Genomic DNA, 57,671 nt, shown 5'->3' with positions numbered 1-57,671 from the left:
ATAGCAGACAGGCGCGGGGATGGTTGTTTACTTTTTCAAGGAACATCTCATAAGTGATGCCGTCAAACAGATCTTCACCAGGGTGAATCTCATAACATACATCTACACCACAGTTGTCAAACTCATTCAGAATTGGCAACCATCTTTTAGCCAGTTCGGTAAAAGCGGCATCTACCAATCCTTCCGGACGTTGTGGCCAGGGGTGGAACATATGCCATAACAAGGAACCGCTAAATGTAGCATGTGCATTTAAGCCCAGGTTTTGTGAAGCTTTCGCTGCATATTTCAATTGCTGAACGGCCCATTTGGTCCTTTCAGCAGGGTTGTTTTTATATTGATCCGGGGCAAATGCATCAAAAGCAAGGTCGTAAGCAGGGTTTACAGCTACCAGTTGCCCTTGCAGGTGTGTAGATAGTTCTGTAATCTCCAATCCGTAAGATGCTACTTTTCCTTTTAATTCATCGGCATAAGTCTTGCTTTCTGCTGCTTTTTGCAAATCGATGAATCGGGAATCAAGCGTTGGCATTTGAATACCTTTAAATCCTAATCCTGCTGCCCATTCACAAATGGCATCCAAAGAATTGAATGGGGCTTCATCACCGATAAACTGAGCCAGAAAAACTCCGGGGCCTTTAATTGTTGTCATGATGTTTATATTTTAAAATCAAACCACTTTTGATCAGATGCAGAAGAAGCGACTACATTTTCAATAAAGGCCATGCCTCTTACGCCATCTTCCACTTTAGGGAAATCAAGCATTGCTTCTGTAGGTTCTTGTCCCTGACTGATTGCGCCAATGGTTAATGCGAAGTTTCTGTAAATATTAGCGAAAGCTTCCAGGTATCCTTCCGGGTGACCACCAGGAACACGTGTATTGTGTTTCGCGCTGTCTGAAAGGTACGCTTGTCCGGCGCGATAGATTTGTGCCGGTTCGTTCAACCATTTTACGATCAGGGTATTTGGTTCCATCTGGTGCCATTCTAAGCCTCCTTTTTCACCATATATTTTAATTTTCAAAGCATTTTCTTCACCTGCCGCAATTTGAGAAGCAATTAAAACACCATTAGCACCATTGTCGAATTTTAACAAAACGTTTCCGTCATCGTCTAATCCACGTCCTGGTACTACAATATTTAAATCTGCACAAAGTTTGCTGATCTTTAAACCAGAGATATATTCTGCCAATTGAGCAGCATGAGTTCCGATATCGCCCATGCAACCGCTTTTACCGCTTTTAGCAGGGTCGGTACGCCATGCAGCGCCGGCATTGCCTTCGCGTTCTGTTAAAGTACTCAACCATCCCTGAGGATATTCTACCATTATTTTTCTAATGGCACCCAGTTTTCCTTCTTTTACCATTGCTCTGGCTTGTTTCACCATCGGGTAACCGGAATAAGTATGAGTCAGGCACAATACCAGTCCTGTTTCTTTTACTTTTTCCTGTAATTGTCTGGCTTCCTCAAGAGATAAGGCAATTGGTTTCTCAATCACGACATTAAAGCCATGATCCAATGCCATCATTGCCGGAGCAAAGTGGGCAAAGTTAGGCGTAACAATCGTCACGAAATCTATGCGTTTATCTGCTGGTAGCTGACTTTCTTTTTCAATCATTTCCTGATAATTCGCATAAATGCGGTCATCATCCAGGAAAAGTTCCTGTCCGGATTGTTTACCAACTTCAGGGTTGACGCTTAGCGCGCCACAGCAAAATTCAACCTGACCATCCATGTTTGCCGCAATACGGTGAACGGCTCCGATGAAGGCATCTTTGCCACCACCGATCATCCCCATTCTCATCTTTCTGTTGTTCATCAGAATATTTTGTTTTTTGTTGATTTTAAAGTGTCTAAACCGACTTAGCAGGGTTTAAACATAAAACCTGCATACTGGATTTTACCAATATGCAGGTTTATATTAAAGGTTACCTTTTTTAAGTTCACTAACTGCAAAATCACAAGCTCTTGCGGTCAATGCCATATATGTTAATGAAGGATTCTGACAAGCAGCAGAAGGCATACAAGAACCATCAGTTACGAATACGTTTTTCACTTCGTGCATCTGGTTCCATTTGTTTAACACAGAGGTTTTAGGATCAAGACCCATACGCGCAGTACCCATTTCATGGATAGCCATACCTGGAGTAGAACCATTGTCGTATGTTTTCACATCTTTCATACCTGCGGCTTCCAGCATTTCAGCAGCATCGTTCATCATATCTCCGCGCATTTTCTGCTCGTTTTCCTTGAATTCACAATCAATTGCCAAAACAGACTGTCCCCATTTATCTTTTTTACCAGGATCGATATAAACACGGTTCTCATGGTAAGGAAGAGACTCTCCGAAACCACCTAAGCCCATATTCCATGCACCTGGTACTGTCATCTGGTCTTTGAAATCACCACCAAATGCCATTTCAGCGACATCAGCATGCCAGTTTCCGCGACTCGCGCCACCCTGGTAACCGAAGCCCCTTACGTAATCGCGTTTGTCATTACCAATATTTCTATATCGGGGAATGTAAATACCATTGGCTCTTCTGCCGAAAGTGTATTTGTCATCAAAGCCTTCCGCTCTTCCCGAAGCACCGCAACGGAAATGGTGATCCATCAGGTTGTGTCCAAGTTCACCACTACCATTACCTAATCCATTTGGATGTTCTGGTGAGGTAGAGTTCAACAATAAGAACGTAGAACCTAAAGTAGAACCATTAACGAATACAATTTTTGCAAAGTATTCGATGTGCTCATTAGTTTCTGAATCAATCACAACTACACCTTTCGCTTTCTGTGTTTCTTTATCATAGATGATGGTATTCACCAATGAGTAAGGACGAAGCGTTAAGTTACCCGTCGCCACAGCCGCCGGTAGGGTAGAAGATTGTGTACTGAAATAAGCGCCAAACGGACATCCTCTGCTACAAAGGTTACGGTATTGACATTTACCCCTTCCACCATGCTCCACAGTTAAGTTAGCTGTACGACCAATAGTCAGGATTCTGGATTTATTCCATTTACTTTCAATTCTTTTCTTTACATCTTTCTCCACAACGTTCATGTCCATCGGTGGAAGGAACTGCCCGTCAGGGAAGTGAGGATAGTTTTCTGCCTGGCCGCTGATTCCTGCAAATTTCTCTACATAATCATACCATGGCGAAATGTCTTTATATCTGATTGGCCAATCTACACCATGACCATCTTTTGCATTTTCTTCAAAGTTCAGGTCACTTAAGCGGTAACTCTGACGGCCCCACATTAATGATTTACCACCTACGTGGAAACCACGGTACCAGTCAAAACGTTTTACTTCTGTATATGGGCATTCCAGGTCATTCACCCAGAAGCTCTCATTAAATTCCTGATAAGGATAATCTCTTTTTTGTACAGGGTGAGACTCTTTTTGTGCTTCCGTTAATCTTCCACGGTGCTCAAATTCCCATGGCTTTTTCATAGCCGTAGTATAGTCCTTGATGTGTTCAACGTTCCTGCCTCTTTCCAGCATCAGAACTTTTAAACCTTTCTCTGTTAACTCTTTTGCAGCCCAGCCACCACTGATTCCTGATCCTACAACAATCGCATCATAAGTGTTTTGCGCAGTTGCTTTCGTATTTAAATTGCTCATTGTTTAATTTCTAAAAGGTTTATGACCAAACTTTTTGACCTGGTTTTAAAGGCACATCGCCGTCGTAACGGCCAGGGATTTCTACATAGGCCATAGCCTTGGTAGCACCAATTTCGGAAGTAAAATAACCCAGTAAGGTTAAGTCCCTGATGATGGCGAAGAATTGAGGTGTGGTTTTAGGTTTGTCCTTTGGCGTCATTGCGTTGCCCGGAGCTTCCTTTTCAGATTTTTTCTGAGTGATGTTTTCTTGTTGTTTCTCTAATTCGTCTTTTTCAGTTTTATTTGCTGCAATCGTAGCCTCTCTAACTTTGTTTAAGAGTTCCTGACGCTGAGGTACAGAAATTTCAAGGAATGATTTTTTGAAAGTGTCCTGAGACTGTTTTTCCAGATCTTCCAGACCTTTAACAAATGCTTTTTGAGCATCTTCCGGGTAGCAATCCTTCATCATCATCGCGATGAATGGACCAACTCCAGCTGCTTTAGCCCCTGGCGTACTCGTCGTAGGGATAATGATATCTGCAACTTCCGTGATAATCTTTTCCTGATCGGCAGAAAATAAGTTCCCGGATGTTTTATTAGATGGTGAAGTACAACTATCTAAAAATACTCCAATAGTAGTTGCAGACAATGCGCCTCCCATTAAAAAGGCAACACTTTTCACTGCTTCTCTTCTGTTCATACTAGGCTGTTTAGGTGTTTTTATATGGTTAAAGTGTGTTTTGTTTTGTAATAATAAGCAAAAAATAATGGTTAGTGTGCGAAATACACAATAATTCTAATATATCATGTTTTTGTTACTTAATCAACTTTTTCCTTGTCAGGAGCTGAAAATGTGCAGAAATTAAAGGACGTTTAACGTGGTTTTTCACAGTTCATTGTACTCCTAAAACGTTATTTCATCCTAATTAGTTTAATCTTGTTTTTCAGGAGTATCCTGAGCTGTTTTTTGAGGTACTTTAGCCCTTTTTTACCCATAAATGGCGATGAAAAACGTGCATGAAAAATACAAAAACATATAAATCATAAACATTTTATAGAGGTTTGTTTCGTTTTTTTAACTTTGTCAAAATCCATACAAAAATTCATGATTGAGAAAATATTAGTATTAGGTTCTAACGGTCAGATCGGCACTGAATTAGTAACCGCCTTACGTAAGACTTACGGTGAAAGTAATGTAGTAGCTTGTGATATCCGCAGACCTGATTATGACATCAAAAATTCAGGACCATTTGAGTTCGTAAACGTACTTGAGAAAGATATTCTGAATAGCATATTTCAAAAATATAAGCCTACTCAGGTTTATTTATTAGCCGCTTTATTATCCGCTACAGGTGAGCAGAATCCTAAATTAGCATGGGACCTGAACATGAATGGTTTATTGAATATCTTAGACCTTGCGATCGTTTATAAAACAGCAAAAGTTTACTGGCCAAGTTCTATCGCGGTATTCGGACCGAATTCTCCAAAAGACTTAACCTCGCAATACTGTGTAATGGACCCGAATACGGTTTATGGTATCAGTAAACTGGCAGGTGAACGTTGGTGCGAGTATTACCACCAGAAATTTGGTTTAGATGTACGTAGTATCCGTTACCCGGGATTGATCAGCTGGAAAGCTGCTCCAGGTGGTGGAACGACAGACTATGCCATCCATATTTTCCATGATGCTTTAACAAAAGGTAGCTATGCTTCTTTCTTAAACGCAGAAACAGAATTGCCAATGATGTATATGGATGATGCAATTCGTGGTACCATCGAACTGATGGACGCGGAAGCAAGCAAAATCTCTATCCGTTCTAGTTATAACTTCGGTGGTGTACATTTCACCCCAGAGGTATTAGCTTCAGAAATCAGAAAACATATTCCGGATTTTAAATTAACTTACACGGAGAATGATCCACGCCAGGCAATTGCCAACAGCTGGCCTCGTTCTATCGACGACAGCTTCGCTCAGAAAGATTGGGGATGGAAGCCGGAGTTTGATTTGTCGAAGATGACAACAGATATGTTAACGAACTTACAGAATAATCATTAATAAGGAAATTCCTTAAATAAAAGATACAATGGGTAGAGCATTTGAGTTCAGAAAAGAAAGGAAATTTAAACGTTGGGCTAAAATGGCCGTGCAATTTACGAGGATAGGTAAAGAGATTGTAATGGCTGTTAAAGATAATGGCCCTTCGCCGGATACCAACTCCCGTTTGCGTACAGCGATCCAGAATGCAAAGGCAGTGAATATGCCTAAACATACGGTGGAAGCAGCAATTAAAAGAGCATCCAACAAAGATGAGAATGGTTATGAAGAGTTTGTTTATGAAGGATACGCACAACATGGTGTGGCCATCCTGATTGAAACAGCAACCGATAATACCAATAGAACGGTAGCTAATATTCGTAGTTATTTCAATAAAACCGGTGGGACTTTAGGTAAAACAGGTTCTCTGGATTTCATTTTTAGCCGCAAGTCGGTTTTTCGCTTTGTTCCCGGTGATAAAGACCTGGAAGAATTAGAGTTTGAATTGATTGACGCAGGTCTGGAAGAACTATATCTGGAAGCTGACGAAGAAGGAAATGAAATTGCAGTAGTACAAACGGCTTTTGAAGACTTCGGTAAAATGCAAAAAGCACTGGAAGATATCGGTGTAGAAATGAAAAGTGCAAAATTAGAACGCATCTCTTTATCTACTATTCCGGTTACAGAAGAGCAGGCAGCAGATGTATTCAAGTTAATTGATAAATTGGAAGAGGACGATGACGTTCAAGCTGTTTATCACAATATGGCGGAATAATAACCGCTATTGTTTCTTTTGATTAGAAAATAACCATGGCAAGAGTTTGGGATCTGCAAATGCAGCGTCCCAACTGTTGTGATGGGCATCCGGATACAAAGTAAGCTTAGGTTCTTTTCCCAACACTTTGAGCTGATCCGAAATCATGGTAGAAAAGACCACGGGAACTACCTCATCTTTCTCCCCGTGAAAGATCCATAAGGGAACATTTTTATATTTCTGAACGTTGGCTACATTGTCGCCACCACAAATGGCAATCGCCGCTGCGAAAAGCTTAGGCTTACGTCTCAGTAATTCATAAGTACCCATACCACCCATAGAAAGACCGCCAACATAAACCTGATCATGGTTCACATAAGGCTTTTCTAAAAAGTTATCAATCATACCCAGTAAAGCTTTCATCGATTTTGTCGGCTTTCCTCTCTTTTGAAAGTTGAACGACCGGTTTCCATGAGCAGTGGTATCAAACCTGACATTTGACCAGAAGCTGTCTTCTGTACATTGCGGGAAGACGATGATGGCCGGGAATTGCTTGCGGATCTCCGGTTTAAGGAATAGCTTACCACCATGTGTCAATTGTTTCTCATTGTCATTGCCGCGCTCTCCACTTCCATGTAAAAAAAACAGGATAGGGTATTTTTTATCCGCACTGAAATTCTCCGGAAAGAGAATGCGGTAGGAAATACTATCCTTGCCCTTGATAAAGCTTCCTTTATCATACTTTTTAAGATCCTGCGCTTTTGAACTCAGGCTACAGACCAGGAGTAGGATGGAGAGTGTTGTTTTGATGCGGCTCATAATTCAAACTTAAACAATTTGCCAATCATTTAAAAGTAAAGAAACCCTGTTGGTTTTTCACCAACGGGGTGGAAGAGATTAGTCGGTATTAATGGGTCAATTTAAACGGTATTTCTAAATTATCCCTTGAATTGCTGCCTATAAATAATTTGAAGTCGCCGGGTTCTGCCACAAACTTTAGTTCTTCATTAAAGAACTTCAGGTCTTCTTCTGAAATTTTAAAAGTAACTTCTTTACTTTCTCCGGCTTTAAGCTCGATTTTTTCAAATCCTTTTAACTCTTTAACCGGACGGGTCATGCTGCCGACTAAATCACGGATGTACAACTGCACCGTTTCTTTACCGGTATAAGCTCCGGTATTTTTCAGGGTAACGGTCGCCGAAATGAGCTCACCAGGTTTAAAGCTGTTTTTGCTTAGCCTTAGATTGGAGTAGTTAAAAGTGGTATAACTTAATCCGTACCCAAAAGGGTATAAGGGTTCGTTGCTTACATCGAGGTAATTCGACCTGAATTTGCTGAACCATTTTCCTTCTTCCAGTGGTCTGCCGGTATTTTTATGGCTGTAGTACAATGGAATCTGTCCTACGTTTTGTGGGAAAGTAGCGGTCAGTTTTCCTGATGGATTTACTTTTCCAAATAACACATCGGAAATGGCATTTGCAGCTTCTGTACCGCCAAACCATACATTTAAAATGGCCGGAACATTTTCATCTTCCCATTTCAGGGTCAGGGGTCTGCCGGTAAATAAGACCAGCACCACTGGTTTTCCTGTTTTCAGTAAGGCCTTTAATAAAAGTTGTTGATTCTCTGGAATGTCCAGGTTGGTACGGCTGGAACTTTCACCAGTCATTTCCGAACTTTCACCAAGGGCAGCGATCACTACATCTGCATTTTTAGCGGTAGCAACTGCTTCAGCAATCATTTCTTCTGCTGTACGGGAATCTCTTGGAAGATCACGACCGAACATGGTTGCTCTTTTTTGGTATTCAGGGTCGGTTAAAAGGTTAGATCCTGCACTATGCAATATTTTAAGGCCGGGACCGGCATTGTCTTTTAATCCTTGTAAAAGGGAAATGGTCTTCTCCAAGTCACTGTTTACACTCCAGGTTCCAGGCATATTTGTTCCTGTATTTGCCAATGGGCCGATTAAAGCAACCGTACCTGTTTTCTTTAAGGGAAGTACTTGTCCCTGGTTTTTTAGCAGTACAAAACTTTGTGCAGCGGTTTCTCTGGCTATTTTCAGGTGTTCCGGTTTAAGGATTTCTTTTTTTGCACGTTCTTCATTGCAGTAACGGAAAGGATCTTCGAATAGACCCAGCTTATATTTCGCTTCCAATACCAGGCGACAAGAATTAGTGACCTGTTGTTCTGTTACTTTTCCTTCCTGAACTGATTTTTTTAAAGTACTTAGAAATCCTTCTCCTACCATATCCATGTCTACTCCTGCATTTAGGGCAAGGGCAGAAACGGTTTGCAGGTCTCCCAATCCATGGTCAATTAACTCATTTACGGCGGTATAATCCGTTACTACAAGGCCATTAAAGCCCCATTGCTTGCGTAATAAATCGGTCATCAACCATTTGTTGGCCGTAGCGGGAACACCATTAATGTCATTGAAGGAAGTCATGATACTACCAGCACCTGCATCTAATGCGGCTTTGTATGGAGGAAGATACTCATTGTACATTCTGTTCAGGCTCATGTCTGTGGTATTGTAATCCCTGCCAGATTCGGCAGCACCATATAAGGCGAAGTGTTTTACACAAGCCATCATGGTATTATATTTAGACAGATCGTCGCCCTGGTATCCTTTAACCATGGCTTTGCCGATTTCCGAACCGAGGTAGGTATCTTCTCCGGAACCTTCAGAAATTCTACCCCATCGTGGGTCTCTGGAAATATCCACCATAGGGGAGAAGGTCCAGTTTAATCCGTCTGCAGTGGCCTCAACAGCGGCAATTCTTGCTGTTTTCTCAATCAGGGCTAAATCCCAGGTGCAGGATAAAGCCAATGGAATCGGAAAAGTAGTTTTATAACCATGGATCACATCCTGGCCAAAAATGATGGGAATTTTCAAGCGCGTTTGGGTAACTGCAATTTCCTGTGCTTTGCGGATTCTGGCAGGCGTAGTTAAACTAAACATTCCGCCTACCTGACCTTTTTTGATTTTGCTTTCCACATCAGTGCTGACCACAGAGCCTGTAGTGGCCTCACCTCCTGTTAACAGGTTTAACTGGCCGATTTTCTCTTCCAAAGTCATTTTGGAAAGCAGGTCTTTTATGAAAATGTTCATCTGCTGATCGGAATTCGCTTTTTTCTGTTGCGCAGAACTACTGCTAAAGCTAAAAATCGCGGCCAGGAAAAATAAGTACTTCGCTTTTCTCATTATTGTTTTATTATAGTTGTCTATTTAGGGTTTAACCAGGAATGGTTTGATTTCTTTGATCCAGATGGCATAGCCTTCCGGTTTCATGTGCAGCATATCTTCCAGAAAAAGCTCCGGACGAAGGGCATTATTGTGCAACATTTTACGGTTAACGTCTACAAATTTTGTGTTTGGGTAATGTTGCAGATAGTCTTTGATCAGGAGATTGGTATGTGCATTTGTAGCGGCATATCTGGTTCTCGAAGGACTGTCTTTGATGGAAATATACAGGACAGGAACCTCCGGATATTTAAGTCTGATGTTATTGAAAAAAGTAGCAAAGCGGTTTAATGTTTCAATCGCAGTTACGCCGTCAGTAGCGATGTCATTTTCCCCACTGTAGATCACCACCTGACGAGGTTGGTAAGGATAAACCAGATCGGCGATATAGTAATTTGCTTGTGCAAGCGTAGAGCCGCCAAATCCTCTGTTGATCGCCTGATAATCTTTGAATACAGTTTCCAGCGCTGCCCATTTCTCAAAAGAGGAGCTGCCAACGAATAAGATGCCATTTTTAGAAGGCATAGCAATGCTGTCTTTATGTTTGAAGTCCTGGATTTCTTTCCAAAATGCTGGTTTTTGTTGTGCTTTAACGAATCCGGAGCTCAGGGCTAATACAAGGAAGAAGTGGTAAAATCTTTTCATTTTTTGTTTAATTAACTGTGTTTTCGCGAGTATAAAGGTTTCTTTGTCCTTTAACACGCGGGACTGGTAAAAATTAGGATACATCAGCCATCAGAGTTCAGACTATTTGATGGCAGGCGTACTGAATCCCAATTTTGTCAGCCCTTTTTGTACAGCTGGATTACTCATAAACAGCTTCCACAATAAACCGCTGCGGTAGTTTTCTATCATGATGATGATCGGTCCCTGATCTATAGCCAGGTGTGATTTTGCCACCCAGTTGTGCTGTTCACTAAAGGCATCCACAAAACCATATTGTGTCCATAGCTGATCACCCTTGTCCTCGTAAAAATGTCTTAAAGCCTGCATGGAATACTCCGGAGTGTATGGGAATGCGGATAAGGCTGCGGTAGGGCTGATAACTCCCAGGTCTTCTGTTGGCGAATGTGCCGCATAACCTTGCCAGCTATCGCTTGCCGTTAAGCCCCAGCTGTTTGTGCCATAACCTTTGTACTGTTTTGGGTTTTCTAAGCAATATGCTCTGTTGATCAGTGTGTGATTTCTGTTTTGTTCCCAATAATCTGCATAACTGTCTTTCAATCCTCTGGGATCTAATCCTAAATAAGAGTACTGAGAGAAGAATAATGGTCCACCACCGTCAAAACCCAGTGGTAAAGTGATGTCATTAAATTTTTTGCCATTGAAAAAAGTATTGCTCATCGCCCAGCCTTCATGGTAAACTTTCGGATCTATCGAATGTTTTGGAGAGGATGCCGCCAGCACGTAGGTGATCAGACATTCATTGTAACCTCTGATTTGATGGTCCATACTCCAGCCATTATTGGGGCTCCAATGCCAGTAAAGTACTTTCTGGTTTTGGGTAAACCAGTTCCATTCGATACCTTCCCACATCCATTGTATCTTGTTTCTAAGGTCTCTTTCTGTCGCATTATCGGCAGTGTAGTATTGTGCAGCAGTCAAAAGTCCCTGGAAAAGTAAAGAAGTTTCTACGAGGTCAGCCCCATCATCTTTTGGGCTAAACCGGATCACCTTCCCTGTTTCTCCATTTAACCAATGGGGGAAAGCCCCATGAAACATATCTGCTTTCCATAAGAAGTCTACAATCTTTTTTGTTCTTGCCGCTGCTTGTTCGCGACTGATAAAATGTCTTTCGGCAGCTACAATGGTGGCCATAATTCCAAATCCGGTGCCACCTGTGGTGACTACCTCATTGCCATATTCAAAAGCGATATTACTACGCTCCCGGGCCATCCCGCTTACAGGATGTGCAAAATCCCAGAAATAACGAAAGGTTTGTTTTTGAACCAGGTCCAGTAATTGATCATCTGTTAAGTTCTTCCTTATTTTGAGATCTGGTTTGATGCTTTCGGTGATTTTCTGTTGTGCTTTCAGCTGATAAACCGAGCAGATCAGACTTAATATTAAAAAGGTATTTCGTAAGTTTCTTTTCATAGTGATAAGTTGGAGGCTGTTGAAGCACAATAATTGGGGATCGGCTAAATAGGGATAGCAATAAGCGTTGCAGAATTAAACCTGCAACGCTTCATAACGATCAGCTATTGGATTATTTTCCTTTACTTTCCAGTTTAGATATCGCACCGATTTCATCAGTGGTCAATGCTTTATTATAGATTCTGACTTCATCCAGCTTACCATTCAGATTAGCTGCCCATGATTCTTTGCCACCTGCACTGGTTAAACTTGGAGTAGTTTGAAACTGCAAGGTTCCAAAAACCATTTTTGTCGCATTCTGGAAAGTTAATGGCCCATTGTTAGGGACAGTCAGGGCCTTTAATTTCCCTCCATTGATGTAAATGTTGAAAGTGGAACTTACCTGATCATAACTCAAAGCCAGGTGCGTCCATTTTTTCCAGATGCCGGGAACCTTATAGTTTTCTGATGCGGTAAGCACGCCATTGTTGTTCACACGGAATTGAATAATACCATTGTCGGCATCACCATTGTTTTCCAGAAATATGGTTAAATTACCCCATCCGGCTGCGGAATTTGCAATGTCAATCAGGCCTGTTGCACCGGTATTCAAGTCCGAGTTGAACCATAAGGTCGTCGTGAAACTTTTTAGTTTCTGCACTTCTGCCGGCGTGTCGGAGATCACATATCCGGTAGGAGATCCTTGTAAGGCGTTACCTTTGGTTCCTGCCGAAAAAGAGGTGTTGGTGGCTACACCATTAACTTTTGAAACGCTGTCAATTAAGCTGTTATCGAAAGCCCAGTGTGCAACCAGGTTAGCTGAGGCCACTTCTTTGGTGCTGCTATAGCCACCAATGTTTAGTGCCGGCGCATAGCTCGAAGGATCGAATTTCTTTGTACAGGAGCTAACCGCAAGAGATAGGGTTGCCGCTGTTAGTATATAGAATAATCTTGTTTTCATTTCTTTTCGTTAAATGAGATTAATAACCTGGGTTTTGTGTAAGGACACCTACGCTTAGCTCAATCTGAGTATTTGGAATTGGCCATACTTCATTTTTATTTGCTTTCCAGCCTTTAGGTCCAAATACTGCTGCGGCGCGTCCCTGACGAATCACATCGAAATAACGATCTGACTCCATGGCCAGTTCAACACGTCTTTCATGATAAATGGCTGCGCGTAGTGCAGTCTGGTCTGTAGTGGTTACTTTAGGAAGAATTGCTGGATTTCCCTGTCTTGCTCTTAGTCTCACCTGTTCCAAAGAGGCAATGGCCTGACCAGAATTATTCAATTCATTTGCAGCCTCAGCATTCATCAGCAATACATCTGAGTAACGTATCACCCGTACATTTTGCTGCCCCCCTCTTGGGTTATCATTGTCATAAGCCGTAGCAAAAGGAACATACGGTTTATGGTTGTATCTTACCGGATCTCCGGGAGCAGAAGTGATTAAATCGCCTTGTGGAGTGGAAGTGCCTACGAACAGAATAGTACCTTCTCTACGCGGATCTCCGGTTTCAAAAGCGTTTGCGAGGTCTAGTGATGGTGTATTAAACCCCCAATAACCGGCTTGGGATCTTACGCCCTGTACCTGTGCATACTGACTGTTACTCGCGTCTTTTGTACCAGGATTATATTCGCATTGAATCTCAAATATCGATTCTGAACTGTTTTCATGATTTAAACGGAACACAGATTCATAATCTGGCAGCAGGCTATAACCTTGCGTCATTACGGTATTGGTTAAGCTGAGTACCTGCGCCCATTTCTTTTGATACATGGCTACTTTGGCATGCAGGGCTAATGCAGCGCCTTGAGTTGCACGACCACGATCAGCAGCTGGATAGCTTACCGGCAGTACCGCTGCGGCTTCATCAAGGTCTTTTTCTATAGCGGCATAAACTTCTTCTCTCGAACTTCTTGGCATGTTAAACTGTGCCGGGGTTTTAGGAATGGTCAGGTGTAACCTTACACCACCAAAAGCCCTCACTAGTCTGAAATAAGAATAAGCCCTTACAAATTTAGCTTCCGCAAGGAGGCGGCTCTTTAAGTTAGGATCCATTTCTATGCCCGGGATATTATCCAATACCTGATTACAAAGATTGATATTCTGGTATTGGCCTTCCCAAAATCCAAGTACCTGTCCATCTGTAGAGGTGACCGTGAAGTTTTCAAAGTCGTTCAGATAACTGGCGTCATTTGTCGAACTTCCTTTATCGGCCTCATCAGAAGCAATGCTTTCTACGGCAAGTGAAGGAAAGGCTACATTTGCCCAGCTGCGTAAATTTCCATAAATGGCATACACGCCGGCTTGTGCATCATCCTGAGTTTTCCAAAATGTTACTGCAGGTTGTTTGGCTTGAGGATCAACATCAAGGAAGCTTTTTGTACATGAAGTGCTGAGTAAGATCGTACCTGTGATGACTATTGCGCATGCTTTTCGCAGCGCGATATGGTTATATATTTTCATTTCCGGATCAATTAAAAAGTAACGTTTAGACCTAAATTATAAGTAGCATAGAGTGGGTATACATTGGCATCTATACCTGCACCTAGTGGTGAATAATTACCCACGGTTGGTTTCCCGATTTCCGGGCTAAATCCTCTGTATCCAAATAGATTTACCGGATTTTGAGCATTAGCAAATACCCTTACTTTTTGCATTTTCCACTTGCTCAGCAACGTACCAGGTAAAGTGTAGCCGATTTGTACATTTCTTAATCTGATATAATCTCCTTTTTCGACAAAGAAGGAGTTTGGCGCTGAATTTTTAGTGGTTCCTATATTTGCGGAAGGATAGGTGTTTGAAGTCCCTTCACCATGCCATCTGTTTTTAAAGAAGTCTTCAGTGAAATTCTCATTACCATACCTTACACCAAGGTTTGCATTATAGATACTGATTCCTGCAACTCCCTGGATGTCCAGAGAAAGGTCGAAGTTTTTATAAGCAAAACTAGTGTTTAATGCATAGTTGAATTTAGGGTTTGCATTTCCAAGTGTGATGCGGTCTTTTCCGTCTATGATACCATCGCCATTTTGATCTACATATCTGAAATCACCGGCTATGGCATCTTTTTGAGCAGAGGCTGAAACTTCTCCTGCATTTTGGAAGATACCATCCACTTTATAACCGAAGAATTCGCCAATTGGTCTTCCAAGAACGGTGCGTGTTGCAAGGGAGCCATTGGCTAATCCTTCACCACCAGAATAGATCGGATTTTCACCCGTTACTACTGAAGTTACTTTGTTTTGATTGTAACCGAAGTTTCCACTGATGGAATAGGTAAATCCGCCTTCAGTTTTATCTCTCCAGTTGGCGGTGAATTCAAATCCACGGTTTCTGAAGTTGGCCTGATTGCCAATTTCTTTCGCTTCTCCTAATCCCATATCTGCTGATACCGGAATTCCAAAGATGGCTTGTTGTGTCTCTTTGTTATAATAATCAGCTTCAATACTCAATCTATTGGCTAAAAACCCTGCTTCTAAGCCAATGTCAGTACCTGAACTGCGTTCCCAATTGATAAAGGCAGGAGTAATCTGGTCGATACTTTTACCGGTATAAGCGACACCATTGAAATAAGCGACATAACCACCTTTTTGAGAGATGGTAAGCGTAGTTGGATTTACAGGAACACCTGCATTTCCGACTTTACCCCAGCTTCCGCGAATTTTTAAATTACTGAAAATCTGCTGATCCTGCATGAAGGGCTCGTTACTGATCACCCAACCTGCACCGATAGAAGGGAAGTAACCCCATGGATTTCCATTCGCATAAAATTGTGAGGCACCATCCGCACGCATCGAAGCATTTAGCAGATAGCGATCTTTATAGGAATAGTTTACACGACCGAAGTAAGAGGCTGCGGTTTGTAAATTACCACCATCCGTTAGTGAACGTCCGGCTGCATTTCCTAAAGCCAGATAAAGGTCTCCTTCACTGGAGAATGGGACATTTAAGGCCTTACTATTGATGAAATATTGTTTGTTACGTTGTGCAGTCTGTCCTGCCAGTACCGTTAAATTATGGTCACCAAAGGTGTTTTTATAAGTCAGGGTGTTTTCAACGATCCAGTTTCTATCTTCTGTTCTGTCGATTCCCAACAGACTGGTCTCATTACGCTGTGCATTTGTTGCTTTATAAACCGGGCTATAACTTCTTACTTCAGCTTGGGAGAAATCACCACCAAAGCTGGTTCTGAAAGTTAAACTTTTTAGGATTTCGAGTTCCGCATAAAGATTTCCGGTGAATTTATAGTTTTTAGACCTTCTATTGAAGAAATCAATAGTAGCTTGAGGATTGGCACCTGCGCCACTACCCAGACCAAAATCATTAGGATCTCCATAAGTACGATCTGCATAATAAACAGGGACTACAGGTCCTGAAGTATACATCTGACGAAATATAACGTTGTCAATGTCTTTGGAGTTACTTGCGGTTGCAGAAACATTATAACCCACTTTTAAGGGTTTCAATACCTGAAATTCACTGGTTAATCTGGCAGTGTAGCGTTTATAGTTGTTGCTCTTTACTACGCCATCCTGATCGAGATAGCCCAGTGATAAGTTGTAAATGTTTTTTTCGCCACCACCACTGATGGATAGCTGGTGGTTATTTACCTGTGCATTTCTAAGTATTTGCCCATACCAGTCTGTTCCTTTTCCAAAAGCAGTAGGATCTTTGAATAGTGGGTCTTCATTTTTAGAAGCATAGATTTCATTAATAATCGTAGCATATTGAGTAGCATCTGCCATTTTCACAGGGTTGGTTACACTCTGCAAACCAAATGTTCCATTGTAACTCACGATAGCATCGCCTTTTTTACCCCTGTTGGTGGTTACTAAAACCACACCGTTGGCGGCTCTGATCCCGTAGATAGCTAAACTTGAGGCATCTTTCAGGATACTCATATTGAAAATATCTGATGGATTCAGAAAGTTGATATCATCGTACCAAACACCGTCTACTACGTATAGTACACCGGTGTTACCATATACTGTACCAGTACCACGGATTGTGATAAGTGGTGCAGCACCCGGAGCACCATTATTGGTGATCGAAACTCCGGCAACTTTTCCCTGTAATGCACTTACCGGATTTACAGAAGCTTGCTTGGAAATTTCTTCTCCTTTGATAGTGGCGACGGAACCCGTCACATCGATTTTTCGTTGTGTACCGTAACCAACTACCACCACCTGTTCTAGTTCCTGTGAGGAGGAAGTCATGGGTACATTAATTGTAGTTCTATTGTTTACCGGTACCTCTTGTGTGGTATAACCGATATAAGTGAATACCAATGTGGCAGTCGCCGGAGCGCTGATGGAATAGTTTCCATTGGCGTCTGTTTGTGTTCCTGTTGCTGCTCCTTTTACCTGTATACTTACAGCTGGAATAGTGGTTTTATCACCGCCGTCTGTCACCTTTCCTTTTATAATAATCTGCTGTGCAAAGGCAGAATAATTAAAAAGAAAACAGAGGAATGCTAAAACAGAAAATTTTGTAAAGATTCTTTTCATGCTCGTTTAGGTTATGTTTATTTGATAGGCTAAATCTCTGTGACTGTCGTGGTTAATGCAAGAAATTGACCTCTACATGAATACGTCAGTATTGATGTGTAGTGTTTTTAGGCTGTTTTCCATAGCGGTTTTTAGTCTAAAAATAGGCTTTGTGATATGGGAATAGGATTTATAGGTCTCCAGGTTACCTGATCAGTAAATGCAGGATTGTGGGGCAAAAAGACAGGGTGTGTGTAGTAATGATGTAGTGTTATAACTCCATTAAGAACTCTACAAGGTTCTTGTCATGAGGGATTACCAGCTTTTTACGGAGTCTGTATCTCCTGATTTCTACTCCCCTCAGAGAAATGTTAAGTAAGGATGCCATTTCTTTACTACTCATATTCATGTGTAAATAGGCACATAATTTCAAGTCATTCGGAACAAGGTCCGGATGATTTGCCTTTAATTTTTTAAAGAAGCTTTCATGGGCTTCATTGAAACTGCTCTCGAACAAATGCCAGTCGCGTTCGTCATTCATCCCCTCATCAATGACCTTCTGAATCTTCCTCAACTGGTCTTCCGAAAGTGGTTTCCCATTGCCATCTTTTAGTTTGGCAATCTCCTGACTCAGCTTCTGCAGCAGCTCATTTTTATAAACCAGACTCATCGCCGAGTTTGCCAGTTCCCTGTTTTTTCCAGCCAGTTCTACCTGTAGCTTTTCGGTTTGCAGCTTGATAATCTGGCGCTCATTCGCTTCTGTTTCCTTCTTTAAGAAGACCTCTTTTTCTGCCTGCATTTTCTTCGCAATGGCTTCCTGATCTCTTTTCAGTTTGAGCTCATAAAGACGTTTCGCCGCAATAAATAAGGCAATACCACAGAGTACATAAAAAGCGATAGCCCAGTTGCTGGCATAAAATGGTGGAAGTACCTGAAATTCAAAGGAGGTTTCCTGAGGAAGCACCTGGTCATTGATTTTAGCCCTCACCCTGAAAGTATAATTTCCTTTACTAAGGTTCGTGAAATCTTTCTGTGAAGCAGTACTCCATTCCGACCATTGTTTAGAATATCCCTCTAAAAAGTATTGAAACTTGATTTTAGCCTGTCTGTAATAGGGTAGGGCATAGGAAATGCGAATGTTATTTCTGGAATAAGGGATTTGCATTTTTGTATCCCTGTTCCCAATTTCACTCAACACCTGATAGGTATCAGTGATGTCTTCTATTTTTCTAATGAGTACCAGCGGTAGATCTTGTTTCTTAAGGTTTTCAGGACGGTTATTGCCATTATAGATTACAAAGCCATCATCAACGCTGATCAGGTAAATATTATCACTGATTTTGCTGATGTTTTCATAGTACTGCACCATTCTTCCATCCAGAATGTTGAACCTGTTGGAATCAATACTAAGCTGTCCCGTTTCCTGCAGGTGTGCCAGGGCCATTTTACCACGGTTAATAAACCAGTATTTTGATTTACCGGCACTAATGATTTTGTTAGCCGTAGAAAAGCCTTTTAGTGCTTTATTGAGTTCAGCATAGTTTTTAAAACGATTGCTGATGTCATCATAAACATAAAAGCCTTTATCTGAAGAAAAGACCAGGTTGTTTTCTATTTTGAAGATGTTGATGTTGTAATCGTCTGGTAAGCCGTTTTTCTCATTGTAGATTCTGGTGGAGATCACCCTGCTCAGGTCTGGACTCAGTGTGAGTTTATACAGTCCTTTATAGGCATGGCTTACCCAAATATCTCCTTTTGCATCTCTTTCCACATATCTTGAAGGCGCATCAAAGTTAGCCACCTTGTTGTGGTAGCGCCATATCCCCCGGGCATCCTTCTTATAAATGACGAGGCCATTATAGGTGCCTTGAATCAGACATTCTTGTCCGTCATCGAGCTTTTTTATAGTCCAGCCGCCGTTGGCACTGGATATTTTTTCCAGTTTATTCCCCCTGACATTAAAGGTCCCATTGTTATGTCCACAGATCAATTGCCCGTCAATTACTGTAAGTTCCCATACCTGTCCCTGTGAATGGGGAATCAGTTTGAAATCAAAAGAATTGAAGGTGTTTTTTCCGGATACCCATGGACTATAGAATAGCCCCTGATTGGTTCCTAAATAAATGGTATTGTTGTAGATCAGACTGGAATAAACAGTTCCAAACTGACCGGTTTTATCGAAATAAAAGTATAGCGGAGAGTTTAATTCTATGCGGTCTATCCCATTGTCGAGCCCGGCCCAGAGGTTTTGGTCCTGATCGGCATAAAGACTAAGTACGGTGTTGTTTTGCAGGCCGCTCGATTTGTTGATCTGCTGCACTATATTTCCCTGCTCATCAATGATGATTAAGCCGTTTAAGATAGTGCCATATGCATAATACTTATTTAAAACCTTTACCCCATTGTTGAGCTGAAAGGTTTTTAGAAAGTTATTGGCAGCTGTATTAAAGGGGATGAAGGTTTGACCATCGTATAGGAATAAGCCATCCTTACTGGTGCCAATGAGCAGTTTGTTGTCCCGATAAGGCAAAATAGACAATACATCGGTTGAATTGGTCGGGTTACTGCCTTTTAATGGGATCAGTTGTTCGCCCTGCAATTCAAACAGCCCACTGCTCAATACTTCCACAAAGAACCGTTTTCCCACCTGGTGGAGGAAGAGAAAGGGTTTGCTGCTGTTAATAGCTGTAATCTTATGATTCTCGTAGATGTAAATGGTAGAAAAAGACTGAAAAATCACCTTTTTCCCGTCGGAACAGATTTTCCAGATTTCGTCCTTTACCAGGTTAGTCTTTGGAACTAATTTCGTTAAGGAGGTATAGGTTAATTTGTCGTTTTTATAAGACCAGTAGCCAAGTTCTCCAAAACCGCCGGTATAGATGATTCCGGAGGGAGCAGCGAGCACAGACCTTACAATCTGCCGGTTTGGTAACTTGTATTGTTGCCAGTATTTACCGTCATAAGTAAGCAAACCCTGTGCATTTCCAAAATACATAATGCCGTTTTTACCTTTACTGACTGACCAGTTTTGATTGCCTGACAAGTAAAGTGACTTTGGGTAATTTTGGACATATGGGACCCCGATACTTTTAATATCGTCTGCTTTAACAGCAAGGGAAATAAACGCAAATAAAAAATATAATATGAGGTATCTCCCTTGGCTGCTCTTCATGAATGCCTGATAATAGCTATTTAGAAGCAGTATTTACTGGCTGAGGTACTTTAACGTAATATCCTGTTCCATCGTAAGGACGTTTTCTTGGATGTGTAGTACAAGGAACAGAACAACAGCCCTGAAGTTCTTCTCCACAGGCATCACATTGTGTGATGTGCTCATTACATTCCGGATTTGCACAGTTGATCATCTTTGGAGTCACAATGCCACAAGAGTAACAAGTAGAAACAATACTCGGGTTTACCGAATTCACATCTACAGCAATCCTGTTGTCAAAAACATAACATTTACCGTCAAAATCTTCTCCTCCGGCTTCTTTACCATATTTGATGATTCCGCCATGAAGCTGATATACGTCGTTGAAACCATGGTGTAACAGAAGGGCAGATGCTTTTTCGCATTTGATACCTCCTGTGCAGTAGGTCAGCACTTTCTTGTCTTTGTATTTCGCCAGTTCATTGATCTGTTCCGGGAAATCCCTGAAATTTTCAATGTCTAAGGTAATGGCATTTTTAAATCTGCCTAAGTTATGCTCGTAGTTAGAACGTACATCAAGAATGATCACATCCTCTTCCTTAATCATCTTCTGAAATTCTACCGGCTCCAGGTGTTTACCTGTACGCTGATTAGGATTGATGATGTTCGGGTCTTTTAATCCGGAATGAACAATCTCGTCTTTATAACGACAGTGCATCTTTAGGAAGGAAGGCTCATCGACTTCGTCAATCTTAAATTCTGTTTTGGCAAAACGTTCATCCGCATGAATGGCCGCCATATAGGCTTCAACATCCGCTGTGGCTCCTGAAACAGTGCCGTTCAAGCCTTCATCAGCCACGATAATACGGCCAACAAGGTTTAAAGATTTACAAAAAATAAGGTGTGTGGCAGCAAATTGTTCTGCGTTTGCTATTGGACTATAGCAATAATAAAGTATGGTCTGGAATTTTTTCATATCATCATTGATACTGTTGCATACAGCGTTTAATGTGGGACAAAGTTAGTAAAGATAAATGAGATTGGAAAAGCTAAATCGCAGGGGTTCTGCCTCCATCTACTCTAATACTTGTTCCGGTGACATAGGAAGCTGCAGGAGAAGCGAGGAAAGCAACCACATTAGCGACTTCTTCGGCACGTCCAAATCTAGCCATCGGAATACTCGAAATCATGCTTTTCTCTATCGTCGCAATATCTGTCTGCTGGTTTGCTGCGGTGCTTTCAATTAAACTCCCCAATCTGGCAGTATCAGTTAATCCAGGTAGGATGTTGTTGACGGTGATTTGATAGATGCCTACCTCATTGGATAAGGTTTTTGCCCAGGAAGCTACTGCCGCCCTAATGGTATTGGAAACGCCAAGATTTGGTAATGGTGTTTTTATGGAGGTGGAAGTGATATTAATGATCCTGCCATAGCCTAGTTTCTTCATTCCCGGCAGGACTGCAGTTGCCAGAAGGTGATTCGCAACAAGGTGTTGTTGAAATGCCGATTCAAAGTCCTCAGGGCTCGCTTTCGTGATCGGACCTGCTTTTGGCCCGCCAGTATTGTTGACCAGAATGGCAACCAGGTGTTGACTTGTTATTTTATGGATGGCATCAGACAGTTGTTGCTTTTCTGAAAAATCAGCAACAGCATAGCTATGCTCCTGATTTCCGTCTTGTGCCAGTTGTTCCAATGCCGCTTTAAGCCCCTCCTCATTTCTACCCATTAAGATGCAATTGGCACCTAACCCAGCTAAAACTTTTGCTGTAGCTAATCCAATACCCTGGGTACTGCCACAGATTAACGCGTGTTTTCCTTTTAATGAAATGTCCATGTGATGTTTTATAGCTAAACTTATATAAAAATTATGAGGTAACAATGTTTTTATGCTGTTGTTGGGTTATTGGAATATTGTTAAGTTTGCCTTCGTCATTATAAATCAGCGGGTGATTTGTGAGACGGATTAAATTTAAACACAAAAAATGACCAAAATTTCTATGAAACCAGTGCTATTGGCGGCGGGCCTTTTAATTAGCGCAGGTAGTGGATTTGCTCAGGACAACCTGGTAAATGCACTTAACAGCAACCACAGTAAAGACAGTAAAAATAGCTTCACTTTTACTGAGGTAATCAATGCAGAAACAACTGATGTAAAAAATCAAAAGTCTTCAGGAACTTGCTGGAGCTATAGTACCAACTCATTCTTAGAATCGGAAATGATTCGCGCAGGTAAAAAACCAGTAGATCTTGCTGATATCTTTACTGCCCGTAATGCTTATATTGAAAAAGGAATCAACTATGTACGTATGCACGGTGCCTTAACTTTAGGTGATGGTGGTGCATGTCATGATGTAATCAATATGTTCGCTTTATATGGCGCGTTGCCACAAGAAGTCTATAACGGAAGAAACTACGGAACTCCGGAGAATAAATCTGACGACATGAACAAGCTGACTAAAACTATTCTTGAAAATGCAGTAAATGCACCATCAGGAAAGTTTGATGCTTCATGGAAAAGCAAATATATCGCTACTATCGATTCATGTTTAGGTGCAGTTCCTGAGAAATTCACCTTCGAAGGAAAAGAATACACGCCAAAAACTTTCGCTAAAGAAGTAGTAGGAATCAATCCTGCTGACTATGTGGAACTTTCTTCTTTCACTTCAGCACCTTACTATACTAAAGCAGTATTAATGGTACCAGATAACTGGTCTTACGATCAGGTTTACAATGTACAAATGGACGACATCACTAAGGTGATCGACAATGCATTGAAAAAAGGTTATACTGTGGCCTGGGCTACAGACGTTAGTGAAAAAGGCTTTAGCTGGAAAAATGGTGTTGCCTTTGTTCCGGAAAAAGATTTCGAAAACATGACCAAAGAAGAGCAGACTACCATGTTCAATGGTCCTAAACCAGAAAAAGAAATCACTGTAGAGATGCGTCAGGAAGCTTTTGATAACTACAAAACTACTGATGATCACGGTATGCAGATTACTGGTATCGCGAAAGATCAAAACGGTAAAGAATATTACATCGTGAAAAACTCATGGGGTGTAACTAACGACTACAAAGGTTACTTATACGTAAGCAAGAACTTTGTGAAATTCAAAACCACAGCTTTTCTGTTAAACAAAAAAGGTCTTCCTTCGGATATTCGTAAGAAACTTAGTCTTTAATCAGATAAAGACAGATCAGAAAGGCGGTTCCAGTTTTGGACCGCCTTTTTTATTTCCAGAGCATTTGCCCTTTATTTCCAGAACATTTGGCGGGAAATGGTTGTTGATTTTATATAGAAAATGATATTTATGAAGGTATTTATAACACGGGTAATCCCGGAAGAAGGTAGGAGATTATTAGAGGAAGCAGGGATTGAAATCCAGGAGTGGAAAGAAAAAAGGGCGCTGACGCAGGAAGAGCTGATTTTTAATTGTTCCCAAAGTGACGCCCTTTTAAGTGTAGGTACCAGATTGGATGCCGGGTTCCTGAAGGCTTCCTCGCATTTAAAAGTAATTGCTTTACACTCTGTAGGCTTCGATCATGTCGATATAGAAGCAGCTACTGCCCTAAATATTCCTATTGGAAATACGCCGGGTGTATTAAGCAATGCAACAGCAGATACCGCTTTCTTACTGATGCTGGCCACTTCCAGAAAGGCCTTTTACCTACATAAAAGTATTGAAAAAGGAGAATGGGGATTTTTTGACCCCACCGCTAATTTAGGAATTGAGCTCAGAGGAAAGACCCTCGGTGTTTTTGGATTGGGGAAAATAGGATTGGAAATGGCCAGATGTTGTAAAGCAGCATTCGGTATGAAAGTAATTTACCACAATAGAACCAGAAGTGAAGCTGCGGAACAAGAGTTAGATGCCAAATGGCTGCCTTTTGAAGAATTACTGCAACAAAGCGACGTGGTAACTGTGCACACCGCCTTGACTCCCGAAACGGAAGGAAAGTTTGATCAGACTGCATTTAACCTGATGAAGCCTTCCGCAATTTTTATCAATACCGCTAGAGGTGCCATTCATCAGGAAGATGATTTGTTAAAGGCACTAGAAGAAGGAACGATCTGGGGCGCAGGATTGGACGTAACCAACCCTGAACCTATGAGACCAGACCATCCGCTCTTACAGATGCCTAATGTTGCTGTGCTTCCACATATCGGATCTGCTACTCAGGAAACCCGCGCGGCCATGTCTGTGCTGGCAGCGAGAAATGTGATCGCAGGTCTGAAGGGAGAAGAGATTCCATTTCCGGTAAATCCGGAAGTATACATCGGTGAATCCAGAAGCCTATAAATGATTTCTGGTCACCTTGCCCTTGACCAAAAATATCCGCTTAATGGATTTCCTTTCCAAAACAGTATCTCCGATATAGTCCGGATTTAACGAACGTAAAAGGATTCGTTCCGGATCCGCATGTTGAAAAAGTGTCTTTACTGTGGTGATGTTGTTGGAAACATCATCGGTGATCACCAGATATGCTTCGCCCCATTGGATGATCTCCCTGTTTTTTATCTCTTTGATAATAATGATTTCCCCATTTGTAAATTTGGGGTACATACTATCTCCATAAACAGGGAGATAAGCATCACAATCATTAAAAGGACGGTAATTAACATAGTATTCCGGTGGCTCCTGAAATACATTCAATTCTCCTACGGTGAGCTCGGTAAGGTTTACATTGAAATAAGGTACACCTTCTTCCAATTGTGGTAAATGCTCATCGGAATCTGATCCCTTGATAAACATTTCACCCATACCGGTATTCAGGAACCTTGGGTTGATTTTGTGGAAATCAATGATGTCTTTCGACAGCCTCTTTCCGATTTTTCTTCTTCCGCTTTCTATAGAAGAGCAATTTCCAATGTGTTTCGTAATCGGGAGATAGAATTCCAACAAGGTCATTTGTTTCGCTAAACGTATTTCCCTGAGCCTGGCGCCGGTTTGGTCGCTCTCTGTGTAAATGTTTTTCCTCATAGCTTTAATTATTATGCAAATTAGTTTGTCTTTTGATTAATTATACGTAGAATTGTGTTAATTATTTAGCTAATATAATATTTTAAAGTTTATCAGTTGCACTATAAATTAATTTAAATGTATTATGAGGAGAAGATATGATATGATGGGGATACCCGGATTCAGGTATTTGCAGGATGATGAGTTAGAAAACCCGCTTCTGGTTGCGGAAGAGTTCTTTGATGCCATAGATCTGGAATTGTTCCGGCAAGAGCTCCGGATGTTTTTTGCCCTTGCCTTTAATAATGAGACCTATAAAAATGATAAAACACATGAAACGGCCAGGCAAATTGGGGTCCATCAGCAATTAACGAGGTTCCTTGAAATGGCCTGGCTGATCCTGAAAAATGATAATATTGATTTGCTGATTAAAGCAGGAGATCCACTTTTTCAAACAGACGGCATGTGGAGAAGGGGAGGCTTTATTGAAGTCGATAAAAGAATGAAAAACGATAAAATGAAATACTGCCGGGTATTAGCCGATGAGGAGGTCAATAATGTCAGGTTGGTATTTGAACGGCTATTCGGATATCAATCCCTGGCGGCATGGCAGGATGAACTGGATATGGTTTTGTTTTATAGCCTTAGTAGTACGCCAATGGCTGATGAATGTGAAAATGGCCACGTGTCTTTTCCAATGCATGAGCACCTGGAGAAACTGCTGGAATGTGTTCATGTGATTCATGAACTCCGGATAGTAGGGGATGAAGGCTGGAAAGTACTTCCTGTAGATGTTACTTTTAAGAATAAGGATTACCGGTACTTTCCACCTGAACTGATTATGAGCATCGTTCATCAGCATGAGTTGATACCGGTTTGACAGATAGAACAAGCCTGCCAGGACTAAAGATTTTGCTTAGCACAGGCAGGCTTGTTTATAAGGATGTTTTAAAATCCATAGGAGAATCTGAATCCATGATTGATTCTTTTATTCCCGTCATAAGCAAAACCATAGGTGGCTCTAAAGATCAGGCGTTGAACTCCGAAATAAAACTCTGTATAGTTTCGTTTTAATGGTTGGCTCAGGTAACTCACCCCAACTAGTTCTTCCAGTTTTAACTTGCGAAGAATTGGTATTTTACTGCTAAATCTACCCGAGAAGTTGTGTTCAAAATGTGCTTCGAAGTATTCGCGGTCAGTACTGAACAGGTAGAAATCAAGGAACAGGAACTTTCTCATATTCGGTAGGCCAAACAAAGAGTTATTACCTCTGAAATGCTTGAATTCCGGATAATAAATCTGACTATTATTTAAGAATTTTCCGGCACCAATCACAATGGAAGTATAACCCCATAATCCGGCGCTAATCCTATCCTGATAAAGCTCGGCAGAGATCAGGTCGTAATCAACATCACTGCTCATCACACCCTTGATTCCTTTTTTATAGGATAAACTGATGCTTGGGTATTTCGAGGGCAGGTAAATTTTCTGATCCGGCATGGTCATGTAGTTTTGCCCGAAAGTATATTTCAGGGAAGCATCTACACTGAACGATTCATAAGTAGGGAATAGTGGCGTTTCCGTGTCCGGAGTAAATGGATTATTGGAAGTGAATGTCTCTCCTTTTAGATCCTTAATTTTATAATCAGTGGTGTTTACCAGATTGTGGTTTTTGGAGTAATTCACTTTTATGGTACCCATTAAGCCATTCGCCAATTCCCGGCTGGTTCCTATGTTCGCAAATTCCTTTTTATAAAATTTCGAGAAGTTGGTCTCAAAGAGTAGGGAGTTAACCGAGTTTCCTAATAAACTCATCGTACCCAGATTGTTCAGGTCGAAGATGCCGGATCCTGCGCTGGCAGTAATGCTGCCACGTTTAACGGCATCATAATAATAAGTTCCACTTAATGAAGCTGTCAATTCCTTGTTGGATAAACCATAGCGTACTTCTGGTCTGATCTGGTAAAACTCACCGTATTCCAGACGTTTCGTATAGGTGATGCCATACCTTATTCCAAAGCCTTCTACCGTATTGTAAAATAAAGCCGGCAAGATCGGGTCAAACCTTAAACTCTTTTTATCATAGCGGTTGTTTAAGGTATAACCACTAATTAGTAGTTTGAAGGGACCAGGCTTGTTGTTCGCTCTTTCTACAGAATCAAGGTAACGTTTGGATAGTTTTAGCGCTGCAATGCTATCTTTCCGAATGTAATCGCGACTTTCCTCAGCGGTAAGTGGTATCGGTCTGTTGTTTAACCAGAAGAGAGAGTCTTTCTTATTAACCGCTTTCGTAACCTTTAAAATCTCCCCGTTAAAATAGTTCTTTGGAAACTTAGGGTGAATGTCATAATTGCTATAAACACCCGCGTAATAACCTTCGAATTTAAAGCCCAACACATCTCCGTTAAACTGGAAGTTGATATTTGAAGGCATATAGGTGTTTTCTGCTTTCAGAAATTGCTGGGAGATTTTCAGGGTATCAATCAAATTGATGCCTGAGCTCTTAGTAAGGTATACATTTGCATTTACCAAATGCCAGGTATCGTCTATGATATAAATAATACCGCTAAAAACCGGATCATGGCTTCTTTTGGGAACCACTTCGATCTTATTGACGGTATGACCGTTTTCAGTAACCAGACCAAGAAGCTTATATTTATAAAAAGATAAGGCATTATCAGCAATTGGTGATACAAATCCGCGTGCACTCAGCGTGTTTTCTAAAAGAATGTTCTGGTAAAAGTTAATGATCAGATCTGAAGCTTTGTTAAAACTGAAGGCATTATTCCTACCCGCTACCTTAGAGGAAATCATCTCTTCGTGTATTTTATCCGGAAGTTCGAACGAAAATATAGAAGTGGATTCCGATAAATAAAGGATGCCCTTTCTGTTGGTGTCGAGATTTAATGTTTTCTGAATGTCTCTTCCGAAGAACTTTTTAGGCGCACCAACCAATTTTTGTACTCCTTTAATATAGACGTCTGCGGTATAGGCCGGGACTTCTGTCAGGTGTTGTTTTCTTTTTTTGATTGCCTGACGGATGATTTCATATGCAGGATCTTCTGCATTTCCGTCAATAGTTACGCCGGTTAAGGTATAGGATTCAGGTGTTAATACGGCATTTTCTACAGTTTCTTCCGCAATGGTGATGTTCTTTTCGACGGCTTTATAACCAATCGCTTTATAAACAATCACAAAAGTACCTTGATTTAAAGCAAGCGCATAAACACCATCCACATTGGCCGAAGTACCTTTCGTGGTGTTTTTAACATAAACAGACGCAAAAGGAACTACTTCTCCGTTTGTATCTTTAATATTTCCTTTTAATTTGAATTCCTGAGCAAATAGTGCGCTGGTTGCGACAAGTATCAGTAAAAGCGTGAGTTGGATTCTCTTCATAGATGGATTAAAGCCTAAATATCGGGTAAGTATTCTTAGTAAACAGCAAACTTTTGTTAAAGTTTGTTAATGGGTATTTAACAAGGTTGTTCGGGTAAGACGATATTTTCATAACTTTGGTTGCAACAAGCAAATAATAGTATGTATAAAACATTACAACCTGTTCTTCAACAAGAATTGGAGCAAATAGAAAAAGACGGTTTATTTAAACGTGAACGTGTGATTGTAACCCCACAGGGTGCGGATATCAAAATTAGTACTGGACAGGAAGTAATCAACTTCTGTGCAAACAACTATTTAGGTTTATCTTCTGATCCACGTGTAACGGAAGCGGCTAAACAAGCAATCGATAAATATGGTTATGGAATGTCCTCAGTTCGTTTTATCTGTGGCACCCAGGATGTACATAAAGAGTTAGAAGAGAAATTATCTAAATTCTTAGGTACTGAAGATACCATTTTATACGCTGCGGCTTTTGATGCAAATGGTGGTGTTTTTGAACCGCTTTTAAATGACCAGGATGCAATCATCTCTGATGAATTGAATCACGCTTCCATCATTGATGGTGTGCGTTTGTGTAAAGCAAAACGTTTCAGGTATAAAAATGCGGATATGGCTGATCTGGAGCAACAATTAATTGCTGCTAAAGATGCAAGACACCGTATCATCGTTACTGATGGTGCTTTTTCTATGGACGGTGTAATCGCTCCATTAGATAAAATCTGTGATTTAGCAGATAAATATGAAGCATTAGTAATGATTGATGAATCACACTGTACTGGTTTTATCGGTAAAACTGGTCGTGGAACACACGAGCATTTTAACGTAATGGACAGAGTTGACATCATCACAGGTACTTTAGGTAAAGCTCTTGGTGGTGCATCAGGTGGTTTTACTGCTGGTAAAAAAGAAATTATTGACATGTTACGTCAGCGTTCACGTCCATACCTATTCTCTAACACTTTGGCTCCGGCAATTGCAGGTGCTTCAGTGGCAGTATTAGATATGTTAAGCGAGACTACTGATTTAAGAGATAAATTAGAAAGCAACACGGTTTATTTCCGCAAAAAAATGACCGAAGCTGGTTTCGATATCAAAGAAGGTGTTCACCCGATTGTTCCGGTAATGCTTTATGATGCTAAACTAGCACAGGAGTTTGCTGCTAAAATGCTGGAAGAAGGTATTTATGTTGTTGGTTTCTACTACCCTGTAGTTGCACAAGGCAAAGCAAGAATCCGCGTACAGCTTTCTGCTGCTCATGAGCAACACCATTTAGATAAAGCTATTGCTGCATTTACCAAAGTAGGTAAAGCACTTGGTGTGATCTAAAACATAATAGCTGAGTCCAATTTCTACCCGGACATCCTGTTCAAGTTGATTTTTGGACTCAGCGATTATAAAAATATTATATAAATAGCTGTATATTTGGCCTCATGTTACAAGAGAAGATAACACAATATACTGCTGAAATAAATGCGTTTTCCACGGATAACGCTGATGAGTTAGAGCAATTCCGCATCAGATTCCTGGGTACAAAAGGAATCATCAAAGATATTTTTGATGAGTTTAAAGCTGTTTCACCTGAGGAAAAAAGAGTCCTGGGGAAAGTTTTAAATGAGTTTAAGCAATTAGCGGAAGCTAAATATCAAACGCTTAAAGATCAGACTGAAGTAACTGAAACCAAAAAGGATCTGGGTTTAGACCTGACTTTACCCGGGGAAGGTTTTGAAATCGGTGCCCGTCATCCACTGGCATTGGTGAGAAGAGAAATCGTAGAAATCTTTAATAAACTAGGTTTTATTGTTGCTGAAGGTCCGGAGATTGAGGACGATTGGCATAACTTCTCTGCATTAAATTTTCCTGAAGAGCATCCCGCACGTGATATGCAGGACACTTTCTTTATTAAGAAAGGTGGAGAAAAGGGTGATATCGCTTTGCGTACCCATACTTCTTCTGTTCAGGTGAGAATGATGGAAGAAGGAAAACCACCATTCAGAGCCATCATGCCAGGTCGTGTGTATCGTAACGAAGCAATCTCTGCAAGAGCACACTGTTTCTTCCACCAGGTAGAAGGTTTGTATGTAGATGAGAATGTATCTTTCGCCGACTTAAAGCAAACACTGTTCTATTTCGTGCAGGAATTATATGGAGAAGGAACAAAAGTTCGTTTCCGTCCTTCTTATTTCCCTTTTACTGAGCCTTCGGCAGAGATGGACATTTCTTGTACCATTTGTAAAGGTGCAGGATGTCAGCTGTGTAAGCAAAGTGGCTGGGTAGAGATTCTGGGTTGCGGTATGGTAGATCCTAATGTATTAGAAAACTGTGGTATTGACTCGAAGAAATATAGCGGCTTCGCTTTCGGAATGGGAATCGAACGTGTAGCTAACCTAAAGTTCGAAATTAAAGACCTGAGGTTATTCTCAGAGAATGATGCCCGCTTTTTGAAACAATATAAAACATCGTTGATATAACCTGAATGATCAAAAAGATAACCGCTGCATTTGTAGTTTTACTACTGTTTGTAGGTTGTGGTAAGGATGATGGAGTATATATTCCTAATATCCTTGTCAATTACCGGATATCTGAAGCAGAGTTTAGCATAAAGGCAAAGAGTGGTATTCTATTGGTGCCAAATTTTGGGGTGGCAGGCTTGATGATCATTAAGGTTGCGCCCGGGAATTATGTTGCTTTTGATCAATGTAGTTCAGTAAATCCTGATCAACGCTGTAAAGTAGTACCGGATGATAATTTGATTACGGCTACTGATCCTTGCAGCGGTGCAAAGTTTTTACTGCTTGACGGTAGTCCGCAGAAAGCGCCGGCTGTACGTTATTTAAAGGTATATCGCACCTCTATTGGAAGCGATGGGTTGATAAATGTATCTAATTGATGGAACCAGAGAAAATTAAAGAAAGTATAATCAGGGCTGCAAAGGAGTTATTCAGAAAATACGGGTATCACAAAACAAGTGTAAACGAAATTGCGAAGAAAGCCAGAATAGCCAAAGCTACCATATATAAGTATTTTGAGAGTAAAGAGCAGGTTCTGGATGCCATATTAATGGATTATCTGGATACAAACCTCCACGAGATTCTAAAGAATAAGGCGCAGTTTTCTAATGAGGAAGAACACCTGACCGCATTGGTCATGAAGACTTGCAGGCTAACTTATACCGTTTGTAATGAATTTATAGGCTGGGATTTTGTACGTGAAAATGCAAACTCTCAGGAATTCTTAAAACACCTTTCGGATCAGCTGGAATCGCTGTTACTTTCTGCTTACCTGGAACTTGATCATTTCAAAAATAACCCTTCCCGCAAAGAAGGACTTGCCTTCTTACTGAAAGCAAGCAAAAGCATCGTGTTCTCATTTGCATTTACTTCGGTGAGTGATTCTGATGTAAGAAAGAACTTTGTTAGCTTCCAAAAAGAGCTGTTACCGTTTTTGGTTAAAGCAGCGTTGTAAATATTAATATTTACTGGTATAAGGAAACCTGATATCATTTCTATAAGTATAAAGCCCTCCGGAATCATTCCTGAGGGCTTTCTTTTTACCAACGTTTTATGAATTCCGAAAGGTTCTCCTGCTGCGGTCTGGTACTGGTGATATTTCGCGCTAATTTGTAGCCTGGTTGACTGATCCTTGTGCCATGGTTGAAAGGCTTCCGGCCCTGGAAAGGCCCTGTCAACGGCGGGTTAAGGCTCTGATAAGGCTTCGGGAAATGTAATCAGATCAGGAGGAGTATTTGCTGGCCAATATTGCAGTATCTTACCCTGATTTTAATCGAAAAAAAAATGGCAATACTCCCTTGCATTTTGTAGCGAAAGGTTTTGTGATTCTTAAAACCAGTAGCTATACGTCTTTTATTTGTCAAAACTAACCAGATGCCCAGGGCTGAAAATTCCTGTTTCAGGAATGATATGATGAAGATAGCTGTTTAAAACGCTATTGACCTTTATTTTTACTTAAACTTCTTCAATTGATAACATATACCGTTTTGGTATTTGGTATGAAAATTGTTAAATTGGTCTTGTTATCAACATATAAGACAATGAGTAAAGAGGTTTTAGAAATTTCTGTTTTGGTTGATGAGAAGTTTGATATGAGCTTTAACCTGGTTGAAGGCGTTTTTGGTTTTATCCTGCGTGTTTTTGATAAGTAAAAGATAACAATTAGATTTCTTGTTGTATAGGCTGTAAAAGCCTAATGGAAATTCCTATGTCTTAAAATTCCATTTTTCCTTCCTTATAGTGTCCTGAAAACAATTTTTGCTCATCCGCTTGCCCGCCTTTGAAAAACATTTACAACGCAATGAAAAAAAACTTAAATTTGCGGCATAATGAGTAGAAATAGAAAATCCGGAACGGTAACCATTATCCCCAATTTAAGTATTATTGATATTGCTGAAGAAGGCAAGGGAGTAGGTAAAGCAGATGAATTGGTGGTATTTGTGGATAAAGCTGTACCCGGCGATGTCGTTGATGTTCGTATCGTAAAAAAGAAAAAGAATTTCGCTGAGGCTGTAATCGAAACAATACATGAAAAATCTGAATTAAGAACAGATCCGTTCTGTCAGCATTTTGGTACTTGTGGTGGTTGTAAATGGCAACACATGGAGTATAGTGCGCAGTTGACATTTAAACATAAAAATGTAGAAGCTGCATTGCAAAGACTGGCTAAAATTGATACTTCATCAATGGAGCCGATCTTAGGATCAGCAGAAAACAAATACTATAGAAATAAATTAGAGTATACATTCTCGAATAAACGCTGGTTAAATAAGGCAGATATGCCGGTTGTTGATGCGGAAGCTGAAACTGAAGCAGACGAAAATGTAGCCTCTCCTGAAAAGGCAGAAATGGAAATGAATGCGTTAGGTTTTCACGTTCCCCTGCGTTTTGATAAAATATTAGACATCGAGCATTGTTATTTACAGGCAGAACCTTCCAACACTTTGAGAAATAAAGTGAGAAGTTATGCTTTGGAAAATGGCATCAGCTTCTATGATCTGCGTAACCATGAAGGTAGCTTAAGAAACCTGATCATCCGTACTTCATCAACTGGTGAGGTGATGGTAGTGGTGGTTTTTGCTTATGTGGAACAAACACAGGTAGACGGTATGATGGAATACCTGAAAGTTAACTTCCCTGAAGTGACTTCTCTTTTATACATCATCAACCAGAAGAAAAATGATACTATTTTCGATCAGGATGTGATTACCTACGCGGGTAGAGATCATATCTTTGAAGAAATGAATGGCCTGAAATTCAAAATCGGTGCCAAGTCATTCTATCAGACGAACTCTATGCAAGCCCTGGAATTGTATAAGATCACCAAAGAATTTGCTGGCTTCAGCGGAGACGAATTGGTTTACGATTTGTATACAGGTGCCGGTACCATTGCCAACTTTGTGGCAGGTAGCGTAAAGCAGGTAATCGGCGTAGAATATGTGCCTACTGCAATTGAGGATGCTAAATTCAACTCGGATTTAAACGGAATCAACAATACCACCTTTTTTGCAGGTGATATGAAAGATATTTTAACAACCGATTTTATTGCAGCACATGGTAAACCTGATGTGGTGATTACTGATCCACCAAGAGCAGGAATGCATGCTGATGTTGTCGCACGATTGTTAGAAATGGAAGCAGAGAAAATTGTGTATGTAAGTTGTAATGCAGCTACGCAAGCCAGAGATTTAGCCCTGTTAAAAGAGAAATATGAAGTAGTGCGCATCAAACCTGTTGATATGTTCCCACATACACAACATGTTGAAAACGTAGTATTGTTAAAGTTTACCGGTCTGACTACTGAAGAAGTAGTAGAAGAAAATTAGAGATAAAAATGGATATTGAAGAATTATTACCTCAGGACCCGGAAGGCAAAAAAGAGGAGCCAAAGAAACTAAGTCCGCTGGTGAGTTTAGAAAAAGATCTGGAATTGTATTCAGATTCTATCAAAGAGGTTTCCATTGCGATTCTCAATGAAGGGATTTCAACGCATCCGATCTTTGTTGCACATCAACATACGGTATCGATAGGGGAGATGATCCTGGACAGAACGGAACTAAATACCGATTGGACCATTCAGGCTTCTACGCTTGATGAGTTTGTGCAAAAAGGGATTGTTAATCCTGAAAAGAAAGCACTATTCTTGAAAAGCTATAAAAAACCACAAGAATTTATGTGTGTATTTGTAATTGTTCCGGAAGGCGCAAATTTCATTTACTACCCGTATAAAAAATAAAAGATCATAAAAAATCCCTACCAGGACTTCTCCTGTGTAGGGATAACTAAAAACTAATGGTCTAAATTATTTGATATGAGTTACATCTCCGCTTTTTGAGGATGATGTTTTATTCAAGGCTGCATTTCCTTTGTAGTTGACATCGCTACCGCCACTCGCACTCGCCTCCAACCCTTTGTTTACATGTACATTTGCATCTGAACCACCACTGGCAGTTACTTTTGCATAGTCGCTGATCAAATCATAGGCATCAACATCGCTGCCACCACTGGTCTGTACGATCATGTTTTTCACTTTTCCTTTAAGTTTGGCATCCGATCCGCCACTTACCGTAACTTCTAAATCATCAGCTAAGATGTCTAATTCAACATCAGAGCCACCGGAAGCGCGAAGATTTAATTTTGGTGTTTTCAAGGTATTCTGACCGAAAACATCACTTCCACCACTGGCAGTAATGGCGCTCAGATTTTTATAGTTGACGTAAACTTTGATACTTTGTCCTTTGAATGTTCTGCCCCAACCCTGGTTGTTCTTGTATTTGATGTTTAGCGAGGTGCCATTCTTCTCTATCACAACATTCTCTAACAGTTCTTTACTGGCGCTAACTTTAATGTTCTCCGAATTGCTCTGGGTAAGGTAAAGGTCTATTCCGCTGGCAACAGTTACCTCATTGAAGTTTGTTAAGGCTATGTTTTTATTTTGCTGTGCTTTTGCAGGTATCGTATTTAAGGAAAATGCAAGAAGTACCGGTAAGGCAGTCTTAAATATAAAGGTGTTTTTCATGAGAATTTATGGTTAAGGTTATAATGATTAGACGCCATCTATACCTAAACGTTGCAGGATTTGGATTTTATTTTTTAAATATTTGAATATGCCCCTTAAAATCGTTCTTTTTGTAGTATAAACAATGAAATAACAAATGGCAGAATCTCAATTGCTTATTCTTGATAAGAAGCAGATACAACAAAAGATTAACAGGATTGCTTACCAGATATTGGAAGATAACCTTAATGAGAAGGAAATTGTATTGGCTGGGATATGGGATCGTGGCTATAAAGTGGCCCTGCGACTAAAGAAAGTATTGGCTAAGATATCAGACCTCAAGATCACCATGTTGAAGATTGAGCTGGACCGCCTAAATAGTAAGCTGGTTGCCAATACAGATCTTGATGAAAGTCACTGGAAAAACAAGGTGATCATTTTAGTAGATGATGTCTTGAACAGCGGGAAAACTTTGGCCTATGGATTGGGTGTTTTTCTAAATACCCCACATAAAAAGATTAGAACCGTAGTATTGGTAGATAGAAGTCATAAAATATTCCCTATTGCAACGGATTTTGTTGGCCTGCAGATGGCTACCGTTTTAAAGGAACATGTAGACGTAGTGATTGATGTAGAAGGAGAAGAGGACCGGGTTTATTTAAGTTAGTCTTGCATTTAAGGGTTATTTTTCTCATTTTAGAGAGATGTACCCGTCCCGCAAAAGCACTGTAATCTTTCAATTCTTTTCCTGGTATACAGCTTATATCATAAAGAAGGACTTTTCAAGCTATACTTACGACCGGCTTCAGATTAAGGAGGATGAGGCGATATTACTCCTTGCGAATCATTTTAGCTGGTGGGATGGCTTCTTAATGTTTCAATTGAATAAGGTTGTTTTTAAGAAGGAATTTCATGTGCTGGTGACGGAAGAAGATTACCAGCGGCAGTGGTACCTGAAATATCTGGGTGCTTTTGCTTCGAAACCCAAAGGTAAAGATATGGTAGAAACCCTGACTTATGCCGGACAATTATTGGACAACCCTCAGAATCTAGTGCTTTTATTTCCTCAAGGCAGACTGTACACCAGTTATGTCAATAATGTTTCTTTTGAAAGGGGCGTGATGCAATTGATCAATGCTTCTAAAAAGAAGTTTCAAATCGTGTTTTCTGCTACGTTTACTGACTATTTTGACAAAAGAAAACCGGTAGCCAAAAGTTATCTTTGCACCTGGGAAGCAGAAGAGTATATCAGTTTACAGTTGCTGAAAAGAGAGTATAACAAACATTATAACGAAGCCATTCATAAACAAAGTAAAAAATCTGCATGATTTTTTTCCTCTACATAGTACTCGTATTTTTAGTCCTGCGTTTTTCAGTAACCCTGTTTAATTTTGTTTCCAATCCTAAAATTGGGAACTATCGCCGGTCTTTTACGGATAAGGTCGTGATCATCATTAAAATAAGGCAAACAGCACAGGAAGCGGAAAAACTAATGGCTAGTGTTGCAGCACAGGATTACCAAAATTACGAGATACTGATTCAGTCAGCTGATGGCCCGGATGTAGCAGCCAGTGCTAAGGGCGCTTATTTCCTGTTCCTTGATGCGAATACCCAAATTGAAAAAGGATTGATCAATAGCCTGGTTTATCGGACTACGGTATTTAAACTTGCGCTGCTGAGCGTGATTCCTACACCTAAAATCTCCGGCTTTCTGGCCAATTGCATTTATCCCCTGAGTGATTTTGTATTGTTGAACTTGTTTCCGCTAAGGTTAGTCAGGCTAATCAATCATCCGGCTTTTGCAATGGCTAACGGTGCTTGTTTATTCTTTGATGCAGCGGTTTATCAGCGATACGAATGGAATGACAGGGTCAAAGATTCTAGTCAGGAGGCTCTGGAGATGGTGAAAACCATAAAACAGGAAAAGTTAAAAGCGGATCTGTTGCTGGGAAATAAACTGATTTACCAGGAGGAACGGGAGCTTGATCTTACGCTTTTCTCTAAACGTTTGATGCTCAATTTTAGTAACCAGCCTATCGTAGCCTTAGGCTATCTGGTATTGGTGATTGCCGGACCAGTGGTGATGGCACTAACTTTAGCTCCGGTATTTTTGTTGCTACCTTACGGCTTGATCTTTTTATCAAGAATGATGATCGCTTACTTGTCCGCCCAAAAGCCTTTTCCAAACATTTTGTATCACCCATTACAAATGCTCAGCTTAACCTGGTTGCTGCTTAACAACAGCTGGAACCGCTTCCTTGCAGTTCTTAAGCCTAAGAAATAGCATATCAAACTCTTTTTATGTAATTTTGTAACTTCAATAGGTTCCATATAATTAATTTATGAAATACGATTTAGCCGTCACGATAGATAAAGCATCAGGTTTTTGTTTCGGAGTAGTATATGCGATAGACATGGCCGAGGATATTCTGGACCATGAGGATTACTTGTATTGCCTTGGGGATATTGTACATAATGATGAAGAAGTGAAGCGATTAACCGCTAAAGGACTTCGTATCATCGACCATGAACAGTTACTGACTTTAAAAAATGAAAAGGTATTAATCAGAGCGCATGGTGAGGCTCCGGCGACCTATAAGCTGGCGATGGAAAATCAACTGACCTTAATCGATGCCTCTTGTCCGGTGGTTTTAAAACTGCAAAACAGGATTAAAAATTCACATGATGACGATGAGCAGATTTTGATCTTCGGAAAACATGGCCATGCGGAAGTAATCGGTTTACAGGGACAAACAGATGGGAAAGCAATCGTATTTCAGGATCTTGCAGAATTGGATAATGTAGATTTACCTTCAAAATTCACGCTGTATAGTCAGACGACTAAAAGCACAGATAAGTTTTACCACATCAAAGATGAATTGCTGAGCAGGGGCTATGAAGTGAAAGCAAATGATACCATTTGTCGCCAGGTTTCTAACCGCTATGGTGATTTGGAAAAGTTTGTCGTGGATTTTGATAAGATCATCTTTGTATCAGGTAAGAAATCTTCCAACGGGAAGGTACTATACGATGTGTGCAAAAAATTCAATCCCAATGCTTACTTTGTTTCAAATGTGGAAGAAATTGACCAGTCCTGGTTTTCTGCAAATGATAAGGTGGGAATCTGCGGGGCTACCTCAACGCCGATGTGGCTAATGGAAGAGGTAAAGTCAACTTTAGAATCTTATTAATACATTATTACATCATTAAAAAGTAATTATTGATTTTCCCCTTATAGATACGGGGTTATAATCAATTGATTAATTATTTTTGCTAAAATTATGGGAAAAAAGGGCATACTGCTGGTAAATTTAGGAACTCCGGATAGTCCGGAAGTAAGTGATGTACGGAGATATCTTGATGAGTTTTTGATGGATGAGCGCGTGATTGACATCAACGCTTTTCAAAGAACATTATTGGTGAAAGGAATTATCGTTCCCTTCCGTAGCCCTAAAACTTCTAAATTATATAAAGAGATCTGGGACGAAAATGGATCGCCTCTATTGTATTTCAGTAAAATTCAGGCAGCGATGGTTCAGGAGAAACTGGGTGATGAATACCAGGTTGAATTGGCCATGCGTTACCAAAATCCTTCTATAGATGCTGGTCTGGACAGACTAAAAGCAGGTCTGGTAGAAAGTATTCAGGTGATTCCTCTATTCCCGCAATACGCCTCTGCAAGCACAGGTTCCGTGATTCAAAAAGTGATGGAACTGGTGAGTAAATGGCAAACTGTGCCACCAATTAGTTTCGTTAACTCTTTCCATGATAACGAATTGATGATTGATACTTTCGCTGAAAATGCAAAAAAGTATCAGCCGGAAAGCTATGATCAGATTTTATTTAGTTTCCACGGCTTGCCGGAAAGACAATTAAAGAAATGTGACCATACCGGACAACATTGTTTGAAAAAAGACGATTGCTGCAGCACTTTAACGGATGTCAACAAGTTTTGCTATTCTGCACAATGCCATGATACCGCCAGATTGATCGCCAAAAAATTAAATATTCCTGCCGAAAAATATTCAGTATGTTTCCAATCGAGATTGGGTAAAGAGCCATGGGTACAACCTTATACCAGCGATGTTTTAAAAGAGCTTGCGGAAAAAGGTAAAAAGAGACTTCTGGTATTTTGTCCTGCTTTTGTGGCCGATTGTCTGGAGACTCTTTATGAGGTTAGTGTGGAGTACCACGAAGAGTTCAGAGCCCTTGGCGGTGAGGAAGTTCAGTTGGTGGCCAGCTTAAATGATGACCCTAAATTTATCGATGCTCTTGTTGCAATGGTGAAACCATCATAAACTTACGAACTTAATAACTATGTTATGGTAGCTTCATAACCGATAAAAAAATCATAGTTTCTGGTGAAACACTAAAAATTACCTGCTATATAATCAAGGATCTGACGGGTAGAACCGGTTTTATCCTGTACATATTTCTGAGCGATCTTTCCCGCGGCTGCATTCTTTTTGAATTGCAGAAAAGCGGTAGAAAGATCGCTTTCTGTTTCGATACTAATTGCCGCACCAATTTCAATCAGATCTTTTGCCTCCTGGAATTTATCATATTTTGGGCCAAAAATAACAGGTATTCCAAATGCAGCTGCTTCCAGGGTGTTGTGGATTCCTACCCCAAATCCGCCACCGATATAAGCGATGGAACCATATTGGTATAAGGAAGAAAGCATCCCTATATTGTCTATAATTAAGGTTTGAGCATTGGTATTGCTGTCTTTTAATAAGGAGGAATGGGTAATCGCTGCGGGAATGAGTTTTTTTATTTCTTCAATATGGGCAGCATCCGTTTCATGTGGTGCGATGATGAATTTCCAGTCCGGATGTTGATGGATCAGACCAGCGATCAGACGCTCGTCGGCCGGCCAGCTACTTCCGGCAATAAATACAGGGTTAGTTCCGCAGAAATCTGCGACCTCTTTAATTGTTTTTGGCAATTGTGCATTTTCTGCTACACGGTCAAAACGGGTATCGCCGCTAAGACTCACATTTTCCAGTTGGATGGTTTTTAATAAGTTAACACTCTGTTGGTTTTGTACGAAGAAATGTGTCACAAAACTCAGTATTTTTCGTTGAAAGGAACCGTACCATTTGAAAAATATCTGATCCGGACGGAAAATCCCGGAGATAATATATAATGGTATGTTTTGCTGATTTAACACCTTGAAATAGTGGTACCAGAATTCGTATTTAGTGAAGATGGCGATTTCAGGTTTGATTGCCGCAATGAATTTTCGGGCATTTGCCGCAGTATCTAATGGCAGGTAAAATACACCAGCTGCAAGGGTATAGTTTTTCCTGATTTCATATCCGGAAGGAGAGAAAAATGTGATGACTATATTTTTATCTGGATATTGTTTTTTAATTTTTTCCAGAACGGGTCTTCCCTGTTCAAATTCACCAAGAGAGGCGAAATGAAACCATATGTTTGTTTTAGACTGGTCAAGCGTGTTTTCTATTTGCTTGAAAAGTCCTGATCTTCCTTTGATAAACAGTTTTGCCTTTACATTAAATAAGGAAAATACGCCCACCACTAATCCATAAAAAGAGATTCCAATATTATAAAGCCAAAGCATTTTGTGTGTTTATTTATTATCTTAGCCGAAGATACTTCATTAAAATTAAAACGTAATTAATATATGAAAATAGCTGTTATTGGAACAGGATATGTGGGTTTAGTTACTGGTACCTGCCTTGCAGAGACAGGAAACACAGTAATTTGTGTGGATATAGATGCAGCAAAGGTAAAGAAGATGCAGGATGGTCAGGTACCTATCTATGAACCAGGACTTGATGTATTATTTCATAGAAATATTGCTCAGGGCAGGTTAACTTTTACGACTGATCTGGCACATGGTATTCAGGATGCACAGATTATATTTATGGCTTTACCTACGCCTCCGGGTGGTGATGGTGCTGCCGATCTTTCCTATATCCTGGGTGCTGCAAAAGATATTTCTAAATTGGTTACGGAATACAAGGTGATCGTCAACAAATCTACAGTACCGGTTGGAACAGCAGATAAAGTCCGTGCGGTTTTTGAGGCAAACACAAACATTGAAATTGATGTGGTTTCTAATCCTGAATTTCTTCGTGAAGGGGTAGCTGTAGAAGATTTCATGAAACCTGATCGCGTAGTGATCGGTACTAAAAGTGAAAAAGCACAGAAATTAATGGCAGAATTATATGGCCCGTATGTTAGACAAGGTAATCCAATCCTGTTTATGGACGAGCGTTCTTCTGAGCTGACAAAATATGCAGCAAACTCTTTCCTTGCTACAAAAATCACATTCATGAACGAGGTTGCAAATCTTTGCGAAATTGTGGGTGCGGATGTTGATGCAGTGCGTAAAGGAATTGGTTCTGATGCAAGAATCGGTAAACGTTTCCTTTTTCCTGGTATCGGATACGGAGGAAGTTGCTTCCCCAAAGATGTTCAGGCTTTGGCTAAATCTGCCGATGAGCATCAATATGATTTCCAGATCCTGAAAGCGGTGATGGATGTGAATGAGAAACAAAAGACAGTTTTGGTAGACAAACTGCTTAAATATTATAAAGGCGACCTGAAAGGCAAGCATTTTGCGCTATGGGGATTGGCCTTCAAACCGGAAACTGACGATATCCGTGAGGCGCCAGCTTTATACATTATCGATGAGTTGCTGAAACATGGTGCAACGGTTGCCGCTTTTGATCCGGAAGGAATGGATAATGTAAAACGTCTTTTAGGGGATAAAATCAGCTTTGTTACCAATCAGTATGAGGCATTGCACGATGCAGATGCACTATTGATCGCTACAGAATGGTCTGTTTTTAGAAATCCTGATTTTGAAAGAATGGAAGAAAACCTGGGTAATAAGGTGATTTTTGACGGACGTAATTTGTACGATCTGGAAAAAATGATCGAGCTGGGTTATTATTATAATAGTATTGGTCGTAAATTAATAGGGTAATGGGACGTAAAAGAGTATTGATTACCGGAGCAGCAGGCTTCCTGGGTTCACATTTATGTGATCGTTTTATCAAAGAAGATTATCATGTGATTGCGATGGATAACCTGATTACCGGAGATCTTGAGAATATTGCACATTTGTTCAAACTGGAAAACTTTGAGTTTGCACACCATGACGTATCAAAATTCGTTTATGTAGCAGGCGAGTTAGATTATATCTTGCACTTTGCCTCACCGGCAAGTCCGATTGACTATCTGAAAATACCAATTCAAACGTTAAAGGTAGGTTCATTAGGGACTCATAATTTATTAGGCCTTGCGAAAAGTAAAAATGCCAGAATGCTGATCGCTTCCACTTCGGAAGTCTATGGTGATCCAAATGTAAATCCTCAGCCTGAAGAATACTGGGGTAATGTAAACCCTGTCGGTCCGAGAGGAGTATACGATGAGGCGAAACGTTTTCAGGAAGCGATGACTATGGCTTACCATACTTTCCATGGTTTAGAAACCAGAATTGTAAGGATATTTAATACTTATGGTCCAAGAATGCGCCTGAATGATGGTCGTGTTTTACCTGCTTTCATCGGACAAGCTTTACGTGGTGAAGACCTTACTGTATTTGGTGATGGTTCTCAAACCCGTTCTTTCTGTTATGTGGATGATTTAGTAGAAGGTATTTACAGGTTGTTGCTTAGCGATTATGCAATGCCGGTAAATATTGGTAATCCTGATGAGATCACTATCAAGCAGTTTGGTGAAGAAATTATCAAATTAACCGGTACTACTCAAAAATTGGTGCTGCGTGATTTACCAGTGGATGATCCAAAGCAAAGACGTCCGGATATTACTAAAGCCCGTGAGCTTTTGGGCTGGGAACCTAAAGTGAGCAGGGCAGAAGGTTTGAAAATTACTTACGAGTATTTCAAGTCTTTGCCAGCAGAAGCATTGGTAAATAAAGAACACAAAGATTTTACAACTTATAACCGTTAATATATAATAATGTCGAAAATACTAGTAACTGGTGGTACCGGTTTTATTGGATCACATACCGTGGTAGAGCTTTACAATGCAGGATATGATGTAGTGATCGTTGATGATTTTTCTAACTCTAATCCTAAAATCCTTAAACAGATCGAAGCGATTACTGGAAGAGTACCTGAATTCGTTGAATTAGATTTATGTGATGAAGGAAAAGTTAAAGCTTTTGTTGAAGCAAATACTGATATCTCAGGTGTAATTCATTTTGCTGCATTCAAAGCTGTGGGTGAATCTGTTCAACAGCCTCTAAAATACTATAGAAACAATTTTTATTCCTTGATTAATGTCATCAATGGCTTTAACAGCAAGGTAAATCTTGTGTTTTCTTCTTCTTGTACAGTTTATGGTCAACCTGACGTATTACCGGTTACCGAAGCTGCTCCGGTTAAAAAAGCAGAATCACCTTATGGTAATACGAAACAGATTGCAGAAGAGATTTTGCAGGAAAGTTGTGCCGTAACTCCAGAAATGAATGTGATTGCTTTACGTTATTTTAACCCGGTAGGTGCTCATGACTCTGCATTAATTGGTGAATTGCCAATTGGTGTTCCACAAAATCTGGTTCCTTTTATTACCCAGTCGGCCATAGGAAAACGTGGTCCGATTACGGTTTATGGAAATGATTATGATACCCCGGATGGTAGTGCAATCAGAGATTATATCCATGTTGTAGATTTAGCTAAAGCGCATGTGGCAGCAATTCAACGTCTGGAAAGCAATAAAGCGGAATCAAATTATGAAGTTTTCAATTTAGGAACTGGTACAGGTACTACGGTATTACAGGTTATTGAAGCTTTTGAAAAAGCAACCGGTGAAAAATTAAGCTATACTATCGGAGCAAGAAGAGAAGGTGATATTGAAAAAGTTTGGGGTGATGTGACTAAATCAGCAAGAGATTTAGGATGGAAAGCTGAACGTGATATCAATGTAATGATGTCTTCTGCATGGAATTGGGAGAAATACTTAAAAGACAATCCTTTTTAGATGTTACTAAGCGAACATAAAGACCTCAAGCTGGAAATTAAATCTCTTCCTGAAAAGGAAAAGGATAAGCTGTTGCTCCGGTTGATCGCGAAAGATAAAATCCTGACGGAACACTTGCACTTTTTATTAATGGAAGGGGAGCAGGATTTGGTGGAAAGACAGGAGCAGCTTACCGCAAAGATTGATGAGGAAATCGATGAGCTGATGTTCAATAAAAGGAGGAATGCTAAAGAGGCTTTACTTAAAATGAGGAAGTTAAACGGCAGCATTACCCACCATTTTAAGGTGACTAAAGACTTGAACAGCGAAATCGAATTACGAATTCATCTTTTCAAAGGGATTCCCATTGATTTCAATGAAGGTGTATTTTCTACTTTGCATAAGTTCAATGAAAAGTTAATGATCTACTTTGCTAAATCTGTATTTTCAGTATACAACAAGTATCTTAAAATGCACGAGGAAACTCAATTTGATCTTAAACAAGGTTTTAATGAGGTTCTGGCGAAATTGTATCAACACAAAACGGCTCCTGTTGCTGAAGAATTGGGTTTGCCTAAAGAGATTTAAGGGAAATCTGAAGTTTTTAAAATGAAATCTATCGAAATGAAAAAGAAAATATTGATAACGGGTGGAGCTGGATTTATTGGTTCACATGTGGTACGCCGCTTTGTGAGCAATTATCCGGATTATGAAATCCTGAATCTTGACGTATTAACGTATGCCGGAAATCTGGCAAACTTAACTGATGTAGAAGATTTGCCGAATTATCGTTTTGTGAAGGCTGATATTACTGATGCTATCGCTATGAACGATTTATTTGAGCAAGAGAATTTTGATGCGGTCATCCATTTGGCCGCAGAATCTCATGTGGACAGATCTATTGTGGATCCAACTGCATTTGTGATGACAAATGTAATCGGTACCGTAAATCTATTAAATGCAGCAAGAGCGCATTGGAAAGGTGATTATGACAAGAAACGTTTCTATCATGTGTCTACTGATGAAGTATATGGCGCTTTAGGCGAAACCGGAATGTTTACAGAAACAACGGCTTATGATCCGCATAGTCCTTACTCTGCATCGAAAGCTTCTTCTGACCATTTTGTGAGAGCTTACCATGATACTTATGGTTTGGATGTAGTAATTTCTAATTGCTCAAATAACTATGGTTCTCACCATTTTCCTGAGAAGTTGATCCCATTAGCGATCAACAATATCAAAAACAATTTGCCTGTTCCTGTTTATGGAAAAGGGGAGAATGTGAGAGACTGGCTTTGGGTAGAAGATCATGCGCGTGCAATTGATGTGATCTTTCATGAAGCAGCAACTGGTGAAACGTATAACATCGGTGGACATAACGAATGGAAAAACATCGATCTTATTCATTTGCTATGTGACATCATGGACCGCAAGCTGAACAGAACTCCTGGTGATTCGGCCAAATTGATTTCTTTTGTAACAGATAGAGCAGGGCACGACCTACGTTATGCGATTGATTCTACTAAATTGCAAAACAAACTAAACTGGGTGCCTAGTCTTCAGTTTGAAGAAGGACTGGAGAAAACAGTAGAATGGTACCTTGAAAATGAAGAATGGCTTTCAAATGTGACTTCTGGAAACTACAAGGCATATTATGAAACACAATACCAAGGCCGATAATCCTTAGTAATATAAACAAGAAGGGCCATCTTTAAAAAGATGGCCCTTCTTGTTTATATTCGGTTTTTAATTATTCATATCTTAATGCTTCTACAGGATCTAATTTGGATGCTTTTTTAGCAGGATAATATCCTGACATAATACCTACGAGTACACAAAGTACAAATCCTCCAAAGATCCATAACCATGGAATGATAAAGGATCCACCCATCGCCAGCGATATGATATTTCCTATGGCAATGCCGAGGAAGATTCCAAAAGCACCTCCCATCAGACAGATTATTACGGCTTCAATTAAAAACTGTTTGCGGATGACGGAGGGATTTGCACCTATTGCTTTCCTGATTCCGATTTCCCTGGTTCGTTCCGTAACAGAAACCAACATGATGTTCATTAGGCCAATAGAGGCACCAATCAGGGTAATCGCCCCAATCGCAATTCCACCCCATACTACGTATTTTAGGTTCTCGAAAAGGGTTTGTGCAATGGCATCGCTTTTAATGATCTCGAAGTTATTCGGTTCCGCAACTTTAACTTTTCTGATGTTTCTAAATTCGGCTGTGGCCTCGCCAATAATGTCTTCCTGCATGTCATTGTTTGGAACCATCACGACAATATTGTAAGAAGGATTCCCATTGGAATTGATTTTCTTGGCTTTTAATAAAGGAACATATACGGCCCTGTCTCCACTGAATCCCATACTGGACCCTTTTGAAGCGAGCAGCCCGATAACTTTTAACCGGTTACCGCCGACATTGATAATTTTATCTATTGGAGATTCTTTCTTGAATAGCTTTTCACTAACCTCACTTCCGATGATACAAACGTTGTTGCCATTTTCAACTTCCGTTTTACTGAAGTTCCTGCCTGAGGTGAGTTGAAGTCCCATGGAGTTCAATCCGTTCTCATCAATTCCCTGAATATTAATATTTGGATTGGTTTTCTCCGTCCCATATTTGATGGTGGCGCCGAAAGTAACCATCACGTTGATGGCAACTGTTGCCGGGGTATTTAGCTGGTTTTTAAAGGCTATGGCATCTTCGTAGCGGATGCTCTTGAATGGCTTAGGCCTTTTACCTCCTCCTCCGATCCGAATGCCTACACCGCGGTTTCTTATGGTAAAGGAGTTGGCACCCATACTGGAAAAAGCTTCGGTCATGCTGGTTTTTACCGCGTCCAGGGTGGTGAGAATTCCTACTAAAGCAGATAGGCCAATCGCAATGATCAATGCAGTTAGCATGGTGCGTAACCGATTACTTTTTATAGATTGTAGGGCAATTCTTACGTTTTCTGTATAGGTCATTCTTTAGAAATAAGATTCTTAAAGGGATAAAAATAAAAAGTCCCGTTGTTAAGACAACGAGACCTGTTATAATGTTACAAAGGAAACCTAAATAAACTCCCTGTATAAAAATCTATTTATGCTGAAAAGCTAGTGCCACAACCACATGTGCTTGCTGCATTTGGATTGTTGAAGGTAAACCCTCTTGAATTTAATCCATCTTGCCAATCTACCTGCATGCCCATCAAATACATTTGGTGTGCTTTATGCATGAAAACTTTAATGCCATCAATGATATATTCCTGATCTCCTTCTTTCTTTTGATCGAAACCTAAAACATAACTCATTCCTGAGCAACCACCACCTTCTACTCCTACACGTAAGCCGAAGTCTTCAGCGATTTCTTGTTGGTCTTTTAACTTAAAAAGTTCTTTCACAGCAGTTTCTGTAAAAGTAACCGGTGCAAATGCGGTATCAACTGTATTACTCATGTTATTTAAAATTAGGAAGAACAAATATAAATAAAATGTACATTTTTGTCGGGTTAATCGCTAATTATTACGGTATTTAAACAAAGGAATGAGCATAGAGTCTTTATTAATAGAAGTAGTACCAATAACAGTCGCCGGCGTAGTCACCGTTTCGGTTGGTTATTACCTGATCAAAAATGATATTGATAAATATTTTAGATTGAGGTTTGCCGGAAAAAAAGAAGAACAAACGCAAATTTTTTCCTTACGCCTTCAGGCACACGAACGCCTTATTGTTTTTGTGGAAAGGATAAATCCCGCTAATTTATTTCTTCGCCTATATACGTCAGGCATTTCAGTAAAGGATTTGCAGGCTTTGGTGTCAAATGAAATCCGATCTGAATATCAACATAATGTAACTCAGCAATTGTATGTTTCTGAAAGGGTATGGAATGTGATCCGTAAACTTAAAGATGATACCTTAGCGATGGTAAATCATGGTGCGCAGGGACTACCAGCGCATGCTACAGGCATGGATTTAAGTAAAAAAGTACTGCAACATATGACGGAAATTGCTGATAATCCTTACGATTTGACGCTGGATCTGATTAAAAAGGATATTCATCAATTGTTTTAATTATGGAAGAGAAGAAGATTACGACGACCTCAGGTATAGAAATTAAAGAATTATATACAAGCGCAAAACCTATGACTGAATTACCCGGCGAGTTTCCTTATACCAGAGGGATTCAAAAGGATATGTATAGAGGGCGTTTATGGACCATGCGCCAGTATGCCGGATTTTCAACTGCAGAAGAGTCGAATAAACGTTACCATTACTTGTTGAAACAAGGTACAATGGGTTTATCTGTTGCTTTTGATTTGCCTACTCAGATTGGATATGATTCCGATCATGAAATGGCTGAAGGAGAAGTGGGAAAGGTAGGTGTCGCAATTGATTCTTTGAAAGATATTGAAATTTTATTCGAAGGAATCGAACTTCAAAAGATTACCACCTCTATGACCATCAATGCTACTGCTTCTGTTTTGTTGGCGATGTACATCGCCCTGGCAAAGAAGCAAGGTGCCGATATCAGACAGATTTCCGGAACAATACAGAATGATATTTTGAAGGAGTATGCGGCAAGAGGTACTTATATTTATCCGCCAAAATCCTCTATGAGGATCATTACAGATATTTTTGAATTTTGTAGTAAGGAGGTGCCTAAATGGAATACGATCTCTATTTCAGGTTATCATATTCGGGAAGCAGGCTCTACAGCTGTGCAGGAGCTTGCTTTTACCCTCGCAAATGGGAAAGCTTATTTAAATGCAGCTTTAGAAAAAGGATTGGATATCAACGTCTTCGCAAAACGACTTTCATTTTTCTTCAATTGTCACAATAATTTCTTTGAAGAGATCGCGAAGTTTCGCGCAGCAAGACGAATGTGGGCCAAAATTACCAAAGATTTAGGCGCTACTGATGAAAAAGCACAGATGTTACGTTTTCATACCCAGACGGGGGGCTCTACGCTAACCGCACAACAGCCCTTGAATAATGTGATCAGGGTAACCAGTCAGGCCATGGCCGCAGTGCTTGGGGGGACACAATCCTTACATACAAACGGTTATGATGAGGCTTTATCTCTTCCAACAGAAGCAGCAGCCAAAATCGCTCTGCGTACCCAACAGGTGATAGCCTTTGAAAGTGGAATCACCGATACGGTTGATCCATTGGCCGGTTCTTTCTTTGTGGAAAACCTAACGGATGAAATTGAAACTGCCGCACAGATTTATATCGATAAAATCGATGCCATGGGCGGATCAGTGAATGCCATAGAAAACGGCTACATCCAGAATGAAATTGGTAATGCTGCATACCAGTATCAATTAGAAATCGAAGATGGCAGCAGGGTCATTGTTGGCGTGAATAAGTTCACTCAGGAAAAGGAGGGGATCAATGATGTATTTACTATTGATGAATCCATAAGAACCATTCAGACAAATAAGTTAAACAAGCTGAAATCTGAACGGGATCAGGTGGCTGTGGATAAAGCATTGAACGATTTGTTAGTTGCTGCTAAGGGTACAGCGAATCTGATGCCTTTTATCCTGGTCGCTGTAGAAGTTTATGCAACACTTGGTGAGGTTTCAGATGTATTGCGTAGTGTTTTTGGGGAATATTAGCAGGTAAGTTAGAAAATAGTTATCCACATAATAAATTCAGGTTAACTATGCTAATCCTCTGCTATTTAGCTTCTTACTGAATATATTAAAATTTAGTTTTTTTTGTTGATAATTTTTTGAATATTCGGTATCTAGAAAGGGCATAGTCAATGTGCCTGTATCGTCCCTGTTAACTAACTAATTGTATCATAAAAATGGAAAAAACTTGTACCGAAGTATGGAAAAGCTGTCTCCAAATCATAAAGGATAACATACCCGGCCAGAGTTTCAAAACCTGGTTCGAGCCGATATCCGCTCTCAAGTTGGAAGGCAATGTTTTAACAATACAAGTACCGAGTTTATTCTTTTATGAATGGCTGGAAGAACACTATGTTGGACTGCTCCGAAAGACGGTCAAAAAACAGTTAGGTGAAGAGGGAAGACTGGAGTATAATATTGTGGTGGACAAATCTTCGAAAAGTGGTTCACCCTATACAACCAATATGCCAAGTAACGGTAATGGCGCGGAAGCCAAGTTTCAATCAATGCCCATTCCGGTTTCTATAAATAAAGACATTAGAAATCCATTTATTATACCGGGTTTAAAAAAGCTGACGGTAGATCCTCAGTTGAATGCTAATTATACCTTTGACAATTATATTGAGGGGGATTGTAATCGTTTAGCACGTTCGGCAGGATATGCAGTTGCGGCTAAACCTGGTGGTACTTCCTTTAATCCTTTAATGATTTATGGTGGAGTAGGGCTGGGTAAGACGCATTTGGCGCAAGCAATCGGCAATGAGATTAAACGAAACATGCCTGATAAACTGGTGATCTATGTTTCTTGCGAAAAATTCTGTCAACAGTTTGTGGATTCGTTAAAAAACAACACCATTAATGATTTTGTGAATTTTTACCAGGCAATGGATGTGATTATCATGGATGATGTTCACAATTTTGCCGGGAAAGAAAAAACTCAGGATATATTCTTCCATATTTTCAACCATTTGCACCAGTCAGGAAAACAAGTGATTCTGTCCTCTGATAAGGCCCCGAAAGATTTAGCCGGATTAGAAGAGCGGTTGTTAAGCCGTTTTAAATGGGGATTGTCTGCCGATCTGCAAATTCCTGATTTGGAAACCAGAATCGCGATCCTGAGAAAGAAGATGTATGCTGATGGAATCGAACTTCCTAATGAAGTAGTAGAATATGTAGCCCATAATATTGATAATAATGTACGTGAATTGGAAGGCGCAATGGTCTCTCTGTTGGCCCACTCTACTTTAAATAAAAAAGATATTGACCTGAATCTTGCGAAGCAGATGTTGAAGAACTTTATTAAAAACACTTCAAAGGAGATCTCAATGGAATATATTCAGAAATTAGTTTGTGAATATTTTGAAGTTCCTGTTGATATGGTAAAATCTCCTACCAGAAAACGTGAAATCGTGCAGGCAAGGCAGATTTCCATGTATCTTTCTAAAAGCCATACCAAGTCCTCTTTAAAAACTATAGGTGCGTTTTTTGGCGGTAGAGATCATTCAACTGTGATTTACGCTTGTCAGACTGTGGAGGATCTTATTGATACAGACAAGAATTTTAAAGGTTATGTACACGATATTCAAAAGAAATTGAAAATGACCTAACCAATGGTTGTTAATAAAAAAGCTCCCATAAAGTATCAAACTTTTTGGGAGCTTTTTTTTGAAGCTTGTAAAAATTATTTAATCGCTTCCAGCTTCATCAGGCCATAAAATAATGCAGAAGCATGTAAAGATTGAGCAATTTGATTGTCCATTAGTAATTGTTTAACGGCTGGAATGCTGTATTTCTCAACAGTTAGGATTTCATGCTCATCTAAATGTTGTTCATGTGTTTTAACGCCTCCGGTAAGGAGGTAGCTAAAGGTGACATTGTTGGCTGTCGCAGGATTGGGGTAAAGTGTTGCCAAATGACTGATTGTTTTAAAGGAATATCCGGTTTCTTCCAGCAATTCTCTCCTTACAGCATCTTCTGGTTTTTCATCGCCATCGATCACTCCGCCTGGAATTTCCAGTGAAATGATATCTGCACCATGACGGTATTGACGTACCATAATTACTTCGTTGTCTTCTGTCAATGCAACTGCGTTCACCCAGTTTGGGTATTCAAGTACAAAGTAATCATCTTTGGTACTTCCATTCTGGAGCTCACAAGTGTCTACTCGTAAAGTTGCCCATTGTTCTTTCACCAGGTATCTTGATGAAATCTTTTGCCATTTTAATATTTCCATGTTAGTGATTAAGGTATCGTTGGATCTTTTTTTGCCGATCCAAATTGACCATGCTGACGATATGATGTTTCGCTTCCAGCATTTGATAAATCAAGAGTAATTTTTCTGCAATCAACTTATTTCTTTCCGGTTCAAAGGAAGGTGATAAATATGCATAAAGAAATTGACTCAATGTATCTAGCTTTTCCGCTGGATACTCTTTTTTATGAAGTAGGGTGTTGAATTCATTGTTGGAATCTGATAAAAGGTCTTCCTCAGATATTTCAAATTCCTTTAACAGGGATTCCTTGAAAAGATCGTCGGCTTCTTCTAGTCTACCTTCCAATTTCAGCCCCATAATCCGGGCCAGTACCTGAGCCAGCTTTTGCATCTCAGCGGTAATTAAGTCTCTTCTAAGCATGAGGCTTACCAGCTACCACTACTACCACCGCCACCAAAACTACCTCCGCCGAAGCCGCCAAATCCACCGCCACCGCTACTGCCGCCACCAAAACCGCTTCCACCAGATCCTCTACCTCCGCTAAGCAACATACTCCAGAAAAGAGCATCTGCAACACCGCGACTACCGATCACCTGGCCACCACCTCCGCTTCCACCGCCCTTTTTAAGGATGACGATTACGACAATAACGATGATGATTATAATGATGATACCAGCTGCTCCTCCCTGACTTTGACCAACTTTGGGTTTGTCATTCTTGTATTCCCCTTTGGTATAACTGATGATGGCATCTGTGCCTGCCTGAAGTCCGGCATAATAGTCACCGGTTTTAAAATATGGTTTAATATCGTTGTCTATTATTCTACGAACGTATAAATCAGGAAGTGCTCCTTCTACACCATAACCCGTTTGGATAGAGATTTTTCTATCTCCCAACGCCGCAACGATCATGATGCCATTGTCTTTGCCTTTACCACCTACGCCCCATTTTCGGCCTAGTTCCAGTGCATATTCCCCAATATCATAATCGCCCACCGATTTTACGATAGCAATAGCGATTTGTGTAGAAGTGGAGTCATCAAAGGCTACGAGTTTTTGCTCTAATTGCTGTAGCTGACTGGCAGTTAGTGTTCCTGTGTAGTCATTAACCAGTTTATTTGGCTTCGCTGGAAAGTCCTGAGCGAAACCCAATGTGGAGATTATTGTAAATAAGAAAGCTATGATCAGTTGCTTCATGGCTTTACAGATTTATATTGGTCCATAAAAATAATTTCATTAGGTAATTCATTGATGTCGCCTCCCTCAAATGGAAAGAAGGTGGCCAGTTTTTCTCCTGCTAAGACGATTCCGGCAATAATGCCCTGAACCAGGTTTCCGCCGGAGAAATGGGCTTTCATGGCTACTTTTGTAGTTTCCCAGAAATCTTTAGGTACTGCTTTGTTGATTCCACTATCGCCAATGATGGCAAATTTATGATCAATATAAGCCAGGTAGATCAGCACGCCATTGTGCCTGGAGGTTTTTTCCATTCCTAATTTTGAAAAATAAACGGTTGCTTTCTCCATAGGATCGCCTTCGCAATGTTTATCTACCGCTATTCTGATTTCGCCGGAAGTTGCTTTTTCAGCTTCTGAAATCGCATTGGCTATTAATTCTTGTTCTTGTTCTGTGAAAATTCCCATAATAGGATTACTGGATAAAGATAAGGGTAATACATGTTTTTAACTAAAACACGGATTACCCTTAAATGTTGTGACGGTATTTTAGAATTCTACTTTAGGTGCTTTTTCTGCACCAACTTCCGCTTTAAAGCCTGCTTTTTGGCTAAAACCAAATATACCAGCAGTAATGTTGTTAGGGAAAGACCTTACTTTAGTGTTGTAGGTCTGTATTGCTTCGTTAAAATCTTTACGTGCTACAGCAATTCTGTTTTCTGTTCCTGCAAGTTCAGCAGAAACGTCTCTGAATTGTTCGGTTGCTTTTAATTCAGGATAGTTTTCTGTTACCATTAATAAGCGTCCAAGGGCTTGACTCACTTGCCCTTGTGCTGCCTGATATTTTTCTATATTCTCAGGTGTTAATTTATCAGGGTCAATAGTTACCTGAGTAGCTTTAGCACGAGCTTCAGTAACCTGAGTTAAAGTTGATTGCTCGAATTTAGCAGCACCTTTTACGGTATTTACAAGGTTAGGGATTAAATCTGAACGTCTTTGATATTGGGTTTCTACCTGGTTCCATTTCGCCTTAACGTCTTCATCTAATTTAACCAGGTTATTGTAGCCACATCCGCTTACGACTACTAATAAAACTAAAATACCGACTATTGCTAATACTGTTTTTTTCATAATTTCTGTTTTTAATTGTCCTGATTGCCAATTGTTAGTTATGCTCAGGTTTTGCGTTTTGTTTTTCTAAGTGTTAATTTACACATTAGAACTCAATTTCCGTACCTTTGTTACTAATCTGTATAAAAACATGACAGGTTTTTATAAAAATGACTAATCAGCCTGTAATTCCTAATTAAACGGTATTTCTGTCAGTTAAATTAACCGCTTGTCAAAGTCGCGGTCCAGCTATTTCGCAAGATCATCACTCCTCACAGCACCTCAGGATTTCGTATATTTGTAGCGGTTCAGGATAAAAACCTGACGTATTTATGCAAAAAGAAATAGAAATTACCCTGGCTCCTGAAGATGTTGAACAGGAAGTTATATTAAAAAGCGCCCTATCTGAGGCCTTAGAAATAAAAACCACACGAATTAAAGGGTACAAGATTTTAAAGAGATCTATTGATGCACGTTCAAGAAGAGTGATTTTTCGCCTTCAGGTTAGAGTGTTTATTGATGAAGAACCTTTGAATGAGGTTTTTGAGGTGAATTATCCAGATGTAAGTGAGAAAAAGCCGGTAATTATTGTCGGGGCCGGACCAGCTGGTTTGTTTGCTGCTTTACAATGTATCGAAAATGGGTTTAAACCTATTGTTTTGGAACGTGGTAAGGATGTGAAACAGCGTAGGAGAGATTTAGCTGCAATCAATAAGGATGGTATCGTGAATACGGAATCCAATTATTGCTATGGCGAAGGCGGCGCAGGAACTTATTCTGATGGTAAACTTTATACCCGCTCCAATAAACGTGGGGATATCAATAAGGTATTGCAGGTTTTTGTTGAACATGGGGCAACTGAGGATATTTTAGTAGATGCCCGTCCTCATATTGGGACAAATAAGCTTCCACAAATCATCACCGCAATTAGAGAACGTATTCTTAATGCCGGCGGCGAGGTGCGCTTTGATCAGAAAGTGACTGATATCCTGATTGATTTTGGAAAGGTTAAAGGTGTAGTTATTAACGGTGAAGAGAAATTGATAGCTAATGCTGTTATTTTGGCTACCGGACACTCGGCCAGAGATATTTATGAGTTATTAAATAGTAAGAGTATCCTTGTGGAAGCGAAGCCTTTTGCATTGGGTGTTAGAATTGAACATCCACAGGCAATTATTGATGCTGCTCAGTATCATTGTGATATTCGCAGTGAGTTTCTGCCTCCAGCTTATTATAGTTTAGTAGAACAAGTTGGAAGTAGGGGCGTTTTCTCGTTTTGTATGTGTCCAGGCGGAATTATTGCACCTTGTGCTACCCATGAAAATGAAATTGTAGTCAATGGATGGTCTCCTTCTAAAAGAAATAACCCATTCGCTAATTCAGGAACGGTAGTGCAGATCACTTTGGATGATGTAAAAGGAACAGATCCACTAAGAATGATGAATTTTCAAGCAGAGATTGAACGGACAGCTTTCCAGTTGGGAGGGGGGAATCTTGTAGCGCCAGGACAAAGAATGGTGGATTTTGTGGAAAACAGGGTGTCAATTGATTTGCCTAAAAACTCTTATCTGCCAGGAACGAAAAGTGTGATGCTAAAAGATACATTGCCTGATTTTGTAGCTTCAAGCTTAAGAAATGCCCTGCCGTTTTTTGGAAAGAAAATGAAGGGCTATTATACAAATGAGGCCATTTTAGTAGGTGTAGAAAGTAGAAGTTCATCACCAGTGCGTATTCCAAGAGATAAAGAGAGTTATCAACATCCGCAAGTGGCAGGTTTATTTCCTTGTGCGGAAGGTGCCGGTTATGCGGGAGGTATTGTTTCTGCCGCAATTGATGGGGTGAATTGTGCAAATGCAATTCTTAAAATGTCTTAATAAAAACAGAGCTTTGGTTTTGTTGTTTATCTGGTCAGGATACTTGCTTACTATCGGGTATGATGGTTTGTTTTGATAAGTTTAGCTCGGTGTTGATCATATTTGATTTTCTGCTGAGCAAGTTACATCTGAAATATCGTGCTTATTCAACTTAACTTTGAAAATAAGGTCTGCAATCGTATTGTAGACCTAAATATTAGCAAAATGAAAAATACATTAATTATTGGGGCTTCCCCAAATCCTATGCGTTATGCTTATAAAGCTGCTCACATGTTGAAGGCAAAAGGGCATCCAATTATTAATATTGGAATAAAAAAAGGGGAGGTTGCCGGAGTAGCGATCGAACAACCGGGCACTTTGCATGAGGACATAGATACGATTACCTTGTATATAGGAGAAGATATACAGCATACTTACTACGATTATATTCTTCAGACCAAACCTAAAAGAGTTATTTTTAATCCTGGTACAGAGAATGAAGAGCTAGAAACGCTTTTGAAAGAGAATAATATAGAGCCGGTAGAAGCTTGTACTTTGGTTTTGCTTTCTACTGGTCAGTATTAAGTTCTGTTTATTGCTTATAGGAACCATTATATAATCAGGTTTGATATCTTATATATAAAGAGTATGCCGTTTGAAGCAGAACACAAGGATGGTATGTCTTTGACTGTGTATGTAAATAAGGGTTCTACATTGCGAGGGTCATGTATTCTGAATTGGTGCTAAAGTGTCTGTCAGGATATAAGGTTGATTAGCTTCTTCATAATAGCATGCCCATTCAATTTTTTGGATATACTGATATAGTATAGGTATGCTGATCGTAAGTTTATGTTAGCTCTATGAGGTATGCTACTAGTGAAATAGTATGGTTTCTTCAGATTTTCCTGCCGGATAGCTTGTTTATAGATCGCTTTATCATAGAATACAGATAGGATTGAGTTGTTGGTAGATCCTGCATGATTTGTTTTTACGATTTACAGACTGTGAA

At 40.1% G+C, this 57,671-nt stretch carries 52 protein-coding genes (1 of these 52 running past the window's edge); 27 read left to right on the top strand and 25 right to left on the bottom strand.

Annotated elements, in window-relative coordinates; translation table 11 throughout:
- The 4 genes from OQX61_RS17695 to OQX61_RS17680 form a co-directional block, all read right to left on the bottom strand.
- Positions 1 to 646, bottom strand: the 5' portion of a protein-coding gene (locus tag OQX61_RS17695; protein WP_265843132.1) for a sugar phosphate isomerase/epimerase. 407 nt of this gene lie to the left of the window's left edge; 646 of the gene's 1,053 nt are visible here — the first part of the coding sequence; its start codon is at positions 644 to 646; its stop codon lies beyond the left edge, outside the window.
- Positions 647 to 651: 5 nt separating this feature from the next.
- Entirely contained in the window at positions 652 to 1,812 is a 1,161-nt protein-coding gene (locus tag OQX61_RS17690; RefSeq protein ID WP_265843131.1) for a Gfo/Idh/MocA family oxidoreductase, read from the bottom strand.
- A gap of 102 nt (positions 1,813 to 1,914) precedes the next feature.
- Positions 1,915 to 3,618 carry a GMC family oxidoreductase gene (locus OQX61_RS17685; RefSeq protein WP_265843130.1) on the bottom strand — a complete coding sequence of 568 codons (1,704 nt, stop codon included), beginning with the start codon at positions 3,616 to 3,618 and terminating at the stop codon, positions 1,915 to 1,917.
- 19 nt (positions 3,619 to 3,637) lie between these two features.
- Positions 3,638 to 4,297 (bottom strand): gluconate 2-dehydrogenase subunit 3 family protein, encoded by a 660-nt coding sequence (locus tag OQX61_RS17680; protein ID WP_265843129.1) that lies wholly within the window; start codon positions 4,295 to 4,297, stop codon positions 3,638 to 3,640.
- A gap of 405 nt (positions 4,298 to 4,702) precedes the next feature.
- Here OQX61_RS17680 and OQX61_RS17675 point away from each other — a divergent pair, with 405 nt between their 5' ends.
- Together OQX61_RS17675 and OQX61_RS17670 are read left to right on the top strand one after the other, a co-directional pair.
- Positions 4,703 to 5,653, top strand: coding sequence for an NAD-dependent epimerase/dehydratase family protein (locus OQX61_RS17675; RefSeq protein WP_265843128.1), 951 nt, complete (start codon positions 4,703 to 4,705; stop codon positions 5,651 to 5,653).
- A gap of 28 nt (positions 5,654 to 5,681) precedes the next feature.
- Positions 5,682 to 6,407 carry a YebC/PmpR family DNA-binding transcriptional regulator gene (locus OQX61_RS17670; protein WP_265843127.1) on the top strand — a complete coding sequence of 242 codons (726 nt, stop codon included), beginning with the start codon at positions 5,682 to 5,684 and terminating at the stop codon, positions 6,405 to 6,407.
- Between the two features lie 6 nt (positions 6,408 to 6,413).
- Here the strand turns inward: OQX61_RS17670 and OQX61_RS17665 are convergent, their stop codons facing one another.
- The 10 genes from OQX61_RS17665 to OQX61_RS17620 form a co-directional block, all read right to left on the bottom strand.
- Positions 6,414 to 7,205: a prolyl oligopeptidase family serine peptidase gene (locus tag OQX61_RS17665; protein ID WP_265843126.1), complete on the bottom strand. Its 792-nt coding sequence runs from the start codon at positions 7,203 to 7,205 to the stop codon at positions 6,414 to 6,416.
- An 88-nt stretch (positions 7,206 to 7,293) separates the two neighbouring features.
- Entirely contained in the window at positions 7,294 to 9,591 is a 2,298-nt protein-coding gene (gene bglX / locus OQX61_RS17660) for a beta-glucosidase BglX (protein ID WP_265843125.1), read from the bottom strand.
- Positions 9,592 to 9,615: 24 nt separating this feature from the next.
- Complete coding sequence (locus tag OQX61_RS17655) at positions 9,616 to 10,275, bottom strand: GDSL-type esterase/lipase family protein (RefSeq protein ID WP_265843124.1); 660 nt, start codon at positions 10,273 to 10,275, stop codon at positions 9,616 to 9,618.
- Between the two features lie 102 nt (positions 10,276 to 10,377).
- Positions 10,378 to 11,727, bottom strand: coding sequence for a glucoamylase family protein (locus tag OQX61_RS17650; RefSeq protein WP_265843123.1), 1,350 nt, complete (start codon positions 11,725 to 11,727; stop codon positions 10,378 to 10,380).
- Positions 11,728 to 11,839: 112 nt separating this feature from the next.
- The gene (locus tag OQX61_RS17645) at positions 11,840 to 12,667 is read right to left on the bottom strand and encodes a LamG domain-containing protein (RefSeq protein WP_265843122.1); all 828 of its coding nucleotides are present in this window, start codon (positions 12,665 to 12,667) and stop codon (positions 11,840 to 11,842) included.
- Between the two features lie 19 nt (positions 12,668 to 12,686).
- A complete protein-coding gene (locus OQX61_RS17640; protein WP_265843121.1) occupies positions 12,687 to 14,174 on the bottom strand; it encodes a RagB/SusD family nutrient uptake outer membrane protein in 1,488 nt (495 codons plus the stop codon).
- Positions 14,175 to 14,185: 11 nt separating this feature from the next.
- Complete coding sequence (locus tag OQX61_RS17635) at positions 14,186 to 17,218, bottom strand: TonB-dependent receptor (RefSeq protein WP_265843120.1); 3,033 nt, start codon at positions 17,216 to 17,218, stop codon at positions 14,186 to 14,188.
- Positions 17,219 to 17,468: 250 nt separating this feature from the next.
- On the bottom strand, positions 17,469 to 20,192 hold the full coding sequence (locus OQX61_RS17630; RefSeq protein ID WP_265843119.1) for a triple tyrosine motif-containing protein: 2,724 nt from the start codon (positions 20,190 to 20,192) through the stop codon (positions 17,469 to 17,471).
- 193 nt (positions 20,193 to 20,385) lie between these two features.
- Positions 20,386 to 21,324 carry a rhodanese-related sulfurtransferase gene (locus tag OQX61_RS17625; protein ID WP_265843118.1) on the bottom strand — a complete coding sequence of 313 codons (939 nt, stop codon included), beginning with the start codon at positions 21,322 to 21,324 and terminating at the stop codon, positions 20,386 to 20,388.
- A 73-nt stretch (positions 21,325 to 21,397) separates the two neighbouring features.
- Positions 21,398 to 22,183 carry an SDR family oxidoreductase gene (locus OQX61_RS17620; protein ID WP_265843117.1) on the bottom strand — a complete coding sequence of 262 codons (786 nt, stop codon included), beginning with the start codon at positions 22,181 to 22,183 and terminating at the stop codon, positions 21,398 to 21,400.
- A gap of 148 nt (positions 22,184 to 22,331) precedes the next feature.
- On the opposite strand from OQX61_RS17620, the gene OQX61_RS17615 reads away from it, so the two are divergent.
- Both OQX61_RS17615 and OQX61_RS17610 read left to right on the top strand, forming a co-directional pair.
- Positions 22,332 to 23,528, top strand: coding sequence for a C1 family peptidase (locus OQX61_RS17615; protein ID WP_265843116.1), 1,197 nt, complete (start codon positions 22,332 to 22,334; stop codon positions 23,526 to 23,528).
- Positions 23,529 to 23,657: 129 nt separating this feature from the next.
- Positions 23,658 to 24,647, top strand: coding sequence for a D-glycerate dehydrogenase (locus OQX61_RS17610; RefSeq protein ID WP_265843115.1), 990 nt, complete (start codon positions 23,658 to 23,660; stop codon positions 24,645 to 24,647).
- Here the strand turns inward: OQX61_RS17610 and OQX61_RS17605 are convergent.
- Entirely contained in the window at positions 24,642 to 25,328 is a 687-nt protein-coding gene (locus OQX61_RS17605) for a S24 family peptidase (RefSeq protein WP_265843114.1), read from the bottom strand. The two genes, OQX61_RS17610 and OQX61_RS17605, sit on opposite strands and share 6 nt — an antisense overlap.
- A 124-nt stretch (positions 25,329 to 25,452) precedes the next feature.
- Between OQX61_RS17605 and OQX61_RS17600 the strand changes: the two genes are divergently transcribed.
- Positions 25,453 to 26,187 (top strand): hypothetical protein, encoded by a 735-nt coding sequence (locus OQX61_RS17600; protein ID WP_265843113.1) that lies wholly within the window; start codon positions 25,453 to 25,455, stop codon positions 26,185 to 26,187.
- Between the two features lie 68 nt (positions 26,188 to 26,255).
- Here OQX61_RS17600 and OQX61_RS17595 read toward each other — a convergent pair whose 3' ends face one another.
- Positions 26,256 to 28,706: a DUF5686 and carboxypeptidase regulatory-like domain-containing protein gene (locus OQX61_RS17595; RefSeq protein WP_265843112.1), complete on the bottom strand. Its 2,451-nt coding sequence runs from the start codon at positions 28,704 to 28,706 to the stop codon at positions 26,256 to 26,258.
- A gap of 141 nt (positions 28,707 to 28,847) precedes the next feature.
- Here OQX61_RS17595 and kbl point away from each other — a divergent pair, with 141 nt between their 5' ends.
- The 7 genes from kbl (at position 28,848) to OQX61_RS17560 (ending at position 34,952) form a co-directional block, all read left to right on the top strand.
- On the top strand, positions 28,848 to 30,035 hold the full coding sequence (gene kbl, locus OQX61_RS17590; RefSeq protein ID WP_265843111.1) for a glycine C-acetyltransferase: 1,188 nt from the start codon (positions 28,848 to 28,850) through the stop codon (positions 30,033 to 30,035).
- 104 nt (positions 30,036 to 30,139) lie between these two features.
- Entirely contained in the window at positions 30,140 to 31,177 is a 1,038-nt protein-coding gene (gene pheS, locus OQX61_RS17585) for a phenylalanine--tRNA ligase subunit alpha (RefSeq protein WP_265843110.1), read from the top strand.
- A gap of 5 nt (positions 31,178 to 31,182) precedes the next feature.
- Positions 31,183 to 31,596 carry a hypothetical protein gene (locus OQX61_RS17580; RefSeq protein ID WP_265843109.1) on the top strand — a complete coding sequence of 138 codons (414 nt, stop codon included), beginning with the start codon at positions 31,183 to 31,185 and terminating at the stop codon, positions 31,594 to 31,596.
- Positions 31,596 to 32,171, top strand: a complete 576-nt coding sequence (locus OQX61_RS17575; protein ID WP_265843108.1) for a TetR/AcrR family transcriptional regulator — start codon at positions 31,596 to 31,598, stop codon at positions 32,169 to 32,171. Before OQX61_RS17580 ends, OQX61_RS17575 begins: the two co-directional genes overlap by 1 nt.
- Before the next feature lie 586 nt (positions 32,172 to 32,757).
- The gene (locus tag OQX61_RS24355) at positions 32,758 to 32,868 is read left to right on the top strand and encodes a phenylalanyl-tRNA synthetase subunit alpha (RefSeq protein ID WP_182961826.1); all 111 of its coding nucleotides are present in this window, start codon (positions 32,758 to 32,760) and stop codon (positions 32,866 to 32,868) included.
- Between the two features lie 177 nt (positions 32,869 to 33,045).
- Positions 33,046 to 34,542 carry a 23S rRNA (uracil(1939)-C(5))-methyltransferase RlmD gene (rlmD, locus tag OQX61_RS17565; RefSeq protein ID WP_265843107.1) on the top strand — a complete coding sequence of 499 codons (1,497 nt, stop codon included), beginning with the start codon at positions 33,046 to 33,048 and terminating at the stop codon, positions 34,540 to 34,542.
- Positions 34,543 to 34,550: 8 nt separating this feature from the next.
- A complete protein-coding gene (locus OQX61_RS17560) occupies positions 34,551 to 34,952 on the top strand; it encodes a hypothetical protein (protein WP_265843106.1) in 402 nt (133 codons plus the stop codon).
- Between the two features lie 66 nt (positions 34,953 to 35,018).
- On the opposite strand, the gene OQX61_RS17555 is transcribed toward OQX61_RS17560, so the two are convergent.
- Positions 35,019 to 35,735 carry a head GIN domain-containing protein gene (locus tag OQX61_RS17555; RefSeq protein ID WP_265843105.1) on the bottom strand — a complete coding sequence of 239 codons (717 nt, stop codon included), beginning with the start codon at positions 35,733 to 35,735 and terminating at the stop codon, positions 35,019 to 35,021.
- A gap of 136 nt (positions 35,736 to 35,871) precedes the next feature.
- Between OQX61_RS17555 and OQX61_RS17550 the strand changes: the two genes are divergently transcribed.
- From OQX61_RS17550 to hemH, 5 genes are all read left to right on the top strand, one after another.
- Positions 35,872 to 36,381 carry a phosphoribosyltransferase family protein gene (locus OQX61_RS17550; RefSeq protein ID WP_182961830.1) on the top strand — a complete coding sequence of 170 codons (510 nt, stop codon included), beginning with the start codon at positions 35,872 to 35,874 and terminating at the stop codon, positions 36,379 to 36,381.
- 37 nt (positions 36,382 to 36,418) lie between these two features.
- Entirely contained in the window at positions 36,419 to 37,042 is a 624-nt protein-coding gene (locus OQX61_RS17545; protein WP_265843104.1) for a 1-acyl-sn-glycerol-3-phosphate acyltransferase, read from the top strand.
- On the top strand, positions 37,039 to 37,998 hold the full coding sequence (locus tag OQX61_RS17540) for a hypothetical protein (RefSeq protein ID WP_265843103.1): 960 nt from the start codon (positions 37,039 to 37,041) through the stop codon (positions 37,996 to 37,998). The genes OQX61_RS17545 and OQX61_RS17540 overlap by 4 nt, the downstream gene beginning before the upstream one ends.
- Positions 37,999 to 38,056: 58 nt before the next feature.
- Positions 38,057 to 38,905 (top strand): 4-hydroxy-3-methylbut-2-enyl diphosphate reductase, encoded by an 849-nt coding sequence (locus OQX61_RS17535; RefSeq protein ID WP_265843102.1) that lies wholly within the window; start codon positions 38,057 to 38,059, stop codon positions 38,903 to 38,905.
- Between the two features lie 90 nt (positions 38,906 to 38,995).
- On the top strand, positions 38,996 to 40,012 hold the full coding sequence (gene hemH, locus OQX61_RS17530) for a ferrochelatase (RefSeq protein WP_265843101.1): 1,017 nt from the start codon (positions 38,996 to 38,998) through the stop codon (positions 40,010 to 40,012).
- Positions 40,013 to 40,083: 71 nt separating this feature from the next.
- On the opposite strand, the gene OQX61_RS17525 is transcribed toward hemH, so the two are convergent.
- Complete coding sequence (locus tag OQX61_RS17525; RefSeq protein WP_265843100.1) at positions 40,084 to 41,301, bottom strand: glycosyltransferase N-terminal domain-containing protein; 1,218 nt, start codon at positions 41,299 to 41,301, stop codon at positions 40,084 to 40,086.
- Positions 41,302 to 41,364: 63 nt separating this feature from the next.
- Between OQX61_RS17525 and OQX61_RS17520 the strand changes: the two genes are divergently transcribed.
- From OQX61_RS17520 to rfbB, 5 genes are read left to right on the top strand one after another with little or no spacing between them, the layout of a single operon-like run.
- Positions 41,365 to 42,675 carry a UDP-glucose/GDP-mannose dehydrogenase family protein gene (locus OQX61_RS17520; RefSeq protein ID WP_265843099.1) on the top strand — a complete coding sequence of 437 codons (1,311 nt, stop codon included), beginning with the start codon at positions 41,365 to 41,367 and terminating at the stop codon, positions 42,673 to 42,675.
- On the top strand, positions 42,675 to 43,664 hold the full coding sequence (locus OQX61_RS17515; RefSeq protein WP_265843098.1) for a UDP-glucuronic acid decarboxylase family protein: 990 nt from the start codon (positions 42,675 to 42,677) through the stop codon (positions 43,662 to 43,664). The genes OQX61_RS17520 and OQX61_RS17515 overlap by 1 nt, the downstream gene beginning before the upstream one ends.
- 9 nt (positions 43,665 to 43,673) lie before the next feature.
- A complete protein-coding gene (gene galE, locus OQX61_RS17510; protein ID WP_265843097.1) occupies positions 43,674 to 44,696 on the top strand; it encodes a UDP-glucose 4-epimerase GalE in 1,023 nt (340 codons plus the stop codon).
- Entirely contained in the window at positions 44,697 to 45,263 is a 567-nt protein-coding gene (locus OQX61_RS17505; protein WP_265843096.1) for a hypothetical protein, read from the top strand. It begins immediately after the preceding gene.
- Positions 45,264 to 45,299: 36 nt separating this feature from the next.
- Positions 45,300 to 46,355: a dTDP-glucose 4,6-dehydratase gene (gene rfbB / locus OQX61_RS17500; protein WP_265843095.1), complete on the top strand. Its 1,056-nt coding sequence runs from the start codon at positions 45,300 to 45,302 to the stop codon at positions 46,353 to 46,355.
- A 70-nt stretch (positions 46,356 to 46,425) separates the two neighbouring features.
- On the opposite strand, the gene OQX61_RS17495 is transcribed toward rfbB, so the two are convergent.
- Entirely contained in the window at positions 46,426 to 47,658 is a 1,233-nt protein-coding gene (locus tag OQX61_RS17495; RefSeq protein ID WP_265843094.1) for an ABC transporter permease, read from the bottom strand.
- Positions 47,659 to 47,774: 116 nt separating this feature from the next.
- Positions 47,775 to 48,128 (bottom strand): iron-sulfur cluster assembly accessory protein, encoded by a 354-nt coding sequence (locus tag OQX61_RS17490; RefSeq protein WP_074608891.1) that lies wholly within the window; start codon positions 48,126 to 48,128, stop codon positions 47,775 to 47,777.
- An 88-nt stretch (positions 48,129 to 48,216) separates the two neighbouring features.
- On the opposite strand from OQX61_RS17490, the gene OQX61_RS17485 reads away from it, so the two are divergent.
- The 3 genes from OQX61_RS17485 to dnaA all read left to right on the top strand — a co-directional run bounded on the left by OQX61_RS17485 (position 48,217) and on the right by dnaA (position 51,919).
- The gene (locus OQX61_RS17485; RefSeq protein ID WP_265843093.1) at positions 48,217 to 48,744 is read left to right on the top strand and encodes a hypothetical protein; all 528 of its coding nucleotides are present in this window, start codon (positions 48,217 to 48,219) and stop codon (positions 48,742 to 48,744) included.
- 2 nt (positions 48,745 to 48,746) lie between these two features.
- Positions 48,747 to 50,294, top strand: a complete 1,548-nt coding sequence (locus tag OQX61_RS17480; RefSeq protein ID WP_265843092.1) for a methylmalonyl-CoA mutase family protein — start codon at positions 48,747 to 48,749, stop codon at positions 50,292 to 50,294.
- Positions 50,295 to 50,488: 194 nt separating this feature from the next.
- Positions 50,489 to 51,919 carry a chromosomal replication initiator protein DnaA gene (gene dnaA / locus OQX61_RS17475; protein WP_265843091.1) on the top strand — a complete coding sequence of 477 codons (1,431 nt, stop codon included), beginning with the start codon at positions 50,489 to 50,491 and terminating at the stop codon, positions 51,917 to 51,919.
- Between the two features lie 74 nt (positions 51,920 to 51,993).
- Here the strand turns inward: dnaA and OQX61_RS17470 are convergent, their stop codons facing one another.
- The 5 genes from OQX61_RS17470 to OQX61_RS17450 all read right to left on the bottom strand — a co-directional run bounded on the left by OQX61_RS17470 (position 51,994) and on the right by OQX61_RS17450 (position 54,830).
- Positions 51,994 to 52,545: an NUDIX hydrolase gene (locus OQX61_RS17470; RefSeq protein ID WP_265843090.1), complete on the bottom strand. Its 552-nt coding sequence runs from the start codon at positions 52,543 to 52,545 to the stop codon at positions 51,994 to 51,996.
- 1 nt (position 52,546) lies between these two features.
- A complete protein-coding gene (locus OQX61_RS17465; protein WP_265843089.1) occupies positions 52,547 to 52,915 on the bottom strand; it encodes a hypothetical protein in 369 nt (122 codons plus the stop codon).
- Positions 52,916 to 52,950: 35 nt separating this feature from the next.
- A complete protein-coding gene (locus tag OQX61_RS17460; protein ID WP_265843088.1) occupies positions 52,951 to 53,721 on the bottom strand; it encodes a TPM domain-containing protein in 771 nt (256 codons plus the stop codon).
- Positions 53,718 to 54,167 (bottom strand): TPM domain-containing protein, encoded by a 450-nt coding sequence (locus OQX61_RS17455; protein ID WP_265843087.1) that lies wholly within the window; start codon positions 54,165 to 54,167, stop codon positions 53,718 to 53,720. Before OQX61_RS17455 ends, OQX61_RS17460 begins: the two co-directional genes overlap by 4 nt.
- An 81-nt stretch (positions 54,168 to 54,248) precedes the next feature.
- Positions 54,249 to 54,830 (bottom strand): LemA family protein, encoded by a 582-nt coding sequence (locus OQX61_RS17450; RefSeq protein ID WP_265843086.1) that lies wholly within the window; start codon positions 54,828 to 54,830, stop codon positions 54,249 to 54,251.
- A 311-nt stretch (positions 54,831 to 55,141) separates the two neighbouring features.
- Between OQX61_RS17450 and OQX61_RS17445 the strand changes: the two genes are divergently transcribed.
- Together OQX61_RS17445 and OQX61_RS17440 are read left to right on the top strand one after the other, a co-directional pair.
- Positions 55,142 to 56,683 (top strand): FAD-dependent protein, encoded by a 1,542-nt coding sequence (locus OQX61_RS17445; protein WP_265843085.1) that lies wholly within the window; start codon positions 55,142 to 55,144, stop codon positions 56,681 to 56,683.
- A 204-nt stretch (positions 56,684 to 56,887) separates the two neighbouring features.
- Positions 56,888 to 57,247 carry a CoA-binding protein gene (locus OQX61_RS17440; protein ID WP_265843084.1) on the top strand — a complete coding sequence of 120 codons (360 nt, stop codon included), beginning with the start codon at positions 56,888 to 56,890 and terminating at the stop codon, positions 57,245 to 57,247.
- Positions 57,248 to 57,671 lie beyond the last annotated feature (424 nt).

It is taken from the genome of Pedobacter sp. PLR, from assembly GCF_026239675.1.
Taxonomy (GTDB): Bacteria; Bacteroidota; Bacteroidia; order Sphingobacteriales; family Sphingobacteriaceae; genus Pedobacter.
Note: the sequence above shows the minus strand (reverse complement) of the source record. Positions and strands in the feature narration are given on the sequence as shown.

Bases quoted from the DNA above. Each gene is read 5' to 3' on its own strand.
- OQX61_RS17515 (WP_265843098.1), top strand. From the start codon at position 42,675: ATGGGACGTAAAAGAGTATTGATTACCGGAGCAGCAGGCTTCCTGGGT.
- OQX61_RS17610 (WP_265843115.1), top strand. From the start codon at position 23,658: ATGAAGGTATTTATAACACGGGTAATCCCGGAAGAAGGTAGGAGATTA.
- OQX61_RS17455 (WP_265843087.1), bottom strand. From the start codon at position 54,167: ATGGGAATTTTCACAGAACAAGAACAAGAATTAATAGCCAATGCGATT.
- OQX61_RS17535 (WP_265843102.1), top strand. From the start codon at position 38,057: ATGAAATACGATTTAGCCGTCACGATAGATAAAGCATCAGGTTTTTGT.
- OQX61_RS17645 (WP_265843122.1), bottom strand. From the start codon at position 12,667: ATGAAAACAAGATTATTCTATATACTAACAGCGGCAACCCTATCTCTT.
- hemH (WP_265843101.1), top strand. From the start codon at position 38,996: ATGGGAAAAAAGGGCATACTGCTGGTAAATTTAGGAACTCCGGATAGT.
- OQX61_RS17625 (WP_265843118.1), bottom strand. From the start codon at position 21,324: ATGAAAAAATTCCAGACCATACTTTATTATTGCTATAGTCCAATAGCA.
- kbl (WP_265843111.1), top strand. From the start codon at position 28,848: ATGTATAAAACATTACAACCTGTTCTTCAACAAGAATTGGAGCAAATA.
- OQX61_RS17450 (WP_265843086.1), bottom strand. From the start codon at position 54,830: ATGAAAAAAACAGTATTAGCAATAGTCGGTATTTTAGTTTTATTAGTA.
- OQX61_RS17485 (WP_265843093.1), top strand. From the start codon at position 48,217: ATGAGCATAGAGTCTTTATTAATAGAAGTAGTACCAATAACAGTCGCC.
- bglX (WP_265843125.1), bottom strand. From the start codon at position 9,591: ATGAGAAAAGCGAAGTACTTATTTTTCCTGGCCGCGATTTTTAGCTTT.
- rlmD (WP_265843107.1), top strand. From the start codon at position 33,046: ATGAGTAGAAATAGAAAATCCGGAACGGTAACCATTATCCCCAATTTA.
- OQX61_RS17545 (WP_265843104.1), top strand. From the start codon at position 36,419: ATGTACCCGTCCCGCAAAAGCACTGTAATCTTTCAATTCTTTTCCTGG.
- OQX61_RS17445 (WP_265843085.1), top strand. From the start codon at position 55,142: ATGCAAAAAGAAATAGAAATTACCCTGGCTCCTGAAGATGTTGAACAG.
- OQX61_RS24355 (WP_182961826.1), top strand. From the start codon at position 32,758: ATGAGTAAAGAGGTTTTAGAAATTTCTGTTTTGGTTGATGAGAAGTTT.
- OQX61_RS17685 (WP_265843130.1), bottom strand. From the start codon at position 3,618: ATGAGCAATTTAAATACGAAAGCAACTGCGCAAAACACTTATGATGCG.
- OQX61_RS17665 (WP_265843126.1), bottom strand. From the start codon at position 7,205: ATGAGCCGCATCAAAACAACACTCTCCATCCTACTCCTGGTCTGTAGC.
- OQX61_RS17630 (WP_265843119.1), bottom strand. From the start codon at position 20,192: ATGTATTTTGGAAATGCACAGGGTTTGCTTACTTATGACGGTAAATAC.
- OQX61_RS17550 (WP_182961830.1), top strand. From the start codon at position 35,872: ATGGCAGAATCTCAATTGCTTATTCTTGATAAGAAGCAGATACAACAA.
- OQX61_RS17640 (WP_265843121.1), bottom strand. From the start codon at position 14,174: ATGAAAATATATAACCATATCGCGCTGCGAAAAGCATGCGCAATAGTC.
- OQX61_RS17615 (WP_265843116.1), top strand. From the start codon at position 22,332: ATGACCAAAATTTCTATGAAACCAGTGCTATTGGCGGCGGGCCTTTTA.
- OQX61_RS17560 (WP_265843106.1), top strand. From the start codon at position 34,551: ATGGATATTGAAGAATTATTACCTCAGGACCCGGAAGGCAAAAAAGAG.
- OQX61_RS17505 (WP_265843096.1), top strand. From the start codon at position 44,697: ATGTTACTAAGCGAACATAAAGACCTCAAGCTGGAAATTAAATCTCTT.
- galE (WP_265843097.1), top strand. From the start codon at position 43,674: ATGTCGAAAATACTAGTAACTGGTGGTACCGGTTTTATTGGATCACAT.
- OQX61_RS17525 (WP_265843100.1), bottom strand. From the start codon at position 41,301: ATGCTTTGGCTTTATAATATTGGAATCTCTTTTTATGGATTAGTGGTG.
- OQX61_RS17480 (WP_265843092.1), top strand. From the start codon at position 48,747: ATGGAAGAGAAGAAGATTACGACGACCTCAGGTATAGAAATTAAAGAA.
- OQX61_RS17495 (WP_265843094.1), bottom strand. From the start codon at position 47,658: ATGACCTATACAGAAAACGTAAGAATTGCCCTACAATCTATAAAAAGT.
- OQX61_RS17575 (WP_265843108.1), top strand. From the start codon at position 31,596: ATGGAACCAGAGAAAATTAAAGAAAGTATAATCAGGGCTGCAAAGGAG.
- OQX61_RS17680 (WP_265843129.1), bottom strand. From the start codon at position 4,297: ATGAACAGAAGAGAAGCAGTGAAAAGTGTTGCCTTTTTAATGGGAGGC.
- OQX61_RS17555 (WP_265843105.1), bottom strand. From the start codon at position 35,735: ATGAAAAACACCTTTATATTTAAGACTGCCTTACCGGTACTTCTTGCA.
- dnaA (WP_265843091.1), top strand. From the start codon at position 50,489: ATGGAAAAAACTTGTACCGAAGTATGGAAAAGCTGTCTCCAAATCATA.
- OQX61_RS17465 (WP_265843089.1), bottom strand. From the start codon at position 52,915: ATGCAAAAGCTGGCTCAGGTACTGGCCCGGATTATGGGGCTGAAATTG.
- OQX61_RS17670 (WP_265843127.1), top strand. From the start codon at position 5,682: ATGGGTAGAGCATTTGAGTTCAGAAAAGAAAGGAAATTTAAACGTTGG.
- OQX61_RS17675 (WP_265843128.1), top strand. From the start codon at position 4,703: ATGATTGAGAAAATATTAGTATTAGGTTCTAACGGTCAGATCGGCACT.
- OQX61_RS17440 (WP_265843084.1), top strand. From the start codon at position 56,888: ATGAAAAATACATTAATTATTGGGGCTTCCCCAAATCCTATGCGTTAT.
- OQX61_RS17460 (WP_265843088.1), bottom strand. From the start codon at position 53,721: ATGAAGCAACTGATCATAGCTTTCTTATTTACAATAATCTCCACATTG.
- OQX61_RS17470 (WP_265843090.1), bottom strand. From the start codon at position 52,545: ATGGAAATATTAAAATGGCAAAAGATTTCATCAAGATACCTGGTGAAA.
- OQX61_RS17635 (WP_265843120.1), bottom strand. From the start codon at position 17,218: ATGAAAAGAATCTTTACAAAATTTTCTGTTTTAGCATTCCTCTGTTTT.
- OQX61_RS17600 (WP_265843113.1), top strand. From the start codon at position 25,453: ATGAGGAGAAGATATGATATGATGGGGATACCCGGATTCAGGTATTTG.
- OQX61_RS17650 (WP_265843123.1), bottom strand. From the start codon at position 11,727: ATGAAAAGAAACTTACGAAATACCTTTTTAATATTAAGTCTGATCTGC.
- OQX61_RS17580 (WP_265843109.1), top strand. From the start codon at position 31,183: ATGATCAAAAAGATAACCGCTGCATTTGTAGTTTTACTACTGTTTGTA.
- OQX61_RS17620 (WP_265843117.1), bottom strand. From the start codon at position 22,183: ATGGACATTTCATTAAAAGGAAAACACGCGTTAATCTGTGGCAGTACC.
- OQX61_RS17605 (WP_265843114.1), bottom strand. From the start codon at position 25,328: ATGAGGAAAAACATTTACACAGAGAGCGACCAAACCGGCGCCAGGCTC.
- OQX61_RS17655 (WP_265843124.1), bottom strand. From the start codon at position 10,275: ATGAAAAGATTTTACCACTTCTTCCTTGTATTAGCCCTGAGCTCCGGA.
- OQX61_RS17595 (WP_265843112.1), bottom strand. From the start codon at position 28,706: ATGAAGAGAATCCAACTCACGCTTTTACTGATACTTGTCGCAACCAGC.
- pheS (WP_265843110.1), top strand. From the start codon at position 30,140: ATGTTACAAGAGAAGATAACACAATATACTGCTGAAATAAATGCGTTT.
- OQX61_RS17490 (WP_074608891.1), bottom strand. From the start codon at position 48,128: ATGAGTAATACAGTTGATACCGCATTTGCACCGGTTACTTTTACAGAA.
- OQX61_RS17520 (WP_265843099.1), top strand. From the start codon at position 41,365: ATGAAAATAGCTGTTATTGGAACAGGATATGTGGGTTTAGTTACTGGT.
- OQX61_RS17540 (WP_265843103.1), top strand. From the start codon at position 37,039: ATGATTTTTTTCCTCTACATAGTACTCGTATTTTTAGTCCTGCGTTTT.
- rfbB (WP_265843095.1), top strand. From the start codon at position 45,300: ATGAAAAAGAAAATATTGATAACGGGTGGAGCTGGATTTATTGGTTCA.
- OQX61_RS17690 (WP_265843131.1), bottom strand. From the start codon at position 1,812: ATGAACAACAGAAAGATGAGAATGGGGATGATCGGTGGTGGCAAAGAT.